This is a genomic window from Chlamydiota bacterium (assembly GCA_012729785.1).
Taxonomy (GTDB): Bacteria; Auribacterota; Tritonobacteria; order UBA1439; family UBA1439; genus UBA1439.
Genome location: JAAYCL010000001.1, coordinates 1 through 57,671 on the forward strand (window position 1 = coordinate 1; position 57,671 = coordinate 57,671).

The 57,671-nt window shown below is 70.9% G+C and carries 48 protein-coding genes and 1 pseudogene (1 of these 49 running past the window's edge); 47 read left to right on the top strand and 2 right to left on the bottom strand.

Annotated features, from left to right (window positions below; genetic code table 11):
- Positions 1–219: 219 nt before the first annotated feature.
- The 24 genes and pseudogenes from GXY35_00005 (at position 220) to maf (ending at position 22,874) form a co-directional block, all read left to right on the top strand.
- Positions 220–990, top strand: coding sequence for a DUF1189 family protein (locus GXY35_00005; GenBank protein NLW92985.1), 771 nt, complete (start codon positions 220–222; stop codon positions 988–990).
- 55 nt (positions 991–1,045) lie between these two features.
- Positions 1,046–1,582: a DNA-binding protein gene (locus tag GXY35_00010; GenBank protein NLW92986.1), complete on the top strand. Its 537-nt coding sequence runs from the start codon at positions 1,046–1,048 to the stop codon at positions 1,580–1,582.
- Positions 1,579–2,634 carry a 4Fe-4S binding protein gene (locus tag GXY35_00015; GenBank protein ID NLW92987.1) on the top strand — a complete coding sequence of 352 codons (1,056 nt, stop codon included), beginning with the start codon at positions 1,579–1,581 and terminating at the stop codon, positions 2,632–2,634. Before GXY35_00010 ends, GXY35_00015 begins: the two co-directional genes overlap by 4 nt.
- On the top strand, positions 2,631–3,248 hold the full coding sequence (locus GXY35_00020; protein NLW92988.1) for a hypothetical protein: 618 nt from the start codon (positions 2,631–2,633) through the stop codon (positions 3,246–3,248). The genes GXY35_00015 and GXY35_00020 overlap by 4 nt, the downstream gene beginning before the upstream one ends.
- Complete coding sequence (locus GXY35_00025) at positions 3,245–3,856, top strand: MBL fold metallo-hydrolase (GenBank protein ID NLW92989.1); 612 nt, start codon at positions 3,245–3,247, stop codon at positions 3,854–3,856. The genes GXY35_00020 and GXY35_00025 overlap by 4 nt, the downstream gene beginning before the upstream one ends.
- Before the next feature lie 4 nt (positions 3,857–3,860).
- Positions 3,861–4,193: pseudogene (locus GXY35_00030) on the top strand (DUF3147 family protein).
- A complete protein-coding gene (locus GXY35_00035) occupies positions 4,190–5,395 on the top strand; it encodes a class I SAM-dependent RNA methyltransferase (protein NLW92990.1) in 1,206 nt (401 codons plus the stop codon). The pseudogene GXY35_00030 and the gene GXY35_00035 overlap by 4 nt, the downstream one beginning before the upstream one ends.
- 15 nt (positions 5,396–5,410) lie before the next feature.
- A complete protein-coding gene (locus tag GXY35_00040) occupies positions 5,411–5,977 on the top strand; it encodes a nitroreductase (protein ID NLW92991.1) in 567 nt (188 codons plus the stop codon).
- Positions 5,974–6,648, top strand: coding sequence for an HAD family hydrolase (locus tag GXY35_00045; GenBank protein NLW92992.1), 675 nt, complete (start codon positions 5,974–5,976; stop codon positions 6,646–6,648). The genes GXY35_00040 and GXY35_00045 overlap by 4 nt, the downstream gene beginning before the upstream one ends.
- Positions 6,649–6,816: 168 nt before the next feature.
- Positions 6,817–7,341, top strand: a complete 525-nt coding sequence (locus GXY35_00050) for an excinuclease ABC subunit B (protein NLW92993.1) — start codon at positions 6,817–6,819, stop codon at positions 7,339–7,341.
- Positions 7,342–7,444: 103 nt separating this feature from the next.
- Positions 7,445–8,518, top strand: a complete 1,074-nt coding sequence (locus GXY35_00055; protein NLW92994.1) for a protein arginine kinase — start codon at positions 7,445–7,447, stop codon at positions 8,516–8,518.
- 32 nt (positions 8,519–8,550) lie between these two features.
- Positions 8,551–11,019 carry an ATP-dependent Clp protease ATP-binding subunit gene (locus GXY35_00060; protein NLW92995.1) on the top strand — a complete coding sequence of 823 codons (2,469 nt, stop codon included), beginning with the start codon at positions 8,551–8,553 and terminating at the stop codon, positions 11,017–11,019.
- Between the two features lie 40 nt (positions 11,020–11,059).
- On the top strand, positions 11,060–12,454 hold the full coding sequence (gene radA, locus GXY35_00065; GenBank protein NLW92996.1) for a DNA repair protein RadA: 1,395 nt from the start codon (positions 11,060–11,062) through the stop codon (positions 12,452–12,454).
- Between the two features lie 49 nt (positions 12,455–12,503).
- Positions 12,504–13,229, top strand: a complete 726-nt coding sequence (locus tag GXY35_00070) for a 2-C-methyl-D-erythritol 4-phosphate cytidylyltransferase (protein ID NLW92997.1) — start codon at positions 12,504–12,506, stop codon at positions 13,227–13,229.
- A complete protein-coding gene (locus tag GXY35_00075) occupies positions 13,226–13,726 on the top strand; it encodes a 2-C-methyl-D-erythritol 2,4-cyclodiphosphate synthase (GenBank protein ID NLW92998.1) in 501 nt (166 codons plus the stop codon). The genes GXY35_00070 and GXY35_00075 overlap by 4 nt, the downstream gene beginning before the upstream one ends.
- A 59-nt stretch (positions 13,727–13,785) precedes the next feature.
- Positions 13,786–15,225, top strand: a complete 1,440-nt coding sequence (locus GXY35_00080) for a cysteine--tRNA ligase (protein NLW92999.1) — start codon at positions 13,786–13,788, stop codon at positions 15,223–15,225.
- 59 nt (positions 15,226–15,284) lie between these two features.
- Complete coding sequence (locus GXY35_00085; GenBank protein ID NLW93000.1) at positions 15,285–15,935, top strand: dTMP kinase; 651 nt, start codon at positions 15,285–15,287, stop codon at positions 15,933–15,935.
- 104 nt (positions 15,936–16,039) lie between these two features.
- A complete protein-coding gene (gene holB / locus GXY35_00090) occupies positions 16,040–17,200 on the top strand; it encodes a DNA polymerase III subunit delta' (GenBank protein ID NLW93001.1) in 1,161 nt (386 codons plus the stop codon).
- Positions 17,201–17,234: 34 nt separating this feature from the next.
- Positions 17,235–18,053 carry a stage 0 sporulation family protein gene (locus tag GXY35_00095; GenBank protein NLW93002.1) on the top strand — a complete coding sequence of 273 codons (819 nt, stop codon included), beginning with the start codon at positions 17,235–17,237 and terminating at the stop codon, positions 18,051–18,053.
- Complete coding sequence (metG, locus tag GXY35_00100) at positions 18,050–19,597, top strand: methionine--tRNA ligase (protein ID NLW93003.1); 1,548 nt, start codon at positions 18,050–18,052, stop codon at positions 19,595–19,597. Before GXY35_00095 ends, metG begins: the two co-directional genes overlap by 4 nt.
- A gap of 68 nt (positions 19,598–19,665) precedes the next feature.
- Positions 19,666–20,454 (top strand): TatD family hydrolase, encoded by a 789-nt coding sequence (locus GXY35_00105; GenBank protein ID NLW93004.1) that lies wholly within the window; start codon positions 19,666–19,668, stop codon positions 20,452–20,454.
- Positions 20,451–21,311: an ABC transporter permease gene (locus GXY35_00110; GenBank protein ID NLW93005.1), complete on the top strand. Its 861-nt coding sequence runs from the start codon at positions 20,451–20,453 to the stop codon at positions 21,309–21,311. The genes GXY35_00105 and GXY35_00110 overlap by 4 nt, the downstream gene beginning before the upstream one ends.
- A 94-nt stretch (positions 21,312–21,405) precedes the next feature.
- Positions 21,406–22,269 carry a GGDEF domain-containing protein gene (locus GXY35_00115; protein ID NLW93006.1) on the top strand — a complete coding sequence of 288 codons (864 nt, stop codon included), beginning with the start codon at positions 21,406–21,408 and terminating at the stop codon, positions 22,267–22,269.
- The gene (maf, locus tag GXY35_00120) at positions 22,266–22,874 is read left to right on the top strand and encodes a septum formation protein Maf (GenBank protein NLW93007.1); all 609 of its coding nucleotides are present in this window, start codon (positions 22,266–22,268) and stop codon (positions 22,872–22,874) included. The genes GXY35_00115 and maf overlap by 4 nt, the downstream gene beginning before the upstream one ends.
- 59 nt (positions 22,875–22,933) lie before the next feature.
- On the opposite strand, the gene GXY35_00125 is transcribed toward maf, so the two are convergent.
- Positions 22,934–24,580, bottom strand: a complete 1,647-nt coding sequence (locus tag GXY35_00125) for a phospholipid carrier-dependent glycosyltransferase (protein NLW93008.1) — start codon at positions 24,578–24,580, stop codon at positions 22,934–22,936.
- A 191-nt stretch (positions 24,581–24,771) separates the two neighbouring features.
- Here GXY35_00125 and GXY35_00130 point away from each other — a divergent pair, with 191 nt between their 5' ends.
- The 17 genes from GXY35_00130 (at position 24,772) to GXY35_00210 (ending at position 49,214) form a co-directional block, all read left to right on the top strand.
- Complete coding sequence (locus GXY35_00130) at positions 24,772–27,891, top strand: UvrD-helicase domain-containing protein (GenBank protein ID NLW93009.1); 3,120 nt, start codon at positions 24,772–24,774, stop codon at positions 27,889–27,891.
- Positions 27,888–30,713 carry a hypothetical protein gene (locus tag GXY35_00135; protein NLW93010.1) on the top strand — a complete coding sequence of 942 codons (2,826 nt, stop codon included), beginning with the start codon at positions 27,888–27,890 and terminating at the stop codon, positions 30,711–30,713. The genes GXY35_00130 and GXY35_00135 overlap by 4 nt, the downstream gene beginning before the upstream one ends.
- A 31-nt stretch (positions 30,714–30,744) precedes the next feature.
- Positions 30,745–31,659 carry a DMT family transporter gene (locus GXY35_00140; protein NLW93011.1) on the top strand — a complete coding sequence of 305 codons (915 nt, stop codon included), beginning with the start codon at positions 30,745–30,747 and terminating at the stop codon, positions 31,657–31,659.
- A gap of 58 nt (positions 31,660–31,717) precedes the next feature.
- Positions 31,718–33,454 (top strand): hypothetical protein, encoded by a 1,737-nt coding sequence (locus GXY35_00145; protein NLW93012.1) that lies wholly within the window; start codon positions 31,718–31,720, stop codon positions 33,452–33,454.
- 65 nt (positions 33,455–33,519) lie between these two features.
- The gene (locus GXY35_00150; protein ID NLW93013.1) at positions 33,520–34,557 is read left to right on the top strand and encodes a rod shape-determining protein; all 1,038 of its coding nucleotides are present in this window, start codon (positions 33,520–33,522) and stop codon (positions 34,555–34,557) included.
- Positions 34,558–34,565: 8 nt separating this feature from the next.
- A complete protein-coding gene (gene mreC / locus GXY35_00155) occupies positions 34,566–35,387 on the top strand; it encodes a rod shape-determining protein MreC (protein NLW93014.1) in 822 nt (273 codons plus the stop codon).
- Positions 35,384–35,848 (top strand): hypothetical protein, encoded by a 465-nt coding sequence (locus tag GXY35_00160; protein ID NLW93015.1) that lies wholly within the window; start codon positions 35,384–35,386, stop codon positions 35,846–35,848. Before mreC ends, GXY35_00160 begins: the two co-directional genes overlap by 4 nt.
- Before the next feature lie 7 nt (positions 35,849–35,855).
- Positions 35,856–37,652: a penicillin-binding protein 2 gene (mrdA, locus tag GXY35_00165; GenBank protein NLW93016.1), complete on the top strand. Its 1,797-nt coding sequence runs from the start codon at positions 35,856–35,858 to the stop codon at positions 37,650–37,652.
- A 49-nt stretch (positions 37,653–37,701) separates the two neighbouring features.
- Positions 37,702–38,799, top strand: a complete 1,098-nt coding sequence (gene rodA, locus GXY35_00170) for a rod shape-determining protein RodA (protein ID NLW93017.1) — start codon at positions 37,702–37,704, stop codon at positions 38,797–38,799.
- 76 nt (positions 38,800–38,875) lie between these two features.
- Positions 38,876–40,747: a TIGR03960 family B12-binding radical SAM protein gene (locus tag GXY35_00175; protein NLW93018.1), complete on the top strand. Its 1,872-nt coding sequence runs from the start codon at positions 38,876–38,878 to the stop codon at positions 40,745–40,747.
- Positions 40,748–40,778: 31 nt separating this feature from the next.
- A complete protein-coding gene (locus GXY35_00180; GenBank protein NLW93019.1) occupies positions 40,779–41,621 on the top strand; it encodes a hypothetical protein in 843 nt (280 codons plus the stop codon).
- Positions 41,622–41,820: 199 nt separating this feature from the next.
- Positions 41,821–42,438 (top strand): hypothetical protein, encoded by a 618-nt coding sequence (locus GXY35_00185; GenBank protein NLW93020.1) that lies wholly within the window; start codon positions 41,821–41,823, stop codon positions 42,436–42,438.
- Between the two features lie 8 nt (positions 42,439–42,446).
- Positions 42,447–44,153 (top strand): Flp pilus assembly complex ATPase component TadA, encoded by a 1,707-nt coding sequence (gene tadA / locus GXY35_00190; protein ID NLW93021.1) that lies wholly within the window; start codon positions 42,447–42,449, stop codon positions 44,151–44,153.
- Between the two features lie 95 nt (positions 44,154–44,248).
- Positions 44,249–45,454 (top strand): type II secretion system F family protein, encoded by a 1,206-nt coding sequence (locus tag GXY35_00195; protein ID NLW93022.1) that lies wholly within the window; start codon positions 44,249–44,251, stop codon positions 45,452–45,454.
- A gap of 49 nt (positions 45,455–45,503) precedes the next feature.
- Positions 45,504–47,192: a PAS domain S-box protein gene (locus GXY35_00200; GenBank protein NLW93023.1), complete on the top strand. Its 1,689-nt coding sequence runs from the start codon at positions 45,504–45,506 to the stop codon at positions 47,190–47,192.
- Positions 47,193–47,264: 72 nt separating this feature from the next.
- Positions 47,265–48,656, top strand: coding sequence for a sigma-54-dependent Fis family transcriptional regulator (locus GXY35_00205; GenBank protein ID NLW93024.1), 1,392 nt, complete (start codon positions 47,265–47,267; stop codon positions 48,654–48,656).
- Between the two features lie 219 nt (positions 48,657–48,875).
- A complete protein-coding gene (locus GXY35_00210; GenBank protein NLW93025.1) occupies positions 48,876–49,214 on the top strand; it encodes a type II secretion system protein in 339 nt (112 codons plus the stop codon).
- Between the two features lie 179 nt (positions 49,215–49,393).
- On the opposite strand, the gene GXY35_00215 is transcribed toward GXY35_00210, so the two are convergent.
- Positions 49,394–51,364: a tetratricopeptide repeat protein gene (locus GXY35_00215; protein NLW93026.1), complete on the bottom strand. Its 1,971-nt coding sequence runs from the start codon at positions 51,362–51,364 to the stop codon at positions 49,394–49,396.
- Positions 51,365–51,562: 198 nt separating this feature from the next.
- Here GXY35_00215 and pilM point away from each other — a divergent pair, with 198 nt between their 5' ends.
- The 6 genes from pilM to GXY35_00245 all read left to right on the top strand — a co-directional run.
- Positions 51,563–52,600 carry a type IV pilus assembly protein PilM gene (pilM, locus tag GXY35_00220; GenBank protein NLW93027.1) on the top strand — a complete coding sequence of 346 codons (1,038 nt, stop codon included), beginning with the start codon at positions 51,563–51,565 and terminating at the stop codon, positions 52,598–52,600.
- A gap of 70 nt (positions 52,601–52,670) precedes the next feature.
- Positions 52,671–53,258 carry a hypothetical protein gene (locus tag GXY35_00225; protein NLW93028.1) on the top strand — a complete coding sequence of 196 codons (588 nt, stop codon included), beginning with the start codon at positions 52,671–52,673 and terminating at the stop codon, positions 53,256–53,258.
- Positions 53,259–53,363: 105 nt separating this feature from the next.
- The gene (pilO, locus tag GXY35_00230; protein ID NLW93029.1) at positions 53,364–53,960 is read left to right on the top strand and encodes a type 4a pilus biogenesis protein PilO; all 597 of its coding nucleotides are present in this window, start codon (positions 53,364–53,366) and stop codon (positions 53,958–53,960) included.
- Between the two features lie 86 nt (positions 53,961–54,046).
- Complete coding sequence (locus GXY35_00235) at positions 54,047–54,436, top strand: general secretion pathway protein GspB (GenBank protein ID NLW93030.1); 390 nt, start codon at positions 54,047–54,049, stop codon at positions 54,434–54,436.
- Between the two features lies 1 nt (position 54,437).
- On the top strand, positions 54,438–56,780 hold the full coding sequence (locus GXY35_00240; protein ID NLW93031.1) for a hypothetical protein: 2,343 nt from the start codon (positions 54,438–54,440) through the stop codon (positions 56,778–56,780).
- 23 nt (positions 56,781–56,803) lie between these two features.
- A protein-coding gene (locus GXY35_00245) for a carboxypeptidase regulatory-like domain-containing protein (GenBank protein NLW93032.1) crosses the window boundary here: on the top strand, positions 56,804–57,671 show its beginning. Its footprint extends 1,991 nt past the window's final position; only the first 868 of its 2,859 coding nucleotides appear in the window; it begins with the start codon at positions 56,804–56,806; its stop codon lies off the right edge, out of view.

Below are 57,671 nucleotides of genomic sequence, written 5' to 3' on the forward strand. Positions count from 1 at the left end.
AAGCGGTTGTACCCTTTTATTTATCCAAGCCCTTCTTGACAATACTAATCTTCGCGGCGCCCCCACCCCTAGGGGTGGGCGGGAGCCAACATCTCTCCGAAAGCCCACACTTTAATCTACATCCCCCCCCCGCCGCGGGGAAGGAAATAGGATGGAAGGGGCGCCCGCGTTGCCGTATACTATCCCCTCGGCGCACGGTCCGTCCCGGGAGGCCATCCGATGAAACGCTACTCGACGCTCCATCCGCTCGTGATGGCCTTCTACTCGCCGAAGATCTACCGCGACGTGGCGTACGCCTGGAGGGGCGCCTGCATCCTGTACCTGCTCATCCTCGTCGCGCTCGCGCAGGTGCCCGGGGCGCTGCGGTTCCATTTCCAGACGAAACGGTTCGTGCGCGAGGATGCCCCCGCCCTCGTCGCGCAGGTCCCCCGGATGCGTTTCTCCGGCGGGACACTCGCCGCGGAGGAGCCCGGTGTGCACCGGGTCGTCGACCCGAAGAGCGGGAGGCTCCTGGCCCTCTTCGACACGACCGGCGCCTCGCGGACGCCTGAGGAGACCCCCGCCCTGGCGCTCTTCACGGCGACGGAGGTGTCGATTCGGACCGGCGAACGCGAGACGGAGACATTCCCCTACTCGAAGAATCTCGCCTTCACGGTCACGCGGGAGCGGCTGACCCGTTTCCTCGACCTGTACGCCTCCTACGCCGCGGCGGCGCTCTACCCGGTCGCCGTGGCCCTGGCGATGGCCTTTCGCGTCGCGCAGGCGCTGCTCCTGTCGCTCGCGGGGCTCCTGCTGGCCAGGTGGATGCGCCTGCGCCTGCCGTACGCGGCGATCGTCCGGCTCTCGGTCGCCTCGATGACCCCGGCGATCGTCCTGGGCGCCGCGTGCGCTGCGGCGGGCGCCGTCATTCGCTTCGAGGTGGTCGTCTCCGCCGCGCTGACGCTCGGCTACCTCGCCGCGGCGCTGAGGTTCTGCAAGAGGGAGGGCTGAGCGGCGCGTCGCCCCCGCTTACGGGGGAGGCGGACGCCCGCATCGGATCGACGCGATGAGATACGCCAAGGTGACGCAGGGACGCGTCTTCGTGCTGGCGCTTGACCACGGCGAGATCGTCCACGAGGCGATCGAGCGTTTCGCCGCCGCAAAGAAGATCCGGGCGGCGGCCCTGATCCTCCTTGGCGGCGCGGACCGCGGCAGCAGGCTCGTGGCCGGCCCCGCCGACGGCGACGCGAGACCGGTCGCGTCGTTGGAGGTCGTCCTCGACGACGTCCGCGAGATCGCGGGGACCGGCACGCTCTTCCCCGACGAACGCGGGGCCCCGATCCTGCACCTCCACGCCGCGTGCGGGCGGGGAGGGGAGACGATCACGGGCTGCGTGCGGCGGGGGGTGAAGGTCTGGCGGATCGGGGAGGCGATCTTGTTCGAGCTCCTCGGCTGCGCCGCGGTGCGGGAGTTCTCGGCTGAACTCGGTTTCGCGGTCCTCAACCCCCGCGCGGGGGAGGCGGCGTCCGCCGCCGGCCCGCCGAAGGCGAAGGTTTCGGCGAAGCGCAAGAGAGCCCCCGCGAGGCGCCGCCCGCGCCGTTGAGGAAGATGGCCCGCCGCGCGATCATCCACTGTTTCAGCGGGACCGGGAACGCGGCCCGTCTCGCCCGCATCGCCGCCGAGGAGTTTGTCCGGCTCGGCGTCCGGGCGGCCGTGAACCCCATGGAGCGTCCACACGTCCGCGGGGAGGCGGATCTCGTCGGGATCGTCGCGCCGGTCATCGGCTTCGGCCTCCCCCGGATGGCGGCGCGTTTCCTGCGCCGTCTCCCGCCGGGGAAGGGGAAGAAGGCGTTCGTCCTCGCCGCCCGCGGAAGCGCGGTGACCGTCCGGCTCGGGCGCCTGCGGATTTCCCTCCCCGCCCCCGAGGGGGTCGCGCTCCTTCAGGCGGCGGCATGGCTGCGCCTGCGGGGCTACGCGTTCGCCGGCGCGGCGGCCCTGGAGATGCCCACGAACTGGATACTGGCGGTCGACCCGCCCAACGAGGCGCGCCTCGCCGCGATGACGGACCGGGCCGCGGCGCGGATCCGCCGGTTCGTCGAATCGATCGCCGCGGGCGCCCGCCCCCCCGGAGGCGGGCGGCTGGCCGCGGCGGCGTGCCTGTCGCCGATCCTGGGGCCTGTCTGCCTCCTCTTCGGCGCGCTGGGCCGGCGCCTCGCGGGGAAATGGTTCACCGCCACGGAGCGGTGCACCGGCTGCGGCAGGTGCGCCGCGGAGTGCCCGCAGGGGACCATACGGATGCGGCGCGGCGTCCCCCGGTGGGGGTGGGACTGCCAGCAGTGCTTTCGCTGCATCAGTTGCTGCCCCTTGCAGGCGGTGGAGGTCTCCGGGACCGCCCTGCTGGCGACGTTCGCCCCGCTGCTGTTCGTCCGGCGGCTCTCGCGCCTCGCCGCTTCGCTGCCGAGCGGCGGCGGGGCGGCGGGGGTCGCCTGCTGCCTCGGCCTCATGGCGGCCGCCGCGGGGATCGCGCAGGCGATCGGATCGCGCCGCCGCGGCGGGATACCGGGCTGGAAGCCCACGCGGGGCCGGAGGAGATACCGCGAAACGGGGTTCGATCCGTCCGCGTTCAGGGCGGGGGAACCGGGGAAGGCGCGATGAGGGCACGACGCCGGCGCGGATGGCCGGGTTTCGTCGCCGCCGGCTGCATCCTTCTCTGCTGCGGGTGCGGCCGCCCGGCGGCTCCGTCCGGCGGGGGCGGCGAGGCGGGGGGGGAGCGGCTGATCGTCCTCCTCGATCTCAACTACACCCTCGTCGAGAACCGGGAGGAGACCATCCGCGCGGGCGCGGGGGGGGTCGACCGCCGCCTCGCACGCGAGCGGTACCGGTCGTGGCTCCTGGAGCTGATCGGACCCCACCGCGTGATCCTGATCACCGCGCGGCCGGAGTCGCGCAAGGCGCGGACGCTCCTGCGGATCGAAGAGTCGGCGGGCTGGCGGCCCGACGAGGCGTACTTCAACGAGAAGGACCTCCCGCCACCGGAATGCAAGAGGGATATCCTGGAGCGGTACGTCTTCCCGAAACACGGCGCCCCGCGCGACGGGACGCGCTACGCCGCGATCGAAAGCAACCCGCGGACCGCGGCGATGTACGCCTCCCTCGGCATCCCCTGCCTCCGGGTATGGGATTTGGGGCGGTACCGCCCCGGAGACGGGGATTCGGCGCGTTGCCCCGGGGATACGGCAGACGGGACAGACAGGGGAGGGGGGCGATGAACGTCATCCAGCTCGCGGTGGGGGGACTCGACGCGAACTTCTCGTATCTTCTGCACGACCGGCGCAGCCGCGACACGGCGCTCGTGGATCCGTGCGGGGACACGCGGCTGATCAAGACCGCCCTGGCGCGCCTGCCGGAGGCACAACCGCGCTACATCCTGCTCACGCACGGGCACCACGACCACTGGTCCGGCGTCCGGGAGATGCGCGGCGGTTTCGCCGCGCCCGTCGCCGCGCACCCCCGGTGCCCCGCGCGGCACGACCTCGATCTCTCCGACGGGGAGCGGCTCCCGTTCGGGGACACCTTCGTCGAGTGCCTGTACGCGCCCGGCCACAGCCCCGACAGCGTGCTCTACCGGCTCGGCGACGACACGGCCCTCTTCACCGGGGACACGCTCTTCGTGGACTGGTGCGGCTACGGCGAGCCGGAGGCGCTGTTCAGAACGATGCGCGAGGTGATCTTCCCTCTCCCCGACCGCCTCGAGGTCTACCCGGGGCACGACTACGGCCGCGCGCCGCATTCCCCCCTCGGGACCCAGAAGGCGGAGAACCCGTACCTGTCGACCGCGGAGTTCGCCCGTTTCCGCGAGGCGATGAAGGAGCTCTGAGACGATGCGGTTTCTCGCCAGACTCGCCGCCAGTGTCGCCGTGATCGTGCGCTGCGCCCGGATCGGGAAACGGCACCCGTCGCTCGCGGGGCTCATCGCCACGATGCCGCTGATGAGTTTGATCGTCCTCTTCTAACTGCGCCTGGAGAACCCGGGGGACGACGCCCTGCTCAGGGGCTGCACGCAGGGGGCGCTCTGGGGGATCGTCCCGAGCATCCTCTTCTTCGCCGCCGCGTGGCTGAGCCTGAGGGGCGGGATCCCGCTTTCGCTCGCGCTCGCCTCGGCCTTCGCCGCATGGCCGGCCGGCGCCATGGCGCACCAGCGGGTGCTCCGTTGAAACGCCCGCCCGCGCCGCCCCCGCGTCTCGACTGCCGCGTGGAGGGCCTCGCCTTCGGCGGGGAGGGGGTCGCGCGCGTCGACGGGATGGTCGTCTTCGTGGAGGGGGCCCTCCCCGGCGAGCGCGCCGCGGTCGAGATCGCCCGCGAGGAGAAACGGTTCAAGCGCGGCCGCGCCGTCGAGATACTGGAGTTCTCGCCGGACCGGGTCTCGCCCCGCTGCCGCCTCTTCGGGCGCTGCGGCGGGTGCGTGCTCCAGCACCTCCGCTATGAAAGCCAGGTCGCGTGGAAGCGCCGGCAGGCGCTCGATATCCTCGCCCGGATCGGGGGCTTCCCGGAGTTCGAATGCGGCGAGGCGGTGCCGTCGCCCTCCCCGTACGCCTACCGCAACACCGTCCGGCTCCACCGCCTCCCCGGCCGCGAGCCGCGCTACGGCTTCTGCGGCCGAAACGCCCGCACGCTCGTCGAGGTGACGCGCTGCGAGATCGCGGCGGATGCGATCAACGAGGTCCTGCCTGAGCTCGGAAGGCGGGCGGGGCGGCGGCCGCCGCCGGACGAGATCCGGGTCCGCGCCGGCGTCGGGGGAGGGGCCGTCGTGCACCCCGGCGCGCGCCCCGCGGGGCCGGTCGTCTTCTCGCTGGGGGGGGCGCGTTTCTCCGTTCCCCCCGCCTCCTTCTTCCAGGTGAACATCCCGGTGGCGGAGTCGATCGTCGCGCGGCTGGCGGACTGGATCGACGCGCCGGCGCCCGTCGGAACGCTCTTCGACCTCCACTGCGGCGCCGGGATCTTTTCCGCGCTCCTCGGGAAACGGTTCCGGCGCACCGTGGGGATCGACCGCGACGCCCGCGCCGTCGCGGCGGCCCGCGGGAACGCCGCGGAGGCCGGGGCCGGGGAGGCGGTCTTTATCGCCGGGGATGCCGGGGAGATCTTCGCGGAGGCCTTCCGGGAGCACGCGAGGGAGGGGAGCGTCGCGCTCCTCGACCCCCCGCGGGACGGCGTCGACGAGCGGCTCATCGGCCTCCTCGCCGGCGCCGGCCGGAAACTCGCGCGGATCCTGTACGTCTCCTGCGACCCCGCGACGCTCGCCCGGGACCTGAAGCGGCTCTGCGCGGGGGGCGCGTGGCGCCTCGAGCAGGCGGCGGTCTTCGACATGTTCCCGCAGACGGCGCACCTGGAGGTCTGCGCGTCGGTCAGGCGCGCGTGACGAGGGGGGGGGGAGATGCGCTTTCTCGATCTGGTGAAACGGCGGCGGAGCGTGCGGCGCTACGCCCCCGCGGCCGTATCGCGCGCGGCGATCGACCGGTGCCTGGAGGCGGCGCGCCTCGCCCCCTCCGCCTGCAACGCGCAGCCGTGGTCGTTCGTCGTGGTCGACCAGCCGGGCCGGGCGGCGGAGATCGCTCGGTCCGTCTTCGGCGGCGTCTACTCGATGAACCGATTCGCCGGGGACGCGCCCGTCCTCATCGCGGCCGTGACGGGGCGGTCCACGCCCGCCGCCCGGCTCGGGGGGCTGTTCAGGAACACGCGCTACCCCCTCATCGACATCGGCATCGCCTGCGAGCATCTCGCGCTCCAGGCTGCCGAGGAGGGGCTGGGGACCTGCTGGATCGGCTGGTTCGACGAGAGGGCGCTGAAACGGGCCCTCGGCCTGCCGCGGAGGGCGCGGGTCGATATCCTTATCGCCCTGGGCTACCCGGCGGACGAACCGCCGGAGGGGGGGGCGAAGCGCAGGCCCCTCGAGGAGATACGGCGCTATCTCCAGACCCCCCGCGCGGAGGAGGGCCGATGAGCCGTTTCCGCGCCGTCCTCTTCGACCTCGACGGGACGCTCCTGGATACCATCGAGGACATCGCGGATGCGATGAACGCCGTCCTCCGCCGCGCGGGATTCCCCGGCCACGCGCCGGATGCGTACAGGCGCCTCGTGGGGGACGGGCTCGAGCATCTCGTCCTCCGCGCCGTGCCGCCCGGCCACCGCGACGCGGAGACGGTCGCGCGCTGCATGGAGGGGATGCGGCGGGAGTACGCGGCCGGGGGGTACGCGAAGACGAAACCGTATCCCGGGGTGCCCGGCCTCCTCGACGCGCTGAGCGCCCGCGGCTGCCGTCTCGCGATCCTCACGAACAAGCCCCACGACAGCGCGCGCGAACACGTCTCCGCCACGCTGGGGAAATGGCGCTTCGATCTTGTGGCCGGCGCCCGCCCGGGCGTGCCGCTCAAGCCCGACCCCGCCGCGGCGATCGAGATCTCCGCCGCGCTCGGCATCCCGCCGGACCGGTTCGTCTTCCTCGGCGACTCGGGCATCGACATGGACACCGCCCGCCTGGCGGGGATGCATCCGGCGGGCGCCGTCTGGGGGTTCCGCGGGAGGGAGGAGCTCGTCCTGCACGGGGCCGTCTCCCTGCTGGAGAAGCCGGCCGACCTGCTCGCCCTGTTCCGCCGCGGTGCCGACGCCCGCTAGGGATCCCTCCTGCCCGCCTTCCCTCTCCCCTCCGCGCGCGCGAAGAGAAGGACGGGGTGCGGGCGGCTCGACCCTTCGTGCGGTGTCCCACGCCTCCCGTCCGGCGTGTTCAGTCCGCCTCCGTTGTGCTATACTTTTTCGTCGGAAAGCTCCCGGGGCTCGATCTCGATGATCTGCGAACTGTGCAAGAAGAACACCGCAACGGTGCGCTACACCGAGGTGGTGGACAAGAAGGTCATGAAGATGAACCTGTGCGAGGAGTGCGCCAAGAAGAAGGGCGTCAGCGTGCAGGCGCCGTTCACCATCGCCGATCTCCTCTCGGGCCTCGCCGAGGCGGGGTCCAGGACCGAGGAGAACGCTGGCGCGACCTGCCCCTCGTGCGGCCTGACCTACGGCGACTTCAGGAAGACGGGGCGGCTGGGCTGCGACGGCTGCTACACCGCGTTCAAGAAAGGCCTCCGGAGCCTCCTCGAATCGATACACAAGAGCACCGCGCACCACGGCAAGGTCCCCGCGCGCGCCCGGGGCGCCGTCGACGAGGCGCGCCTGCTGTCGGAGCTCGAGGAGAGCCTGGCCGCGGCGGTGCAACACGAGGAGTTCGAGAAGGCGGCCGGGCTCAGGGACCGCATCCGCGAGATGAAGCGGGAGGCGCGGACGAAAGGGCGGGCCGCGAAGAAGACCAGGGAGGCGTGACCTCGAAAGCCCGGCCGCGGCCTCTCGCCGCCGCGGCGGGGGCGGGACGGAGCTTGAGTCAATCCGCGGGGTCTTGGGCGTGCATACGGTTTCGGGGACGGGCATGGGCATCGAGATACTGCTGGACCGCAACACCGAGTGGCTCAGGGGAGAGGGACCGGACGCCAGGATCGTCGTCAGCAGCCGCGTCCGGCTGGCCAGGAACCTGCGCGGCTTCCGCTTCCCCGGCCGCGCGGATGCGGAGACCCGCATCCGCGTGCGGGAGCTCGTCGCGCGCGCCGCGGAGGGAAGCCGCCTGCTGCAAGGGGCCCTCACGGTGCGCCTCGACGAGATCGGGGAACTCGACCGCCAGTTCCTGGTCGAACGGCACCTGAGCAGCCGCGAGCATGCCCGCGGCGACGAAGGGACGGCGCTCGTGATCGGCGACCGCGAGATCTTGAGTTTGATGGTCAACGAGGAGGACCACCTCCGCATCCAGACCCTCCGCTCCGGCTTCCGGCTCGACGCGGCGCTGGAGGAGATCAACCGGCTCGACGACGAGATCGAGGAGCGGCTCGACTACGCGTTCCTCCCCGAAACCGGCTACCTCACCTCCTGCCCCACGAACGCCGGGACGGGGCTCAGGGCGTCGGTGATGCTGCACCTCCCGGGCCTCGTGATGGTCGAGCAGATCAACCAGGTGCTCCAGGCGATCGCCAAGCTCGGCCTCGCGGTCCGCGGGCTGTACGGCGAGGGGACGGAGGCGTCCGGCAACCTGTTCCAAATCTCGAACCAGGTCACGCTCGGGATGGCGGAGACGGACATCGTCGAGAACCTCGGGAAGGTGATCGGTCAGATCGTCGACTACGAGAAGAAGGCGCAGGAGTCGCTCTTCAAGCGGTCTTTGAAGGCGCTCGAGGACCGCGTCTACCGCGCCTACGGCCTCCTGACCGGGGCGCGCATCATCACCTCGAAGGAGACGATCGAACTCCTCTCCGCCCTCAAGCTCGGGCTCGACTCCCGCCTGATCCCCCTCGACCTCGGCACCATCAATGAGCTCTTCATCGTCACGCAGCCCGCCCATCTCCAGAAGCTCGCCGGCCGCGAGCTGAAGCCGGAGGAGCGCGACGTCTTCAGGGCTGAGCTGATACGGCAGCGGCTGGGCAGCGGCCGGAATCCGGACGCCGGCCCGCGCTGAGGGCGGGGCGGCGTCCGCAACAGGAGCAGGACATGTTCGATCGATTCACGGACAGGGCGCGGCGGGTGATCATCCTCGCGCGCAAGGAAGCCGATCGGTTCAACCACAACTACATCGGCACCGAGCACCTCCTGCTCGGCCTCATCCGCCTCGGGCAGGGCGTCGCGGTGAACGTGTTGCGGGGGCAGGGGCTCGATTTCGAAACCATCCGGCTGGAGGTCGAGAAGGCGGTCGGGACGGGGCCGGAGGCCAAGGTGATCGGGGACATCCCGCTCACCGCGCGCGCCAAGAAGGTCATCGAACTCGCCGTCGAGGAGGCGCGGAACCTCAACCACACGTACATCGGCACCGAGCACCTCCTGCTCGGCCTCCTGCAGGAGGGGGAGGGGCTGGCGGCGAAGATCCTCCGCGCCTTGAACGTGGACGCGGAGAAGACGCGGCAGGACGTCCTGCGGGAGCTCCAGTCCGCGATGGGCCCCCCGCCCGGCGAGGAGGAGGGCCCCTCCCACGAGGAGGAGCGCCAGCGCCCGCCCGCCGCGCGCGCGAAGTACCCCGCCCTGAAGGCGTTCGGCAGGAACCTCACCGAGCTCGCCCGCCTCGGGAAGCTCGACCCGATCATCGGGCGGGCGGTGGAGATCGAGCGCGTCATCCAGGTGCTCTGCCGCCGGCGCAAGAACAACCCGGTGCTGCTCGGCGAGGCGGGGGTGGGGAAGACGGCCATCGTCGAGGGGCTCGCCCAGCGGATCGTCGCCGGCGACGTGCCCGAGATCCTGCGGGAGAGGGAACTCATCACCCTGGACCTGGCGCTGATGGTCGCCGGGACCAAGTACCGCGGCCAGTTCGAGGAGCGCATCAAGGCGTTGATGGACGAGATCCGCAAGGCAGGGAACGTCGTCCTGTTCATCGACGAGCTCCACACGATCGTCGGGGCCGGCGCGGCCGAGGGGGCGATCGACGCCTCGAACATCCTCAAACCCGCCCTCTCGCGCGGGGAGCTCCAGTGCGTCGGGGCGACGACGATGAACGAGTACCGGAAGTTCATCGAGAAGGACGCCGCCCTCGACCGGCGCTTCCAGACGATCATCGTGGAGCCGCCCACCGTGGCCCAGACCATCGATATCCTGAACGGCCTGCGGCGGAGGTACGAGGAGCACCACCGCGTCAGCTACACCGAGGAGGCGATCCGGGCCGCGGCCGAACTCTCCGACCGCTACGTGACGGGGCGGTTCCTGCCCGACAAGGCGATCGACCTGATCGACGAGTCCGGCGCGAAGGCGCGCATCTCCGTGATGACGCGCCCCACGGAGATGAAGGCGCTCGAGGAGCGGATCGAGGCGGTGCGCCTCCAGAAGGAGGAGGCGATCCGCGCGCAGGACTTCGAGAAGGCGGCGGGTCTCCGGGACAGCGAGAAGAAGAGCCGCGCGGAGCTCCAGGCCTCCGTGGAGACGTGGCGCCGCGAGCAGGCCGACCGGGTCGTCACGGTCACGGAGGAGGATATCGCCTCGATCGTCTCGAAATGGACCGGGATACCGCTGTCGCGCCTCGAGGAGGCGGAGACCGAGAAGCTGCTCCGGATGGAGGAGGAGCTGCGGAAGACCGTCGTCGGGCAGGACGAGGCGGTGGGGATCGTCTCCCGCGCCCTGCGGCGCTCCCGCGCGGCGTTGAAGGACCCGCGCCGCCCGATCGGCTCGTTCATCTTCCTCGGCCCCACCGGGGTCGGCAAGACCCTGCTCGCGCGCGCGATGGCGGAGTTCATGTTCGGGGACGAGGACGCCCTCGTCCAGATCGACATGTCGGAGTACGCGGAGAAGTTCTCCGCCTCCCGCCTCACCGGCTCGCCCCCCGGCTACGTCGGCTACGAGGAGGGCGGGCAGCTCACCGAGCAGGTGCGGAGGAGGCCGTACTGCATCGTCCTCTTCGACGAGATCGAAAAGGCGCATCCCGACGTGATGCACATCCTGCTCCAGATACTCGAGGAGGGCAAGCTCACCGACAGCCTCGGGCGCACGGTCAACTTCAGGAACACCGTCGTCATCATGACCTCGAACGTGGGGGCCGAGCTTTTGAAGAAGCAGTCCACGGTCGGGTTCGGCGCGGGCGGGGCGGCGGGGGACTACCGCGCGATGAAGGAGAAGCTCCTGGGCGAGGTCAAGAAGTCGTTCAAGCCCGAGTTCCTGAACCGGGTGGACGATACGATCGTCTTCCAGGCGCTGAGTCGGGACGACCTCGTCAGGATCGTCGAGATCGAGACCGGCAAGGTCGCGGAGCGGCTGGAGCGCCAGGGGATCGCCATCGCGCTCGACGACCGGGCGCGGGCGTTCCTCGTGGAGAAGGGGTACAACCCGCAGTTCGGGGCGCGGCCGCTCCGCCGGGCGATCGAGCGGGGCGTCGAGGACCGGCTCGCGGAGGAGATCCTGCGCGGCAGGGTGAAGCGCGGCTCCGTCGTCGAGATCAGCTCCGACGGGAAGGAGCTGGTCTATCCGGGGCTGGCGGGGGAGTGAGGGCGTTCGAGGCGGGGCGGGGATCCGCGGGACGGACGGCGTGAAGGAGTCCAGGGCGAAAACGGTCTTCGTCTGCAGCGCCTGCGGGCGCGACTCGGCGCGTTGGTTCGGGAGATGCCCCGGCTGCGGCGCCTGGAACACGCTCGAGGAGGAGGCGCCGCGCCTGAAAGGGAGCCGCCGAACCGCTGCGCGGCGGGAGGCGGCCAGGCCGCTCGGCGAGGCGGGCGCGCCGGCCGCCCGCGAACGGATGGCGACCGGGATGCCCGAGTTCGACGGCCTCCTCGGCGGCGGGATCGTGCCCGGTTCGTTCGTCCTCATCGGGGGCGAGCCGGGGATCGGCAAGTCCACCCTGATGCTCCAGGTCGCCGCGCGCCTCGCCGCGGCGGGCGTCCGGGTCCTCTACGTGAGCGCCGAGGAGTCGTTCGAGCAGACGGGGATGCGCGCGCGGCGCGTCGGGGCCTCCGCCGCGGAGCTCTTCATCCTCTGCGAGGCGGACGTGACCGCGATCGTCGAGGAGGCGCGGCGGCTCAAGGCGGCGGTCACGGTGGTCGATTCCATCCAGATCGTCCACCACCCCGAGCTCCCGTCCTCGCCCGGCAGCGCGAACCAGGTGCGCGAGTGCGCGGGCGTTCTGATGGAGGCGGCCAAGGGCGGGGGGATGAGCGTCTTCATCGTCGGGCACGTGACCAAGAGCGGCGATATCGCGGGGCCGCGGATGCTCGAGCATATGGTGGACACGGTGCTGTACTTCGAGGGCGACCGGTACCAGCGCTACCGGGTGCTGCGGACGCGGAAGAACCGCTTCGGATCCACCGAGGAGGTCGGGATCTTCTCGATGGGGCCGGACGGCCTGCGGGAGGTCGGCGACCCGTCGAGACTCTTCCTCGAGGAGCGCCGGGCGGGGAGCGCGGGGAGCGCGGTGACCCCGTCGATGGAGGGGAGCCGGCCGATCCTCGTCGAGGTGCAGGCGCTCGTCGGCGCCCGCTGCTACGGGGTCCCGCAGCGCAGGAGCGTCGGGGTCGACTACAACCGTCTCTGCATGCTGATCGCGGTGCTCGAGACGCGGGCGGGGCTGAATCTCCGCGACCGCGACGTCTTCGTGAGCGTGGCGGGGGGGTTGACGGTCGACGAGCCCGCCGTCGACCTCGCGATCGCGCTCGCCCTCGCCTCGGCCCTCACGGGGAAGGCGGTGCCCGCCGACCTCGTGATGATAGGGGAGGTGGGGCTCGGCGGCGAGGTGCGCGGCTGCGGCCACCTCGCGCGGCGGCTCAGGGAGGCGGCGAAGCTCGGTTTCAAGCGGGCCCTCGCGCCGCGCTCGGTCGCCGAAGCGGAGGAGGAGCCGCCGGATCTGGCGATCGTCCCGTGCGACACGGTGCGGGAGGCGATCAGACGCATCCTGGCGACCGAGACGGGGGACGCGAAACGCACGGCCTGAGGCGGTGCGGCCGTCCGGGGGGTCGCGTCTTTCGGTGCATGGAGGGGCTGTGCACACCGTGGCGATCATCGTGGCGGCCGGCGCGGGGAGGAGGATGGGGAACAGGCCCAAGCCCCTCCTCGAACTGAACGGCAGGCCGATGCTCTGCTATTCGCTGGAGGCGTTCCAGGCGTCGAGGCGCGTCGACGGCATCGTCGTCGCCGTGCCGCCCGGGATGCTCGCCGGGTTCAGAGACCGGATCCTGTCCTGCGGGAGGTACCCCAAGATCGCCGCGTGGGTCGAGGGGGGGGCCCGGAGGCAGGACTCGGTGGCCGCGGCCCTCGCGGTTGTCCCCGCGGAGGCCCGGCTCGTGGCGGTGCACGACGCCGCCCGGCCGTGCGTGCGGGGGGAACTGATCGGCCGTCTGATCGAGGCCGCGCAACAGACGGGGGCCGCCGTCCCCGGGATCGAGGTCGTGGACACGATCAAGGAGATCGACGAGGCGGGGATGGTGGCCCGGTCGCTTCGGCGCGAGCGGCTCAGGGCGGTGCAGACGCCGCAGGTCTTCTCCGCCGGCCTTCTCCGCGGGGCGTACCGCCTGGCCGCGGAGGGGGGCGTCGCGGGCACCGACGACGCGTCGCTTGTGGAGCGGGCGGGGCATCCGGTCGCGGTGGTCGAGGGGGAGGAGGACAATTTCAAGGTGACGGTGCCTCAGGATCTGGGCAGGGCTGAAACGATACTGAAACGGAGGGGCGCGGGGGGCGGGGAGTCCGCGCCCCCTCGCCGCCGGGGATGAGGATCGGCATCGGCTTCGACGCGCACAGATTCGCCCGGGGCAGGAGACTCGTCCTGGGCGGGATCGAGATCCCGCACGACCGGGGGCTCGAGGGCCACTCGGACGCGGACGCGCTTCTCCACGCCGTCTGCGACGCGATCCTCGGCGCCCTGGCCCTCGGCGACATCGGGAAGCATTTCCCCGACACCGATCCGCGCTACAGGGGGATCGCCAGCGCCGAGCTCCTCCGACGGGTCTGCGTGCTCGCGGCGCGGCGCGGCCGCCGCGTCGGCAACGTCGACGCGACGGTCGTGGCGGAGCGGCCGCGGCTCGCCCCGCACGTCGACGCGATGCGCGAGAGGATCGCCGCGGTCGTCGGCGTCGCGCCCGACCGGGTCGGCGTCAAGGCGACCACCACCGAAAAAATGGGGTTCTGCGGCAGGGGGGAGGGGATCGCCGCGATGGCGGTCGTCTTGCTCGAGAAGGCGGCGAGGGCGAGGAAACCGAAACCGCGCTGACCGGCGCGCGGCGCCGCGGGGCGTCTGCATCGCCGGAAGGTCGACATGCGGGGGGATCCGTGCTGAAGGTCTACAACACCGCGTCGCGCCGCGTCGAGGAGTTCGTCCCGCGCGAGCCGGGGAAGGCGGGCGTCTACGTCTGCGGCCCGACCGTCTACGACGACTGCCACATCGGGCACGCGCGGGCCCTGGTGGCGTTCGACGTCATCGTCCGGTGGCTCGAGCGCCGCGGCTACGCGGTCCGCTACGTCAGGAACATCACCGACATCGACGACAAGATCATCGCGCGGGCGGCGGAGCGGCACGTCTCCTGCGCCGAGCTCGCGGGGCGGTACATCGACTCGTTCCACGAGGATATGGGGCGCCTCTCCCTGCGCCTCCCGGACCTGGAGCCCAGGGCCACCGCGCATATCCCGGAGATGGTCGCCCTCGTCGAGGCGCTGTGCGCCAAGGGGCTCGCCTACGAGGCCGACGGGGACGTCTGCTACGACGTCGGGCGTTTCGCCGGGTACGGGCGGCTCTCGGGGCGCGACGTCGGGGAACTCCTCGCGGGGGCGCGGGTCGAGGTGGACGAGCGGAAGAGGAACCCGCTCGACTTCGTCCTCTGGAAGGCGGCCAAGCCCGGGGAGCCCGCCTGGCCGAGCCCGTGGGGGCCCGGGCGGCCGGGGTGGCACATCGAGTGCTCGGCGATGTCGGCGAAGCACCTCGGCGAGTCGTTCGACATCCACGGCGGGGGGCACGACCTCATCTTCCCGCACCACGAGAACGAGATCGCCCAGTCCGAGGGGGCGCACGGGCGCCCCCCGGCCCGCTACTGGCTGCACAACGCCCACGTCACGGTGAGGCAGACGAAGATGTCGAAGTCGCTCGGCAACTTCGTGACGCTGAAGGAGATCTTCGCGGCGCACGACCCCCGCGCGGTGCGCTTCTTCCTCGCCTCCCGGCACTACCGCTCGCCGATCGACTTCTCCGAGGGGGCGCTCACGGAGGCCGCGGCGGCGCTCAGGCGGATCGGCGACGCCGTCGCCCGGCTCGCGGAGGCGCTGGGCGCGAAGCCGGCCCCCGCGGACGAATGCCCCGCGGCGTTCGCGGCCGCGATGGACGCGGACTTCAACGCCACGGCGGCGACAGGGGTCATCTTCGGCCTCGTCAGCGCGCTGCACGGGGAACTCGACCGGCGCCGGGACGGGTGGGAACAACGCGCCCGCGCGGCGGGCGCGGGGATCCTGGCCTGCTGCGCGGCCCTCGGTCTCGAACCGCTCCCCTGCGAGGAGCTCCGCCCCGGCGCCGCCGGGGAAATGGACCCGGGCGAGCTGGGGAGATGCCTCGCCGCCGACGCGCTCTCGGCCGAGGAGGTCGCCCGCCTGCTCGAGACGCGGAACGTCCTGCGGGAGAGGAAAGAGTTCGAACTCGCCGATCGGATCCGCGTGAAGGTGCAGACGCTCGGCTACGAGGTGCGGGACGGGAAAGGGAAGGGGAGCACGGCCTCGCGCCGCTGATCCCCCGCAGCGTCGCAACATCCGAATCGCCGGCGCCGTGCGCCGCGACGGAGGAAAGGATCGCCATGAAAGGACGCTTCATCACCATCGAGGGGCCGGACGGCTGCGGGAAGACGACGCAGACGGAGCTGCTCGTGAAAACGCTCCGGGAGCAGGGGCGCGAGGTCATCGTCACCCGCGAGCCCGGCGGGACCAGGATCGGCGAGGAGATACGGTCGCTCGTCTTGAGCGCCCGGTACGAGGAGATGCAGCCGCTCACCGAGCTCCTCCTGATGTCGGCGAGCCGATCGCAGCACGTCCTCGAGAAGATCAAGCCGGCGCTCGAGGAGGGGAAGATCATCGTCTGCTCCCGCTACACCGACGCGACCATCGCCTACCAGGGGTACGGGCGCGGCTTCGATATCCCGCTGCTCGAGAAGGTGAACCGCATCGCCACCACCGGCGTCTGGCCCGACCTCACGATCATCCTCGACATCGACGTCAAGGAGGGGCTCCGCCGGGCGTTCAAAACCGAGAAGGCCGAGGCGAAGAGCGGAGAGGGCGACCGCCTCGAGCGGGAGGACCTCGGCTTCCACGAGCGCGTGCGCGCCGGCTACCTCGCGCTCGCGGAGAAGTACCCGCAGCGCCTGAAGGTCGTCGACGCGGCGGGGACGATTGCGCAGGTGCAGGCGGCGGTGATGCGGGAGGTGGAGGCGACCTTCGCGAGGTGAACGGCCGCGTGGGAAGGGGTCGTTGCCGCGGTTCCGGCGGGATCGATTCGAAGCCTCGCCGCGGCGACGGTTCGTCTCCGCGGCGGCGGATGGGGGGTGCGGCGGTGGGGCTCGGAGCGGTGCGGGGGCAGAAGACGGCGGTCGACCTCCTGGCGCGGAGCGTCGGGGAGGGGAGGATCGCGCACGCGTGGCTCTTCCACGGCCCCGAGGCGGTCGGGAAGGAGCTCGCGGCGAAGAACTTCGCCAAGCTCCTCAACTGCCGCGCGCCGAAGGGGGGGGACGCCTGCGACTTCTGCGAGGAGTGCCTCCACGTCGAGAAGAACGACCACCCCGACGTGCACTGGCTGCGGCCGAAGGGGAAGACGCGCAGCATACCGATCGGCGACCCCGCGAACCCGGCGGGCGGAACGGTGCGCGACCTCCAGCAGAAGATCTCGCTCAAGCCGTTCCGCGCCAGGTGGAAGATCGGGATCTTCGTCGACGCGGAGTGCATGGACCCGGCCGCGGAGAACGCGCTGTTGAAGACGCTCGAGGAGCCGCCCGCGCACACGGTGCTCATCCTGATCAGCGCGCACCCCGAGTCCCTCCTGCCCACCACCCTCTCCCGCTGCCGGGCGGTGCGCTTCTCCCCGATGCCGGGGGACGAGCTCGAGGCGCTGCTGCGCCGCGCGCACCGCCTCGATCCCGGGGACGCGAAGGCCCTCAGCCGCCTGGCGGGGGGGCGGTACGGCGCGGCGGTGTCGGCGATCCGGGAGGAGCGCCTCGGCGAGGCGCGCGAGCTCGCCCGGATGCTCTCGGCGGGGGATACCGGCTACTGGAGCGCGGTCGCGGGCCCGCTCGCCCTCTTCGAGACCTCCCTGCGGCGGGCGGGGGAGGCGCTGGAGATGGATCTGGCCGAACGGGGGCTGTTGCCGCCGCCCGGGGCGGAGGGGGGGCGGCCCCCGGCAAACGACGAGGATCGGGACAAGGAGGCGGTCGCGTTCATCCAGGGGGAGATGCGGCGCAGGCACGAGGAGATGCTGTGCCGGATGCTCGCCTGGTACCGGGACCTGCTGGTCTGGAACCTCACCGGCGACGAGCGGCTCCTCGCGGGGGTCTCCCAGGCCTCCGCCGTCGCGCGGGCCGCCGCGGGCATGGACGCGGCGAAGGCGGAGACGTGCGTCGCCCGCATCGAGGCGGCGCTCGAGGCGCTGCGGATGAACGCGGAGTTCCACACGGTGATGGAGAATCTGCTGGTGCAGCTGTCGGCCGGGACCGGCGAATAGACGGGCGCCGGCGCCGGCGAGCGGGGAGGCGTCAATGCACAGGGTCGTCCAGGTGCGGCTCAGGGAGTCGGGCCGGGTGCGCTACTACAACTGCGGCGAGGCGTCCTACCCGGTCGGCGAGTACGTGGTCGTCGAGGCGGACCGCGGCGAGGACTACGGCCTCGTGATGAGCGAGCCGGAGACGACCCCCGACGCCGAGGTGGAGCAGCCGCTCCGGAATGTCCTGCGCCCCCTGAATCCCGCGGACCGGGAGCGGATCAAGGGGAACCGGCGGGAGGGGCGGGCGGCGCTGACCGTCTGCGCCGCCAAGATCGCCGAGCGGAAGCTCCCGATGAAGCTGATCGACGTGGAGTATTCGTTCGACCGGTCCAAGATCATCTTCTACTTCACCGCCGAGGGCCGGGTCGACTTCCGCGAGCTCGTGCGGGATCTCGCCGCGCACTTCAAGGCGCGCATCGAACTGCGGCAGATCGGCGTCCGCGACGAGGCGAGGATGCTCGGGGGGATCGGCTGCTGCGGCCGGCAGCTCTGCTGCGCCACCTTCCTGAAGGACTTCGAGGCGGTCAACATCAGGATGGCGAAGGAGCAGCGGCTGCCGTTGAACCCGAGCAAGATCTCCGGCCTCTGCGGCCGCCTTCTCTGCTGCCTCCGCTACGAGTTCGAGACGTACCGGGAGCTGCAGCGGGGGATGCCGAAGGAGGGGACCGTCGTCGCCACCTCGCAGGGGGAGGGGCGGGTCAGGGATGTGAACCTGCTGCGGCAGTCGGTGGGTGTCGAGCTCGAAAACGGCCGGGTGGTGCAGATGGACGTGAAGGAGGTGAGCCGGCCGAAGGGGAGGAAACCGAAAGGATGAAGGACACCTTCTTCCTCAGCACGGCGATCGACTACGTCAACGCCCTGCCGCATCTGGGCACCGCGTACGAGAAGATCGGGGCGGACGCCCTCGCCCGCTACATGCGGCTGAAGGGGACGGAGACGTTCTTCCTGATGGGCGTGGACGAGCACAGCGCGAACGTGGAGACGGCGGCACGCGCCCGCGGCATGGCGCCCCAACAGTACTGCGACGAGATGAGCCCGAGATTCGTCGAGGTGTGGCGCCGCCTGGGGATCTCGTGCGATCGCTTCATCAGGACCACCGAGGAGACGCACGTGGCCGCCGTCAGGGAGCTGTTCTCCCGGATCCACCGCAACGGCGACATCTACAAGGCCGTCTACCGCGGCTGGTACTGCGCCTCGTGCAACACCTTCCTCAAGGAGTCCGAACTCGAGGGGGGGCTCTGCCCGCAGCACGGGAAGCAACCCGCGCGGCTCGAGGAGGAGAACTACTTCTTCGCCCTCTCCCGCTACGCCGACGCGCTCCGGCGCCATATCGAGGAGCACCCGGAATTCATCATGCCCCAGACGCGCCGGAACGAGATCGTGCGATTCCTCTCCGCGGGGCTCGAGGACATCAGCGTCACGCGGGAGGGGATCGAGTGGGGGATCCGCTGCCCGTTCGACGAGACGCACGCGGTCTACGTCTGGTTCGACGCCCTCATCAACTACCTCTCGGGGGCGGGGTTCCTCGACGACCCGGCGCGCTTCTCGCGCCGCTGGCCGGCGGACGTCCATATCATCGGGAAGGACATCACGCGCTTCCACTGCCTCATCTGGCCGGCGATGCTCCTCTCCGCGGGGCTCCCGCTGCCCCGGTCGGTCTGGGGGCACGGCTTCGTCCACCTCGGCGGGGAGAAGATGAGCAAGACCCTCGGCACGACGGTCGACCCGGTGGCGCTCGCCGACGGGTACGGCGCCGACGCCGTCCGCTACTTCCTCCTGCGGGAGGTGCCGTTCGACAGGGACGGGGAGTTCACGCTCGAAAAGTTCCGCGCCCGGTACAGCGCGGACCTCTCCAACGACCTCGGCAACCTCTGCCAGCGCACGCTCACCCTGGTGGCCGCGCACCTGGGGGGGGCGATCCCCGAGGCGCCGACCGGCGAGGAGGGGGCCGACGGCGAACTCCGCCTCGCCCTCGCGGGCGCCGCCGCCCCGTTCCGCGCCGAGATGGAAACGTTCCGCTTCAGCCAGGCGCTGGAGAGGATCTGGGCGCTCGTGGGGCGCTGCAACCGCTACATCGACGAGACGGCCCCGTGGAAGCTCCGCAAGGACCCGGCGCGGGCGAAGCGGTTCGCGGGGGTCCTCTACAACCTCTGCGAGGCGCTGCGGGTGCTCTCCATCCTCGTCTCCCCCGCGATGCCCTCCACCGCCGCGGCGATGCGGGCCCAGCTCGGCCTGCCGCCGGGGCCGGCGCAGGGGGCGCTGGGGGAGGCCGAGCGGTTCGGCCTGCTCGCCCCCGGCACGCGGCTGGGCCGGGTGAAGCCGCTGTTCCCGAGAAAGAACCCCGGCGACAACGGCTGATCGGCCGGGACCGGAAAAACCCGGCACGGCCGCGGGAACCGTGCCGCGCGGCCCGCACTCCCGATCGTATGCTGATCGACACGCACGCCCACCTGACCGACGCGCGATTCGGCCACGACCTCGACGCCGTGGTGCGCCGCGCCGGGGACGCCGGCGTGGCGGCGATTCTGGACGTCGGCGACGGGGCGGAGGGCTCCGCCGCCTGCATCGGGCACGCGAGACGGTTCCGGAACGTCTTCGCCGCCGTGGGCATCCACCCCAACTCCGCCTCCGCCGGCTGCGATCTCGGGCGGATCGCGGTCCTCGCCCGCGACGAAGCGGTGGCGGCGCTGGGGGAGACGGGGCTCGATTATTACCGACGGCACGCCTCGCGGGAGGCGCAGGAACGGCTCTTCAGGGAGACGCTCGCCCTCGCCCTCGAGACGGGGCTGCCGGTCGTGATGCACTGCCGCGACGCGTACGGCGCCCTTCTCGGCGTGCTCCGCGAGAGGCGGTACGCCGGCGTCCGCGGCGTGCTGCACTGCTTCTCCGGCGGGAGGGGCGACGCGGAGGATCTGGTGGAACTCGGCTACTTCATCGCCGCGGGGGGGGCGCTGACCTACCCGAAGAACACGGGGTTGCGGGAGACGATCCGGGCGGTGCCGCTCGACCGGCTGCTCCTCGAGACGGACTGCCCGTACCTCCCCCCCGAGGGGGCGCGCGGGCGGCGGAACGAGCCGTCGGGGGTCGTCCGGGTGGCGGAGGAGCTCGCCCGGCTCCGGGGGCTCGGTTTCGGCGAGATCGCCCGCATCACCTCCGACAACGCCCTGCGCCTCTTCGAGCGGATGGGGACGTCGGGGGGGGGGACGGAGCGATGACCGCGCCGCGGGGGCGCAGCCTCTGGTACCAGGCGTGGCGGCGGCTGCTCGCCAACCGGATGGCGGTGGCGGGGGGGATGGTCGTCGTGGCGATGGCCGCGCTTGCGCTGGCCGCGCCGTTGGTGAGCCCGTACGGCTACGACGAGACATCCGCCGCGCAGTACCATCCCCCCTCGTGGCGCCACCCGATGGGGACGGATATCCACGGGCGCGACCTGCTCACCCGGGTGCTCTACGGCGCGCGGCTCTCGCTGGGGGTGGGGTTCGTCGCCACGGCGGTGAGCCTTCTGATCGGCGTCGGCTACGGCGCCGTCTCCGGCTACGCGGGGGGGAAAACCGATGAGCTGATGATGCGCGTGGTGGACATCATCTACTCGCTGCCGTACATGTTCTTCGTGATCATCCTCGTGGCGGTCTTCGGCAGGAGCGTGCTGCTGCTCTTCGTCGCCCTCGGGGCTGTGCAGTGGCTCACCGTGGCGCGCATCGTGCGGGGGCAGGTGCTCTCGATCAAGGAGAAGGAGTTCATCCAGGCCGGGCGCGCGATCGGCGCCGGGCACCTGCGCATCATCCTCCACCATCTCCTGCCCAACGTGCTCGGACCGGTGGTGGTGTACACGACCCTGACGGTGCCCGCGGTGATGCTCCAGGAGGCGTTCTTGAGCTTCCTCGGCCTCGGGGTGCCGCCGCCCGCGAGCTCCTGGGGCACGCTCATCGCCGACGGCGCCTCCGCCATCAACGCCCTGAGGATCTACTGGTGGCTCCTGCTCTTCCCCGGGGCCGCGATGGCCGTGACGCTCTTCGCGATGAACTTCCTCGGGGACGGCCTGCGCGACGCGATGGATCCGCGCCTCCGCTGAGGCCCGTTTCCCGCCGCCTTCCGGGCGACGGTTCCAGGAGACGGGGTTGCGCCTCTCCGCCTTCTTGTGTATACTTCGGGAGAAGGGAGGACAGATGGTACCGCAGCGTCCGCGGAGCGAGAAGATGCTCCTGTTCTTCGTGAGCCTGGGCACCGTGCTCGTGCTCTCGTTCCTGCTGCCCCTCGAGACGATCCCGATCGCCCTGAGCTTCTTCATCATCCCGATCATCCTCGCGGCGAACTACTACGGACTCGCCGGGGGCATCGGATGCGCCGCCTTGAGCGCCGCGCTCGCCGCATTCTTCGCCTACCGGTCCGGCATGCTGCTGAAGGACCCCCTCTTCCTGCCCCAGATCGTCCTCTACTTTCTCGTGGGCGGGTTCGGCGGTTTCATGCAGCAGGAGCACGACCGGGTCCAGCGGATGCTCCACCTCTCCTCGATCACCGACGAGCTGACCGGCCTCTACAACTACCAGCACTTCCGCACGCGCCTCGACGAGGAGGTCCGCCGCGCCACGCGCTACGACCACCCGCTCTCCCTCCTGATGTGCGACATCAACCGCTTCAAGCGCTACAACGACACCTACGGGCATATGAACGGCAACTTCATCCTCAACAAGGTCGCCAGTCTGATCAAGGACTCGATGCGCGAAAGCGACCTGTCGTTCCGCTACGGGGGGGACGAGTTCGCGGTGATCCTGCCGGAGACCGGACTCGAAGCGGAGGAGGTGGCGCGGCGCATCGTCGGCGCCGTCAACGACGCCTTCGCCGCGCAGAAAGGCGAGCCGTCGCTCAGGCCGAGCATCACCGCGGGCGTCGCGGTGCGCGAAGCCGGGCGGCCCCTCGCCGCGTCGCTCCTGATCACGTATGCCGACAAGGCGCTCTACCAGTCCAAGAACGCCGGCCTCCCGTTCGGCGTCCTCAGGATCGGCGAGTTGGCCGGGAACCTTTCCGCGTGAATCCGTCGCCCCCCCGCCTCGCGGCGACCCGGCGCCCCGTCATCCTCGCCTCCCGATCGAGGGCGCGCAAAGCCCTCCTCCGGCAGATCGGTCTCCGCTTCCGCACGGCGGCCCCCCGCGTGCGCGAGGCGGAGACGCACCGCGACGGCTCCGCGGCGATGGTCGTGGCCAACGCCCGCGCCAAGGCGCTCGACGTCGCCCGAAGGCGCCGGACCGGGCTGGTGATCGCGGCCGACACCGTCGTCACGGCGCGCGGGAAGGTGATCGGCAAGCCGGCGAATCTCGCGGAGGCGCGAAAGACGCTGCGGCTCCTCTCGCGCAGCCCCCAGCAGGTCCTCACCGGCGTCGCGGTGGCGGATATCGACCGCGGCACGGTTCGCACCGCCTGCGTGAAGACGCTGGTCGTGATGCGGCCGATGGGGGACCGTGAGATCGGCCGCTATCTCCGGAAGGTGTCGCCGCTGGATCTGGCGGGGAGTTTCGACATCCAGGGGCTCGGGGCGCTGTTCGTCGAACGCGTGGAGGGGTGCTACTTCAACGTGGTCGGCCTCCCGCTCGCCGCGCTCGCCCGCCTTCTCCGCGAAACCGGGATCGAGCTCCCCTGACCCCGCCGCGCATTGTCCGCCCCCCGGTCTGAACCGTTCCGCGGCAACACGGAACCGTGCTACCAGTCCGCCCGGTTCGCGATCAGCCGGTTGTCCGGGTCGGCCTCGAAGGCGGGGGCGGGGACGCGGTGCAACAGCCCCGAGAACGACGGGTCGCCGCGCAGGGCGTCGAGGGCCCCCTGCTCCAGAATCGCGAAAACCGTCTCCGGCTTCCCGAACGCCGCCTTGAGCTCCTCCGGGCGGTCGAGTTCCCGCAGCGTGCGGTCCGCGTAAAACGCGACGCTCCCCCTGAGATTGTCCCCGGGACGGTAAAGGTAGAGCGCGCGGTCGCCGACGATTTCCCTCGCCTCGCGCGCCAGGTCGAAGAGGCACCGCTTCCGGTAGCGCGCGGCCGAGACCGGGGGCGCGCTGGAGACGACGAGCGCGCAGAGGACGAGGGAGAGGGCGGGGAAGAACGCGGAGGAGGGGCGCCGCCGCGCCAGGGCCGCCCCGGCCGCCGCGGCCGGGGCGAGGGCGAGGAGGGCGGCGATCGCGAGCACGAGGCGGGCGGGGAGGAGCGGGGAGACGAGGCTGAGCGCCGCGAACGGGAACACCGCCCCCATCCAGGCGGCCCCGCGCCACGCCGTCTCTTCCCCGACCGCCGTCCTGTCGAGGAGCCACCCGGCGACGAGCATCGCCATCGCCGCGTAGGAGGGGAGAAGGTAGGAGCGCTCCTTGATGGCGGAGAAGGAGAAGGCGACCGCCGGGAGGAAGGCCCAGATGAGGAGGAGGATGAGGAAGTGCCGGTCGCCGCGCGTTCCCCGCCGGACGGCGGCGATCGCGCCCCACGCCGCCAGCGGCAGGAGCGCCGTCCAGGGGCCCAGCGTCTCCGGGAGCGTGGTGAGATAGTAGTGCCACGGCATCTGGCGCCCGAGGTCGGTGTGATGGAAGCGGGTTCCGGCGAACTCGAAATGGACCTGGAGGAACCGCCCGAGGAGGTTGTTGACGAAATGCTCGTGGAGGTACGGCATCCCCCCCTCCCGGTAGAGGAGGGCGACCCACACGCCCGCGGGGACGATGAAGAGGAGGAGGGGGACGGGGGAGACGCACCGGCGCGGCAGGTCCCAGCGGCGGGTCGCCGCGCAGGACGCGAGGGCGACCAGGGCGACGGTGAAGACGGCGACGGCCCCTTTCGTCAGAAACGCCCCCGCCGAGAAGAGGGCGAAGAGGGCCGGGAGCAGGGCGTTCGCGGGCTCTTCCGGCCGCCGCAGCATCTCCGCGCCGAGGCAGGCCAGCGCGCACGAGCAGAAGGCGCCGACGCCGATGTCGAGCAGAATGCGGTGGCTGTAGTTCCAGAAGCGCGGCATCGTGAGAAGGACGAGGAGCGCGAGCCACGCGGCGCGTTCCCCGCGCCAGCGGCGGGCGAGGAGGAACGTCGCGGCGAGCATCACGGCCCCCAGGAGCACGGAGACGGCGCGGGCGACCGGCGCCGATACGCCCCCGGCGGCGGCGTAGGCCAGGGCGACGAGGTCGTAGTAGAGGGGCGGCTTCTCGAGGAACGGGAGGCCGCAGAGGCGGGGCACGATCCAGTGCCCCTCCCGCAGCGTCTCCCGCGCGATCTCCGCCTCTCGCGGCTCGTCGGGGCCGAAGAGCCGGCTCTGGTTGACGCCGGTCGCCATCGCCGCGGCCACCGCCGCCAGGAGAAGAACGGAACGCGCATGTCTCATCCGGGATCCCCGCGACCCGGCGGATCGATAGGGGCCGTCGGGCGGAACCCCATGATACGGCGCGGGGGGGGAGCGGCTCAAGACGGAAGTTGGGCGGCCCTGCCGGACCTGTCGGCCGTGTTGGACCGCACGGCGCGGCCTGTCCGCCCGCGGGGAATACGGGTATAATGTCCCGACCCGGGGGGGACGCGATGGCGAAACGGAACGCGGACGGTGCGGCGGGACCCGATCCCGGTTTCCCCGAGATCAGGGTCGTCGAGGCGTCGGCGGGCGCGGGGAAGACCTACGCCCTCGCCGCGAGATACCTCCGTCTCCTGATGGAGCCGGGGGAGGAGCTCGGCGCCATTCTCGCCATCACCTTCACCAACAAGGCGACGCGCGAGATGAAGGGGCGGATCCTCGACCTCCTGAAGAAACTCGCCCTCGACGCCTTCGACCGGCCGGAGGAGCGGGACGCGCTCAGCGAGAAACTCCCGGCCTCCGGGGGGGCCGTCGCCTCCCGCGCCGCCGCCCTCGTCGACCGGATCGTGCGGAACTACCATTCATTCCAGGTCCAGACCATCGACAGCTTCATCAACAGTCTCCTCTCCGGCTGCGCCTACGAGCTGAACCTCTCCCCCGGCTTCTCGATCACGCGCGACCGGGGCGACTACCTCGCCTGGAGCGTCGACCGCTGCGTCGAGCGGGCGGCGCGGGAGCCGGAGATCCGCGAAACGATCGAGGCCTTCGTCACGCACTATCTCGTCTTCGACCGCGGCGCCCGCTGGCTCCCGAAGGAGGAGATACTCAGGACCGTCGCGATGCTCTCCGACGAGCGCGACCGTCACGGCGGCCGGTTCGTCGCCTCCGGCGTCTCGCCGGAGCCCGCCGTCGACGCGCTCCGCAGGATGCTCCTCCGCCTCCAGGCGCGCATCCCCGAGGGGACGCACGCCAACCTCGCCAAGGCGTTGCGGACGGCCGTTTCCGCGCGCGGCCGCCTCGACCTCGGCGCCCTCTCGAGCGTCTACTTTGTGCGAGACGAGTTCCCGATGACGAAGGGGCGCGAGGCGCCCCCGGAGATCCGCGAGCTGTGGCGCCGGATCCGCGCCGCGATCCCCGAGGCCGCCGAGGCGGAGGCACGCGCCTTCTTCGACTGCGACGTGCGGCTGTTCGGGTTCGCCTCCGACGAGTGCGCCGCGCGCGCCCGCGAAGACGACCTGGTCTTTCTCGGCGAACTGAACCGCCGCGCCCGGGAACTGCTGGCCAGCGGGCGCGTCGGCGTGCCGGAGCTCTACCTCCGCTTCGCGACCGCCTTCCGGCATTTCCTCATCGACGAGTTCCAGGACACGAGCGGCCTGCAGTGGATGAACCTCGAGGGGCTGGTCCGCGAGGCCCTCTCGACGGGCGGGTCGCTCTTCTACGTCGGCGACCGCAAGCAGGCGATCTACCGCTTCCGGGGGGGCGACGCGGAGCTGTTCGACCGCGTCGCCGCCGACCTCGCGGGGCAGGCGCCGGTGCGGCGCGAAACGCTGGGCCTCAACCGGCGCAGTTGCCGGGCGATCGTCGAGTTCAACAACGAGATCTTCTCGCCGGGGAACGTCGCCCGTTTCGTCGCCTCGCTCTCGCCGGAACGCGACGACGATCCCCGGGCCCTCCGCCCGGAGGATATCGACCGGATCGCGGAGGTCTTCGGCTCCGCCCGCCAGACCCATCTCCCCGGGCGCGCGCCGGGTTTCGTGACGGTCGAGGGGGTCGACGGCGACCGGGTCCGCGAACGGCTCGTCCCGCTGATTCGCGAGCTCTGCGGCCGTTTCGAGCCGCGGGAGATCGCGGTGCTGGCGCGGGGGAACGAGGAGGTGGAGGAGATCGCGTCGTGGCTCTCGGAGGAGGAGATCGCCGCCGCCTCGGAACGGACCCTGAGCGTGGCCCACCACCCGCTCGTGCGGGAGATCTGCGCCCTGCTCCGGTTCCTCGACTCCCCCGTCGCCGACCTCGCATTCGCGGCCTGGATCACGGGGGCGATCTTCACCGCCGCCGCGGGGGTCTCCGCGGACGAGATGCGCGGGTTCATCTTTTCGCTCCGGGACGCGCGCCGCCGCGGCGGAACGGCATACCTCTACCGCGCCTTCCGCGACCGCTACCCGGCCGCGTGGGCGGCGCATTTCGAGGAGCTGTTCAGGAACGTCGGGTTCGTCCCGCTCTACGAGCTCGCCACCGACATCCTCCGCCGCTTCGGCGTGCACCGGCGCTTCGGTGAGTACCGCGGCTTCTTCCTGCGGTTCCTCGAGCTCATACGGGAGCAGGAGAAGGATCGCGGCGACATCGCCTCGTTCCTGGCGTACCTGGAGGCGGGGACGGGGGAGGATCTGTTCGTCCGGTACCCCGGGGTGAACGCCGTGCGCGTGATGACGATACACAAGGCGAAGGGGCTCGGGTTCCCCGCGGTGGTCGTGCCGTTCCTCGACTTCGATCCCGGCGGCGCCCGCGGCGCGCCCCGGTACCGGACGGTCCGCCGCGGCGAAGACGCCGCCCTGGTGCGGCTCGAGAAAAAGTACACCCGGCTCTCCCCGCGGCTCCGGGACGAGGATCGCGACGAGCACCGGAGGCGGGTGGCGGACGAGCTCAACGCCGTCTACGTCGCCTTCACGCGCGCCGCCGAGGAGCTCCGCGTGCTGCTGCCGGCGCCGAAACGCGGCCGGAACGCGGCGGAGGGGCTCATCCCCGCCGCCTTCAGGGAGCGCGGCGAGCCGCGCGCCGGCACGGTGCGGGGGCAGGCGGCGCGCCCCTCGGCGGTGGACTCCGGGCCGCCCGACTACCGCGACTGGATCGCCTTCCTGCGCGAGGAGTGCGTCGACCCCGGCGAGATCCTGCGGCGCGGGGAGATCGAACGGGGCGAGGTGCTGCACTGCATCCTTGCGCTGCTGGGCGACCTGTCGGGGGGCGGGGCCGAGGAGGCGCTGCGCCGGGCCGCGGCGGGGGCGCGGGAGCGGTTCCCGGGGAGGCGCTGCCTCCCGGACTGCGAGGCGGTCGTGCGGCGGCTCCTCGACCGGCCGTGGGCGGCGCGGCTGTTCGCGCCCGGCGCGGGCGCGGAGGTGTTCACCGAGAAGGAGATCGCCGACGCCTCGGGAGGGATCCGGCGCATCGACCGGCTGATCGTGCGCCCGGAATCGGTGCGGGTGGTGGATTTCAAGAGCGGCGCGGCGCACCGGGAGGCGCACCGGGCGCAGCTGCGCGGCTACGCGGCGCTCGCGGCGGCGCGGTACCCGGGCCGCGCGGTCGCCGGCACCCTCGTCTACCTCGACCGCGGAGAGGCGGAGGAGGTGGCGTTGTGAAGCCGGTCCCGGGCGCGATCACGACGCTCCGCTTCGAGGACGACTGCATCGGGGCGCTCGCCGACCGCCTCGCGGACGAGGCCGCGCGGCGGGGAGGGGACCTGAGCCGCCTCGCCGTGGTGTTCGGCGGCAGGCGCCCGGCGATGTTCCTCTCCCGCGCGCTCGGCGCGCGCATCGGCGGCGCCTTCTTCCCGCCGCGCTGCTTCACGATGGACGGCCTCATGGAGCATCTGCTCGCCGCGTCCGGGCCGCGGCGGCGCATACCCCCGCTCGACGCCTGGCACCTGATCTGGCGTCTCGCGCAGGAGCGCGCCCCGGGGATGCTCGCCGGCCGCGGCTCCTTCTCCCGCTTCGCCGCGTGGGCGGCCGAGATCGCCGCGTTCATCGAGGAGCTGGATATCGAGGACGTGCCGCCGGACGCGCTCCTCTCCCTGGAGCGCGGCGCCGAGATCGGGATCGACGCCGCGCCCGGCGTGCGGGATCTCCTCCTGAACCTCACGGCGATACGCGGCGGGTACCACCGCCTCCTCGAGGAGCGCGGGGAGGTCACGCGCGGCCTGACGTACCTCCTCGCCTCGCGCGCCGTCGCCGGGCTCGCCCTCCCTGAATTCGACCGGATCCACCTCTGCGGCTTCTTCTCCCTGCACCGCACCGAGGAGCGGGTGGTGCGGGAGCTGTACCTGCGCGGCGACGCCGATCTCTGGTTCCAGCGCGGCGACGAGAACTGGCCGTCGCTGGAACGGCTCGCCGCGTCGCTCGGGAAACCGATCGCCCCCCCGCCCGGCGCCCGGAAGAACGGGCCCGCCGTCTCCCTCTGGGCCGGTTTCGACGCGCAGACGCAGGTGGGGATCGTGCGGAAGATCGTGGAGGGGATCCCCGACCGGGCGGGGACGGTGATCGTGCTGCCCGACGCCGGGAGCGTCATCCCCCTCGTCTCCGAGATCGCCGCGCTCGAGCCCGACTTCAACGTCTCCCTCGGCTACCCGCTGCGGCGCAGCGCCCTCTGCCACCTCCTCGGCTGCGTCTTCGACGCGCAGCGAAGCATGCGGGACGGCGCGTACCACGCCCGCGCGTACCTGCGGGTGCTCTCGCACCCGCTCGTGAAGAATCTGGCGGAGACCGGCGACGGGGCGCCTACCCGCGTCCTCGTCCACAAGGTCGAGGAGGCGCTGCGCGGGGAGGGGGAGTCCCCGCTCGCGGGGAGTCTGTTCGTGCGCCTGGCGGACCTCGAATCCGACGAGAGCATCCCGCGTCTCGCCGCCGCCTCGCTCGGCGAGATGGGCATCGAAAAGGATCCCGGGGCGCTCGCCGCCGCGCTCGCCGCCATCCACGCCGCCGCCCTGCGCGCCTGGGAGCGGATCGAGAGCTTCGCGGGGTTCGCCGCGGCGCTGGAGTCGTTCGTCGACGTCCTCGTGCGCCAAAGCCCGCTCGAGCGCTACCCGCTCAACCTCACCTTCGCGGACAGGCTCCTCTCGATGGCGGCCGGCCTCGCCGAGTCGGAGGCGGGGAACGAACGGTTCGAGCGGGAGGAGATCTTCAAGCTGTTCACCCGGATGCTGGAACGCGAGACGATCGGCTTCTCCGGTTCGCCGCTGCGGGGGCTCCAGATCCTGGGGCTGATGGAGACGCGGTCGCTCGACTTCCGGCACGTGGTCGTGATGGACGTGAACGAGTCCGCGCTCCCGGCCCTGAAGGGGCCGGACCCGCTGCTGCCCCGGCGGGTGCGGCTGGAACTCGGCCTCGACCGCGTGGAGCAGGAGGAGGAGATCCAGCGCTACCATTTCAGCCGCCTCGTCGCGCACGCGGAGACGGTCCACCTCGTCTACAGCGACCGGGAGGAGGGGGAGGGGCGGAGCCGCTTCATCGAGGAGCTCGTCTGGAGGGCGCAGCGCCTGCACGGGCAACTCGACGCCCTGCCCGTGCGGCGCGCCCACGTGCCGGTGCGGCTCTCGCTCGCCCAGGCCCCGGTCCCCAAGACGGAGGAGACGCTCCGGCTCCTGGAGCGCTTCCGGTACTCCCCCTCGAGCCTCGACGCCTACCTCGCCTGCCCGCTCAGGTTCTACCACGCGTACGTCCTGCGCCTGAGGGAGGCCGAGGATCTGCTCGAGGAGCCGGGGGGCGCGGAGATAGGGCGGTTCGTCCATACGCTGCTTTTCGAAACGTTCACCCCGTTCATCGGCACGCGGCCGCGGATCGACAAGCGGTTCAGAAAGCGCTTCTTCGCGAGGATGGAGGAGCTGTTTGCGGAGACGTTCGAACGCCGGATGCGGTCGGACGCGTTCATCCTCAGACAGGTGCTGCGGGTGCGGCTCGAACGGTTTCTCGACGCCGAGGCGGCGCGCGAGGTCGAGGCGGTCCTCGCGCTGGAGGAGCGTTTCGAGGGGGGGCTGCCGTGCGGGGAGGGGGAGCGCCTCTTCTCCTGCCGGGTCGACAGGATCGACCGCGAGCCGGGGGGCGGGATCGTCGTCATCGACTACAAGACCGGCGCGGCCGAGGCGCCGGGGGGGGTCGACGCGCTCGCCCGGATGGAGCCGGCGCGCGAGTCGATCCTTCGCGGGATCCGCTCGTTCCAGCTCCCGCTCTACTGCCGTTTCGCGGGCGAACGGCACCCCGGCGTTCCGGTGCGCGCCGAGCTCGTCGACCTCAGGGACTGCTCGCGGAAGCCGTTCCCGAAGGATCCGTCCGCGTTCGACGAGGCGATGGCCCGCTGCAACGAGGCCCTCGAACGGATCCTGTGCGAGATCGCCGACCCGGCGGTGCCGTTCGCCGCCTCCGAGGGGCGCTGGTGCAGCTGGTGCCCGTTCACGGCGATGTGCCGCTGAGTGCCGCGGCGCGGCGGCAGGCGAGGAGGAGATGAAACCGTCCCGTTTCGCGGCGTTCTCGATGCTGACGGTGGCGGTCGCGTTCTGGGGGGCGTCGTATCCGGTCACCCGGTACGCGCTGCGCTTCATCCCCCCGTTCACGCTCGGCTTCGCCCGTTTCGCGGCCGCCGCCCTCCTCCTCGCCGCGTTCGTCCGGCCGGCCGCCGCGCCGCCGCGGGGGGAGCGGGCGGCGCTCCTGGCGCTCGGGTTCACCGGCTCGTTCCTCTTCGTCGGCCTGATGAACCTGGGGATGCGCGCCACGACCGGGGTGGCCGGATCGCTCCTCTCCGCGACGCCCCCGGTCCTCACCGCCCTGCTCGCCGCCGCGTTCCTCGGCGAACCGCTCCGACGCGGACGGGTCGCGGGGCTCGCCGCCGGAATCGCGGGGGTCGTCCTGGTCGCGCGGGCCCCGGGGGGCGGGGCGTCTCCGGCCGCGGATTTCGTCCGGGGGAACGCGATCATACTCCTCTCCCAGGTCTGCTGGGCCTCCTACACGATGCTCGGGCGCCGGTTCGCGCTCCGGTGCGCGGGCGACACGGCGGCCTTCTGGACGACCGCCGTCGGGGCGCTGCTCCTCCTCCCGCTCTCCTGCCTCGAGCTCCTCCGCGGCGCCGCGATCGTCGTGACGGCGGGGGGCGCGCTCGCCCTGCTCTACCTCTCGGTCCTCAACACCGCCCTCGCGTACCTGTTCTGGAACCGCGCCCTCCGCACGGTGGGGGCGTCGACCGCGGCGGGGTTCCAGTACCTCCAGCCGCTCTCCGGGGCGTTCGTCTCGATCGCCTTCCTCGGCGAACGGCTCTCGCCGCCGCTCGTGGCGGGCGCCGCCTTGATACTGGCGGGCGTCTGGTTCGTGTTGCGGGGGGAAGGCGCACGAGACGGGAACGCCGCGGCCGCGGTTCCGGATTGACGCGCCGGGAGGCGTGGGATACCATTCGATAGGCATCGCCACCTGATCGGAGGAGACAATGAAGAAGCTGCTCGCCGCGCTGCTGCTGCTCGTTCTCGCCGGCTTCGTCTGGGTCCTGGCGTCTCGCGGGAGGTTCGAGCCGCCGTTCGCGGGCGCGTTCCCCTCGGGAGCGATCGCCTACGCCGCGGTGAAGGACGGGGGGGCGCTCGCGCGCGAGGTGGGCGGGTCGAACTTCTGGAAGGCGTTGCGCGATATCGAGAGCATCGGCGCCGCGGCGCCCGGCCCCGGCCGGACTGCGGCGGTCGCCGCGGTCCCGGCGGCGCTCTCCCGGATGCTCGGCGAGGAGGCGGCGATCGCCTTCTACGGGGAGAAGAGCCCCTTCGGCACCTCGGTCCTCTTCGCGGTGAAGGGCCCCGAGGCGCGCGAGGCGCTGCGCGCCCTCGCGCGGACGACGCGGCGCCGCGCGGAAACAGGCGAGGGGATGGAACGGTGCGCCTTCGAGGTGCCCGGCGCGCCGGGTTTGCGGGGGGCCTGCGCCGCGGACGATGCGGCGGGTTTCGCCGCGGTGTCGTCGCGCGACCCGGAGCTTCTGCTGAAGGCCGCGCTCGACCTCCGGGCGGGCGCGGGAGGGGCGGAGCCGCTCCGGAACGACCGCAGATTCAGGGCGGGGATCGGGAAACCGCCCCGCGGCGCCGGGGGGAGCCTGCTCGCCTGCGGATGGATGAACGACGAGGCGATCGAGGCGGCGGCGAGGTCGAGCGCCGCGGCCGCCGGGCTGGCCGCCGCGAACGTCCCCGCGGCCGCCCGGTCGCTCGCGGCGTCGGCGGAACGGTTCCCGGCGGTCTCCGCCGGGGGGTACCTGTTCCGGGACCGCGGCTTCCACGGGAGCCTCCGCACCCGTGTCGACCGGGCGCGCCTCACCGCGGAGCAGCAGGCGGTCTGGCCGGCCGCCTCGGGGACGCTCGGGGCGCTCGCCCTCGCGCCGAAGGGGACGATCCTCGTGAGCGCCGCGCGCATCCGGAACGCCGCGGCGGCGTGGGAGTTGTTCCGGGCGGATGCGAACCCGGTGGGAAGCGCCGTGGCGGGCTGGCTCTCGCGGCACGGGATCGACTTCGAGCGGGACGTGGCGCCCTGGGTGGGCGACGAGGTGAGCGTGCAGCTCTCCGACGTGCGCACGGGAGGCCTCTTCCCGCTCGCGGGCGCCGAGCTGATCGTGGCGGTGAAGGACCGGCGGGCGGCCGAGCGCGCCGTCGTGCGCCTGATGGAGGCGATGGGCGGCGGCGGGGCCGCCGGGGCGGGGCAGGCGTGGGATTTCCTCCGCCCCACGCTCTCGCGAAGCGCGCACCGCGGCGTCGAGGTGACGACGCTCGGCTACCCGGTCCCGGGCCTCTCCCCCTCGTTCGCCTTCGTCGGCGACCGCCTCGTCGTCGGGCTCGACCGCGCGTCGGTCCACGACATCGTCGACACCGCCGCGGGCGTCCGCGAACCGCTCTCCTCCGACGCCGTCTTCGCCGCGATGCGCGCGGCCGCCCCCGCGCGGCTGAACAGCTTCGCCTGGATCGACGGCGAGCGGGCGCTGCGGGCGGGCGAGGGGGTGCTCGCCTGGGCCCTCGCCGTGAAGCGCCTCGCCCGGTCGGTCTCCGACGCCCCGGTCCCCGAGTCGGAGCTCCGTCTCGAGGCGGATCTCCCGCGGATCTGCGCCGCCGCCGGGGTAGTCCGCGCCGCGATGACCGCCAGCGCCTGCGGCGACGACACGGTGGAGCAGTATTTCGCCGTGCGGCTGCAGGACATCTGAAATCCGTTGCCTCGCCGCCGCGGCTCGGCTAGAATGCTCCGGATCGGCATACCGGAAGGGGCGCCATGCTCAGCTACCTGCTGGGGCTGTTCTCCAACGACATCGGGATCGACCTCGGAACCGCCAACACCCTCGTCTACGTGAAGGGGGAGGGGATCGTGTTGCTGGAGCCCTCCGTCGTGGCGGTGCAGGCCGGCACGAACAACGTGCTCGCGGTGGGCGAGGACGCCAAGAAGATGCTCGGCCGGACCCCGGGCTCCATCGTCGCCATCCGGCCCCTGAAGGACGGCGTCATCGCCGACTTCGACATCACCGAGAGCATGCTCCGGTACTTCATCCGCAAGGTCCACAACCGGAGGTCGCTCGTCGCGCCGCGCGTCGTCATCGCCGTCCCCTCCGGGATCACGGAGGTCGAGAAGCGGGCGGTGAAGGACTCCGCCGAGCAGGCGGGCGCGCGCCTCGTCTACCTCATCGAGGAGCCGATGGCCGCCGCCATCGGCATCGGCCTCCCCGTCCAGGAGCCGGCGGCGAACATGGTCGTCGACATCGGCGGCGGCACCACCGAGGTCGCCATCATCTCCCTCGCGGGGATCGTCTTCTCCAAGAGCGTCCGGGTGGGGGGGGACGAGATGGACGAGGCGATCATCCAGTACCTGAAACGGAACTACAACCTGATGGTGGGCGAGCGCACCGCGGAGGAGATCAAGATCTCCATCGGGTCCGCCTACCCGCTGGCCGAGGAGCGGGTGATGGAGGTGAAGGGCCGCGACCTCATCGCCGGGCTCCCCAAGACGCTGCGGATCACCTCCGAGGAGGTGCGCGAGGCGCTCTCCGAGTCGATCTCGACCATCGTGGAGGCGGTGCGGATCACGCTCGAACGCTGCCCCCCCGAACTCTCCGCCGACCTCGTCGACCGCGGCCTGATCATGACGGGGGGGGGCTCCCTGCTCAAAGGATTCCCCCGCCTCATCTCGGAGGAGACGGGCCTCCCCGTCCACCTCGCCGACGAGCCGCTGCAGACCGTCGCGCTCGGCACCGGGAAGGTGCTCGACGAGCTGTACTTCCTCCAGAGGTTCATCCCCGCGGAGCGCAAGAGGTCCTGATCGTTTAGATGTCGATCCGGAACGTTGCCCGGCTGGCCGTGGCCGCCGTTCTCGTCTGTGCGTTTCTCGCGCTCCCGGCGCGCGTCGCCGTCTCCACCCGCCTCCTCCTCGCCCAGGCGCTCTTCCCGCTCGTGCGGTGCGCCCGCGTCGTCCTGGACGCCCCCGGGCGGCTCGCGGCGTCGCTGGCCTCCCGCCGCCGGATCGAGGAGGAGAACGCGCTCCTGCGCCGGCAGTGCGCCGAGTTGCGCGGGCAGGTCTCCGCCCTGGGCGGCCTGAAGGAGGAGAAGAGCCGCCTGCAGCGCCTCCTCGAGTTCAGGGATTCCAGCCCGCTCGCGCTGCTCCCCGCGGAGGTGATCGGGCGCGACACGCAGCGCTGGTACAGCGGCGTCGTGATCGACAAGGGCGCGCGGCGCGGCGTCCGTCCGGGGATGGCGGTCGTTGCGGAGGGGGGGGTGGTGGGGAAGGTCGTCGACTGCGCCCCGGAGATCAGCACGGTCCTTCTCATCGTGGACCGGCGGAGCAGGGTGGGGGGGGTCGTCGCGCGCACGAGAGAGACCGGCCTCGCGGGAGGCTCGTCGTTCAACACCCTGCGCCTCGACTACCTCCCGCGCCGGCCGGATGCCAGGCCCGGCGACCGGGTGCTGACGTCGGGCCTCGGCGGCGTCTACCCGCGCGGGCTCGAAATCGGGACGGTCATCGGCGTCTACGACGGGGAGACCGGCCTCTCGAGCTGCGCCGACATCTCCCCGAGCGTCGACTTTTCGAGGCTGGAGGCGGTGTTCGTGGTGACCGGCAGGCGCGCGGGGGAGGAGGGGGACGTTCCCAGGTGAGAGCGCTTCCGGCGGCGTTCCTGATCGGCCTCGTCGCGGCGGTCCAGGCCGCGTGCGCGGCGACGCCGGCGGGGATCCGCCTCCCCGCCGACCCGCTGCTGGTCTCCGTCCTCTCCATCGCCGCGCTGTGCGGCGCGGAGGCGGCCGTGCTCGCGGCGGCGTTCGCCGGGATGTGCAAGGACGCCCTCTCCACGGGGCCGTTCGGCGTCTCCGCCGCGGTCTTCATCCCGCTCGCCCTGCTCATGAACCGGCTCCGCCTCGCGCGGGGGCCGGCGCACTGGGCCGTGGGGTCCGCCGCCGCCTTCGCGGGGACGCTCGCCGCGGCCGCCCTGTATCTCCTCTTCACCGCGCTCAGGGGCGAGCCGGCGTACGGGGGGCCGGGCCCGCTGCTTGCGGCCGCGCTCGTGAACGCCTGCATCGCGCCGCCGCTCCGCCTGGCGTGGCGCCTCGTGCTGAGGTGAGGAGACCGTGAAGGATCGGCTCGAAAGGTTCCCGGAGGAGGCGCTGTTCCCGACCCCCGCCGTGCGCGGGATCGCCTGCCTTGTCGCGGCGGCGCTGCTGGTCATCCTCTGCTGCCTCTGGTACGTCCAGGCCGTCCGCGGCGCGGAGTACCGCGAGATGGGGCGGAGCAACCGCGTGCGCCTCGTCCGGCGTCCCGCCCCGCGCGGCGCCATCCGCGACCGCCGCGGCGAGATCCTCGCCGACAGCCGCGTGAGCTTCGACGTCGAGGTCGTCCCCGGCGACGTCGAGGATATGGACGAGGCGGAGGAGGCGCTGGGGGGCATCCTCGGCATCGCGCCGGAGGAGGTGCGCGCCCGCATCGCCGCCGGCCGCTCGTACGCGTACCTGCCGGTGACGGTCGAGGCGGACGCGGGCGAGGAGGCGATGCTCGCGATCGAGGAGCGCCGCCCCGGGCTCGCCGGCGTGCAGGTCGGCGTCCGCCCGAGGAGGAGCTATCCCCACGGACGCCTGCTCTCGCACGTCCTCGGCCACCTCGGCGCCATCGATCCCGGGGAGTTCGAGCGGCTGAGGGAGCGGGGCTACACGCGGCAGGATTTCGTCGGCAAGAGCGGCATTGAGAAGCGGTGCGAACGCTTCCTCGCCGGCGCGGCGGGGGCCGAGGGGATACAGGTGGACAGCCGCGGCTACCTCGACCGGGTCCTCTACAGGCGGGACCCGGTCCCCGGCGCGGCGGTGTATCTGACGGTGGATCTGGCGACGCAGCGCGCCGCCGAAGCCGCCCTCGAGGGGGAGGTCGGCGCGGTGGTCGCGCTCGATCCGGCCACCGGCGCGGTGCTCGCCATGGCGAGCAGTCCCGGCTACGACCCGGCCGCGTTCCTCCCCCCCGCGGAGACGGAGCTCATCCGCGCCCTGATGAGCGACCCCTCGCTGCCGCTCGTGAACCGGGCGACGCAGGGCGTCTACTCCCCCGGCTCGACCTTCAAGCCGCTCGTCGCCTTGGCCGCCCTCGAGAGCGGCGCGATCTCGGGCGAGACGCGGTTCACCTGCACCGGCGCCTTCTTCCTCGGCAGGCGCCCGTTCAAATGCTGGCTCGAGAAGGGGCACGGGGCGGTCGCCGTCGAGGACGCCCTGATGTACTCGTGCAACGTTTTCTTCTACAATGCCGGCCACCGCGCGGGACGGGACGAGCTCGTGCGCGTCGCCTCCGCCTTCGGCTTCGACGAGCCGACCGGAATCGACCTCCCCGGCGAGCGGGCGGGCGTCGCCCCGACGGCCGCGTGGAGGGAGCGGCGCGGGATGCGCGCCTGGTATCCGGGCGACACCGTGGTGATGTCGATCGGGCAGGGGTATCTCTCCTTCACCCCGCTGAGGGCCGCGACACTCATCGCCGCGGTGGCCAACGGCGGGAAACTGCCGCGCCCCTTCCTGGTGGAGCGCGTCGTCTCCCCGCTGGGCGAGACGCTGCTCGAGGGCCGCCCGGAGACGGCGCGGGAGATCCCGCTCCGTCCCGGCGACCTCGCCCTCGTGCAGGAGGGGCTCCGCCGCGCGGTCAACTCCCGCTACGGGACCGGCCAGAAGGCCCGGCTGAAGGGGGTGGAGGTCGCCGGGAAAACCGGCACCGTGCAGGTGGGGACGGAGGAGCGGCGGAAAAACCACGCCTGGTTCATCGGCTACGCCCCGGCCGGCGAGCCGCGGATCGCCCTGGCGGTGCTGCTCGAGGGGCGCGAATCCGGCGGGTTCTTCGCCGCGCCCGTCGCGCAGAAGATCCTCGCCGCCTATTTCGGCGTCGACCTGCACGGGTAGAACACGGCGCGCCCGCCGCGGCGGCGGCGGACGCGTGGGGACGGACGGCATGCTGAACCTTTCGCGCTACCGGCACACCTCGTGGGCGATCACGGCCTGCGCCTCCGCGATCGTGGCGCTCGGCCTCGCCTTCATCTACAGCGCATCCCTCGGGATGGGGGAGGGGGCCGGGAGCGCGTACGTGGCGCGCCAGGCCGCGTGGGCGGCCATCGGCCTCGCGGCGGCGGCCCTGCTGGCGGCGACGGACTACCGGAGGCTGGCCTCCTCCGCGTATCTGCTCTACGGCGCCTGCATCCTCGTCCTCGTCCTCCTCCTCGCCGCCTCCGACGCGCGGCGGGGGGCGCGGAGCTGGTTCAGCATCGGCTCCTTCGCCGTGCAGCCGTCGGAGTTCGCCAAGATCGTCCTCATCCTCGCCCTCGCGCGGTACCTCTCGAGGGAGGACGCCTCGCGGCGGTCCGCCTCCTACCTCGGCGGCGCCCTGCTCCTCGCCGGCGTCCCGGTCGCCCTCATCCTGCGCGAGCCCGACCTCGGCACCGCCCTCGTCTTCGCGCCGGTCATTTTGGCGATGCTCCTCGTCGCGGGCGCCCGCCGCTCCTACCTCTCCGGGATCCTGCTGACGGGCCTCCTCTCCCTCCCCGCCGGCTGGCTGCTCCTCAAGCCGTACCAGAAGCTCCGGATCAAGGTCTTCCTCGACCCGCGGCTCGACCCGCTGCGCGCCGGCTACAACGCGATCCAGTCCCGCATCGCCGTGGGGGGCGGCGGGGTATGGGGGCAGGGCTGGCTCCACGGCACCCAGACGCACCTCCGGTTCCTCCCCGAGCGGCACACCGACTTCATCTTCTGCGTGCTCGCCGAGGAGGCGGGGTTCCTGGGCTGCGCCCTGCTGCTCGCGCTCTACGCGACGATCATCTTCGCGGGGTTGAGGATCGCGGAGCAGGCGCGCGACGAGTTCGGGAAGCTGGCGGCGGTCGGCATCACGGTGCTGCTGGCGGCCCACGTGGTGATCAACATCGGGATGACGATCGGGCTGCTCCCGATCACCGGGCTGCCGCTCCCGCTGATGAGCTACGGGGGCTCCTCGCTCGTGGGCACCTGCATCTCGCTCGGGGTGCTCCAGAGCATCAGCGCGCGGAGGTACGTCTTCTAGCGGCGCACGGCGAAGGCGGAACGGGGACGGGGGAGGGGGGCGAATGGACAACGGGGGAACGGCCGGGATCCGCGGCGTGCTCGAGCGGGAGGTGCTGCCGCGCGTGACGAAGCCGGGGCGTTACATCGGCGGGGAATTCGGCGCGACGCCGAAAAGCGGCGCGGAGGTGCGCATCGCGCTCGCCTTCCCGGACGTCTACGAGATCGGGATGAGCCACCTCGGGTTGAGGATCCTCTACTCCCTCGTCAACGCGCGCCCCGGTTTCGCCGCCGAGCGGGTCTTCGCCCCGTGGCCCGACATGGAGCGGGAGATGCGCGCGCGGGGGGTGCCGCTCTACGGGCTCGAGACCTTCCGGCCGCTGCGGGGATTCGACCTCGTCGGCTTCTCGCTCCAGCACGAGCTCACCTACACCAACATCCTCACGATGCTCGACCTCGGCGGCGTCCCGCTCCGCGCCCGCGACCGCGAATCCGCCCTCCCGCTCGTCGTCGCCGGCGGGCCGGGGGCGTACTCGCCGGGGCCGCTCGAGGAGTTCGTCGACCTGTTCGTGGTCGGCGACGGGGAGGAGGCGCTCCCCGAGCTGATGGAGGAGCTCGGGCGATGGAAGCGGGCGGGGGGCGGCGCGAGGGGCGACCTGATCCTCCGCCTCGCCCGCGGCGTGGCGGGCGTCTACGCGCCGTCCCTCTACCGGGAGCGGCGCCTCCCGGACGGGTCCCTCGGGGGGATCGAGCCGGTCACCGAGGGGGTCCCGGCGCCTGTGCGGCGCCGCCTCGTCGCGCAACTCGACTCGGCCCGCTGGCTCTCCGCCTTTCCGGTCCCGCACGTCGCCGCGGTGCACGACCGGGCGGCGATCGAGGTGCGGCGCGGCTGCGGGCAGGGGTGCCGGTTCTGCCAGGCGGGCTTCATCTACCGCCCGGTTCGGGACGAGTCGCCCGACCGCGTCTGCGCGGCGGCGGAGGAGGCCCTCCGCCGGACCGGGCACGGCGAGGTGGCCCTCTGCGCCCTGTCGATCGGCGACGTCCCCGGTCTCGCCTCCCTGGCGGAGCGGGTCGCGAAGCTCCCCGCCCCGGGGCCGGTCTCCCTGTCGATCCCCTCGCTCCGGCCCGACCGCCTCACGGACGCGCTCGCCGACCGCCTCTCCGCGGGGGCCAAGACGGGGATCACCCTCGCTCCCGAGGCGGGCACGGAGGCGATGCGGCGGCGGATCAACAAGAAGGTCTCGCTCGACGACCTGCTCCGGTTCGCCGCGGCGCTCAAGGACCGCGGCTGGAGATCCGTGAAGCTCTACTTCATGATCGGCCTCCCCGGCGAGACCGAAGAGGACCTCAAGGGGATCGCGGACTGCATCGGCCGTGTCGCGTCGCTGCGCGGCAGGGGGAAGGGGAGGTGGGAGGTCTCCGTGACCGTCTCGTCGTTCGTGCCCAAGGCGCACACGCCGTTCCAGCGGGACGGGATGACGTCGGCGGAGATGCTCCGCGACACGCAGCGATTCCTGCGCCGGGAGGTGCGGCAGCGGAACGCGACGCTCAGGTTCCACGACGTCGAATTGAGCGCGCTCGAGGGGGTCTTCTCCAGGGGCGACCGCCGCCTCGCCGCCGTCATCCTCGACGCTTGGCGCAGGGGGGCGCGCTTCGACGGCTGGAGGGAGTGCCACGACCCGTCGATCTGGAGGGAGGCGTTCCGCGGGGAGGGGATCGACCCGGCCGCGTACGCGGGCAGGAGCTTCCGCGAAGACGAGTTCCTCCCCTGGTCGGTCATCGATGCCGGCGTTTCGCCCGGCTACCTGCTCCGCGAGCGCCGGAAGGCCGCGCGCGGCGAGTTCACCCCCGACTGCGTGACGCACGGATGCCAGGGGTGCGGGGCCTGCGGGGCGGGGTGCGCGCCCCGGCCGGCCGGACCCGCCGGGGGAGCCCGCGCGGCGGCGGAGGCGCCCCAGGATCCCTCTTGACACCCGCGCGGCCGTCGGGCATCATGCCTCCATGTTCAGCCTCGGGCGACTCGCGCTGCTCCCCAACGGGCTCCGGGCGAAGTTCATCGCCGCCTTCGCCTGCATGTCCATCCTCCCCCTCCTGGTCTGCGTCTATATCATACTGACCTTCGTCTTCCCGTTCTCCGAGTCCCTCTGGCTGACCAGCACCATCCTCCTCCTCACGATGCTCATCGCCTACTGCGGGTTTCACCTGATGGATGAGATCGTCAACTCCATCATCGCCCTCTCGCGCACCGCCCGCCGTCTCGTGCCGCACGCCGCCGCCGGTCTCCAGGCCCATCCCGGCGGGGACGAGGTCACCGCGATCAAGCAGTCCCTTTCCACGCTCGCCGAGGACGTGGAGCGCAAGACGTTGAAGATGCGGCAGTTGGAGACCACGGACGAGAAGATCGGCATCTTCACCGAGCGGCACCTCAGGGCGCTTCTCGTGGAGGAACTCAAGCGGGCGGCGCTCTACCAGCGTCCGTGCGCCTTCGTGGTGGTCCGTTTCAAGAGCCGCCCCGGCACCGACCGGATCCTCGCGGACGCGGAACACGGCACGGCGGCGGTCAGGGGCCTGGCGGGCGTCGTGAAGCGCTACACCACGAAGATCGAGAAGGTCGGCAGGATGGGGCCGGCCGGCGTGGGCATCATTCTCCCCGAATGCAACCGCCAGCAGGCCATCCAGACGGCGGAACGCATCGTGGAGGATGCCGCCTCCTTCTCGTGGGGGCCGCTCTCCGCGATGGCGGACTGGGGTCCCGAGATCGCGGTGAGCGTCGTCTCGGCGCCCGTGGACGGCGTCGATCCGGCGATCCTGATCAAGAAGTGCCTGACCTCCCTCCCCGCGTGACCCGGCGGAGCCGCCGCGCGCGCCCTTTCAGTGACGGTCGTTTCGTCTCCGCGGAGTTTCCTTCCCGGTTCGCCGCCGAATAACCGGCACCCGGTTTGCACTTTTGCAAACGGTTCCTTGACTATATCAATTTTGCGTGCTACGTTGATTCAGGCCGCGGTCCGACGCCTCTTTTCACGAGGGCGGGGAGGGCGAGAGGGTGTCCGCTTTCAAGAAGGTCACCAAGAAGCTGGTCGGGGAGCTTATGATTGACAGCGGCGTCATCACCCGCGCCCAGCTCAACCAGGCCCTCGAACGCAAGAAAGAGACCGGCAAGCTCCTGGGCGAATCGCTCGTGGAGCTAGGATTCGCGAGCGAGCAGGACGTCGTCGGCGTCGTCGCGGCGCAGTACCGGATCCCGTACCTGCCCCTGAAGAACCACGACGTGGACAAGGAGCTCCTCAAGACGCTCCCGCGGGAACTCGTCTTCAGGCACCGCTGCTTCCCCGTGGACAGGATCGGCTCCGTCACCACCGTCGCGATGGAGAACCCGCTGGACGACAGGGCGGTCGGGGAGATCCAGAAGGCCGTCGGCGGCAGGGTGCTCTGCTTCGTCTCCACGCCGAGCGAGATACTCTCCGCCATAGAACAGCACTACGGCGCCGTCGAGGCGCACGCGTTGCGCGCCGCCGCGTCCGCCCCCCAACCCCCTCCCGAGACCCGGCAGGCGCCCGCCTCCGCCGGGGCGGACGAGGGCGCGTTCCTGGGGGAGGAACCGGACGTCGAGGAAGGCATCAAGGTCTTCCAGATCGAGGAAGACGCCCTCCCGGAGGAATGACCGTGTCGATGCCGCTTCTGGATGAACTGCCCGAGATCCTGCTCCAGGACGGCTGCGTCGGCCGCGAGGAGATGGAGAAGGCCGTCGAGGAGCAGAAGCTCACGGGGGGGCGGATCGACCAGATACTGGTCAAGAACGGCTACGTCACGGAAAAGACGCTGATGGCCTCCGTGGCGGCGCACCTGAACATCCCCCCCGTCGACCTTTCCAAGTTCAGGCCCGCCCCCGACGTCCTCGAGCTGGTCTCCCGGCAGGTCGCCAGCTTCTACAAGGTGATCCCGCTCGCCAAGATCGGCAACACCCTCACCTTGGCGATGGTCGATCCGCTGAACGTGCTCGCGCTCGACGACATCCGCCTCATCGCGGGGCTCGACATCCAGCCCGCCATCTGCGCGGGGAAGGAGTTCCGCGACGCGCTCGAGAATTTCTACTCCTCCAAGGCGAACATGGAGCACCTCCTCAAGGACGCCGTCGGCGTCGGCGTCGAGGCGAAGAAGAAGGAGTCCGAGCAGGACATCAACCTGGACGAGCTCGTCGAGCAGACCGGCCAGGTCTCCATCATCAAGATCGTGAACATGATGCTGGTGCAGGCGATCAAGGAGCGGGCGAGCGACATCCATATCGAGCCGTTCGAGAAGGAGATGAAGCTCCGCTACCGGGTCGACGGCGTCCTCCACGAGAGCGTCGCCCCCCCCAAGCATATGCAGAACGCCGTCACCTCCCGCATCAAGATCATGTCCAACCTCGACATCGCTGAGCGCCGCCTGCCGCAGGACGGGCGTTTCAGGATCAAGGTCCACGGGCGCGAGATCGACTTCCGCGTCTCCTGCCTCCCCACGAGCTTCGGCGAGAAGGTGGTGCTCCGCGTGCTCGACAAGAGCGGGCTCGACAACATCGACCTGGCGAAACTCGGCTTCCACAAGGAGGGGGCCGAGGCGTTCATAGGGGCGATCTCGTCCCCGTACGGGATGATCCTCATCACCGGCCCGACCGGCAGCGGGAAGTCGACCACCCTCTACGCCGCCCTCAAGGTCATCAACAAGCCCGAGGTGAACGTCATCACGGTCGAGGACCCGGTCGAGTACCAGATGCAGGGAATCAACCAGGTCTCGGTCCGCTCCGACATCGGCCTCACCTTCGCCGCGGGCCTCCGGTCGATCCTCCGGCAGGACCCCGACGTGATCATGATCGGGGAGATCCGGGACCTCGAGACCGCGGATATCGCGGTCAAGTCCGCCCTCACCGGGCACCTTGTCCTCTCGACGCTCCACACCAACGACGCCGCGAGCGCCATCACCCGCCTCGACGACATGGGCATCGAGCCGTTCCTCATCTCCTCCTCGACCCTCCTCGTCGCCGCGCAGCGCCTCGTCCGGCGCATCTGCAAGAAGTGCAAGAAGGAGATCGACGTCCCCGAGGACGCCCTCCGCCTGGCCCAGATGAGCTACCCGAAGGGCCAGAAGCCCCTGGTCTGGCGCGGGACCGGCTGCGGCGCGTGCAACAACACCGGCTACTCGGGCCGGATGGCGCTCATCGAGGTGATCGCCATCGACGACGAGGTCCGCGGACAGATCATGAAGCGCGCGACCGGGCGCGAGATCAAGCTCGCCGCGATGCGGCGGGGGATGAAGACGCTCAGGATGGTCGGCCTCGACCGGGTGCGGGAGGGGGAGACCACCATCGAGGAGGTGCTGCGCGTCACCGCGCCCGACTGACGGGCGCGGAACGGCAGGCGCGGCGCCGCGGGGCGTCTTCCCCCTCCGCCGGCGGAGGGGCGCCGCGGTGACGGGTTCGCACGGAGGTGTGGCGCATGGTCAACTTCAAATACACGGCCAAGGATCTGCAGGGGCGCGACGTCGCCGCGACGATGACCGCCGAGAGCGAGGGGGAGGTCATCGGCAAGCTCCGCAAGAGCGGCCTCATCCCGGTCAAGATCGTCCGGGACGAGAAGGCGGGGCGGAAGCGGTTCCAGAAGAAGGTGAAGGCGGAGGCGGTCGTGATCTTCGCCCGCCAGCTCGCCACGATGATCGAGGCGGGGCTCCCCCTCGTCCAGGGGCTCGAGGCGCTCGAGCAGCAGCAGGTCCAGTACCCGGTCTTCGCCGCCGTCATCAAGACGGTCAAGGAGGACGTCGAGGGGGGGAAGAGCCTCTCGGACGCGCTGGAGCGGCACCCGCGGGCCTTCGGCGCGCTGGTCGTGAACCTGGTCCGCGCGGGGGAGAACAGCGGCACCCTCGCCGAGATCATGGACCGTATCGCCAAGTACCTCGAATCGGCCCGCGCGCTCCAGAAGAAGGTGAAATCCGCGATGATGTACCCGCTCGTCGTCTCGGTGATGGCGCTCATCATCACGATCGTGCTGCTCGTCAAGGTGATCCCGGTCTTCGGCACCATCTTCTCGAGCTTCGGCGCCGAACTGCCGCTCCCGACGCAGATGCTGCTCACGTTCAGCGACTACCTGCGCCGGTACATCCTTCTCGCCCTTGCCGGGATCGTCGGGATCGTCTTCGCGTTCCGCGCCTTCTACAAGACCGACAAGGGGCGTCTCCGCGTTGACGCCCTCGTCCTCCGGCTGCCGGTCTTCGGCGACCTGATCCACAAGGTGGTCCTCTCCCGCTTCGCCCGGACGCTCAGCACCCTGGTGCGGAGCGGCGTCCCGATCCTGCGCTCGCTCGACATCGTCGCCAAGACCGCCGGCAACTACGCGGTGGAGCTCGCCGTCGGCAAGGCGGCGCAGAAGATCAAGGAGGGGGAGAGCATCGCGGGGCCGCTCGAGGAGACCAAGATGTTCACGCCGATGGTGGTGCGGATGATCTCGGTGGGGGAGAAGACCGGCAAGGTGGACACGATGCTCGAGAAGATCGCGGACTTCTTCGACGACCAGGTCCAGACCACCCTCGCCGGCTTCACCGCCCTCATCGAGCCGCTCCTGATCGCCTTCCTCGGCATCGTGGTCGGGACGATCGTGATCTGCATGTTCCTCCCGATCCTCAGGCTCTCCTCGGTCGTCAAGATCTGAACGCGGCAGGGGGGGCGCGGCGCGCGTCCCCCCGAACGGAGCGTGCGCCATGAAGCTCGCCCGGGAACGGACGGAGTTGCTGAGCCGCGTCAAATGGTTCATGCTGCTCCGGCTGATCCTGATATCGGTCCTGATGCCGGTCAGCGCCTGGGTCTTCGGGCAGGGGGCCACCCCCTTCTTCTTCGTCATCGGGGTGCTCTACTGCGCCACGCTCCTCTACATCGTCCTTTTGAAGACGCCGGTGCGGCTCAGGACGCAGGCGTACGGGCAGTTCCTCTTCGACGCCGCGGTCGTGACCGCGTTGCTGAGCTTCACCGGGGGGATCAACAGCAACTTCGTGTTGCTCTACGTGCTGGTGATCGTCTTCGCGAGCCTCATCCTCGGGAGACAGGCGGGGATGGTCCTCGCGGTCAGCTCCAGCGGCTTCTACGCCGTCCTCGCCCTCCTGGAGTGCTGCAGCCTTCTCCCCCCCGCCCTGGACCCTGCGCGCGGCCTTACCTGCGACCCGGTCTACGCGGCCTACCTGGTGCTGGTGCGCGCCACCATCTTCTGCATCCTCGGCTACTTCGCGGATTACCTGGTGAACAGCCTGTACGCGAACCGGATCGAGATCGAGGATCTGAAGAAGCTCAACGAGCGGATCCTCACCCAGATCAACGGCGGTCTCATCACCACCGACGCCTCCGGCAGGATCATCTTCGCCAACGAGGGCGCCGAGGAGGTCCTGGGCTACACGCGCGCCGAGATGATCGGGAAGAGCTGGCACGCCTTCCTGGGCCGCACGGTCGGCGATTTCGACGACCGCTGGCTGGTCGAGGAGGCGAGGTCGTTCGCGCGCTGCGAGATATGGGTGGCGCGCAAGAACGGCACGGAGATCCCGGTCGGCTTCACCGTGTCGAGCCTCGTGGACGGGGACGGGACGCCGCTCGGGCTGCTCATCCTCTTCAGGGACCTGACGCAGATGCGCCAGCTGGAGGAACGGATGCGCCGGGCCGACCGCCTCTCCGCCGCCGGGGCCATCCTCGCCGGGGTCGCCCACGAGGTCCGCACGCCGCTCACCGCCATCCGCGGGGCGGTGGAGGTGCTCAAGGAGAGCGGGTTCGGAGACGGCGAGGGCGCCGCGATGGCGGAGATCATCATCAAGGAGTCGGACCGGCTCAACAGGATCATCAGCGATTTCCTGGTCTCCGGGGGCCCGGGCCGCGACTCCCGCGCCGTGGAGGATCTCGGCGCCATCGTCGACGAGGTGATCCGTGTCGAGAGGCAGACGCGGCAGGGGGGCGAGGGGCTCCGCGTCGTCAGGGACCGCGCCGAGAAGTCGGTGCGGGCGCGCGTCGACAGCGCGCAGATGAAGCAGGTCTTCATCAACCTCATCGACAACGCCCTCGACGCGGCGTCGCCGCGGGGCGAGGTGACCGTCGGCGTCGAGCGGGTTCCCGCGCGCCCCGGGGAGACACCCGCCGCCCGGGTGCGGGTGGAGAATACGGGGCCCGGGATGAACGCCGAGGGGATGGCGCGCCTGTTCGAGCCGTTCTATTCGACGAAGCGGAGCGGCACCGGCATGGGGCTGTTCATCGCGGAACGGATCGTCCGCGGCCACGGGGGCCGGCTCGACGCCGAGAGCCGCGAGGGGCGGACGGTCTTCACGGTCACGCTCCCGTGCGAGGAGGATGCGGGCGCGGGCGCGCGAGGGAGCGCGGGGCCGCCCCCCGCGGCTCCGCCGAATTCGGGCGGATGAAGGCGGGGGCCCGCGCGGCCCGCCGTTTGAATCCCGTGAACCGCGCGCGTGGCGGGGCGAGGTGACGAACCGATGGCCAAGATCCTTCTGGTCGACGACGAGCGGAGCCTCCTGACGGTCATCAAGGCCGCCCTGGAGCGCGACGGGCACGAGGTCATCGCCACCTCGGAGCCGGAGGAGGCGCTCCGCGTCATCGGTGAAGACGGGCTCGACGCCGTCGTCACCGACCTGAAGATGTCCCCGATCGGCGGCATCGAGATCCTGAAGGAGGCCAAGGCCCGCGACCGGGACCTGGTGGTCATCATGATCACCGCCTTCGGCTCGGTGGAGACCGCCGTCGAGGCGATGAAGCAGGGCGCCCACGACTACCTCATCAAGCCGCTCCACCTGGAGGCGCTGCGGCTGTCGCTCAGGCGCGCCCTCGCGCACCGCGCCCTCGTGCGGGAGAACGTCACCCTGAAGCGCGAGCTCGCGGAGATCTACCGCTTCGACAACATCGTCGGCTCGAGCGAGGCGATCCAGAAGGTGTTCCGCAAGATGGAGAAGGTGGCGGACACCGATAGCACGGTCCTGATCTACGGCGAGAGCGGCACCGGCAAGGAGCTTGTCGCGCGCGCCCTCCACTTCAACAGCGCCCGCCGCGACAGGCCGTTCGTCGCGGTGAGCTGCGGCGCGCTCCCGGAGTCGCTCCTGGAGTCGGAGCTCTTCGGGCACGTGAAGGGGGCGTTCACGGGGGCGGTCGCCTCCAAGGACGGGCTCTTCAAGGCGGCCGACGGCGGCACCATCTTCCTCGACGAGATCGGCGCGACCAGCCCCGCGATCCAGTCGAGCCTCCTTCGCGTCCTGCAGGAGCGCGAGGTCAAGCCCGTGGGCGCGACGAGGAACATCAAGGTCGACGTCCGGGTGATCGCCGCCTCGAACGAGCGGCTCGAGGAGATGATCGAACGGGGGGCGTTCCGCGAGGATCTGTACTACCGCCTCAGCGTGATCCCGATCGACCTGCCGCCGCTGCGGGAGCGCAAGGAGGACATCCCGCTCCTGGTGGAGCATTTCATACGGAAGGCGGTCGCGAAGCGCGAGGGGGGTCTCGCGATCAAGATGAGCAGCGAGGTGCTGAAGCTCCTCACCGCCTACGACTGGCCCGGCAACGTCAGGGAACTGGAGAACGCCATCGAGCGGATCGCGGCGTTGAGCGACGGCGGCCTCGTGATGCGCGAGCATCTCCCCGAGAAGATCGCGATGGCCGGCGACGATTTCGAGAACGCCGAGACGAGAAACCTGAAGGCGTTCGTCCAGGAGAAGGAGCGGACGCACATCCGCAGGGTGCTCGAGGAGACCGGCGGCGACAAGAAGGCCGCGGCGAAACTGATGGGAATAGATCTCGCCACGCTCTACCGGAAGATAGACCGCCTGCGCGCAAACGGAAACGAAACGAGACGCGAGAAGGAAGCGAATGATTCCTGACGATGAACTGGTATTTTGCGATTTTGCGAATTCAGCACATCAGTTTTCGCATCTATGCGGAATCCGGGGCGGATGGAATGAGAATTAACCTCGATTCGGATCCTAACTAGTTGCGCTGCAGTGCAATGATGCATATGACATTATATATTTCAGATGGAACGGATATTGCTTATCCAGGAAGTCGAACAGAGGAAACCTTCTGAAAGGAGGTGCGGTGAGATGAGAAAGAGCGGGTTTACACTGGTGGAGATCATGATCGTAGTCGCGATCATCGGTCTCCTCGCTGCCATCGCCATCCCGAACTTCATTCGGGCGCGCGAGCAGACGCAGAAGAACTCCTGCCTCAACAACCTGCGCCAGTTCGACTCGGCGGTGCAGCAGTACGCGCTCGAGGCGGGTCTGGGGACCGGCGTCGACGTGACTGCGGCTCTCGACCCCTACCTCACGAACCTGACGACGTCTTCCGCTTGTCCGGGCGGCGGCACCTACACGATCGGCGCCACGGGGACCGCGTCGAGCTGCAGCACGCACGGGTCGGTGTCCACGTTCAACGAGTGAGGCCGCGCAGCGCGTAACGCAACAAGGAACGGGGCGGTATCCGGACGGATGCCGCCCCGTTTCGTTGTCTATGCGCCTGCGCAACCGCCGCCCTTGCGCGCGTCTGTCGTGCCTGCCGGCGCCGCCTCGGCCGCTGCAGGACCCGGACGGCGTCGCGCGGGCGCCCTCGCCGCATAGGCTCAGTTCGCGTTCCGCATGAGTCGATGCGCCCTTTGCACCGCCGGCCCGAAGTCGGGGCGGCTCCTCGCGATGCCGCGATACGCCTCGAACGCCTCGCGCGTTTTACCCTGCCTCTCGCAGCAGACCGCGAGCAGCATCTGCGCCTCGAATGAGGAGGGATCGACGGCGAGCGCTTCGCGGACGGCGCGCTCGGCGCGTTCCGGTTCGCCCGCGGCCAACAACGCCGAGGCGAGCTTGACGCCGAGCGCGGGATCCCTCGGCGCCGCCTCGACCGCCGCGGACAGTTCCCGGACGGCGTCGCGCGGCCGCCCCTCCTCGAGGGCGAGAAGGCCGGACACGGCGCGCACCTCCGGCGAGCCGGGCGCGAGGCGCGCCGCCTCCTCGATCTCCGCCCGCGCGTCGTCGGGGCGGTGCATCCAGAGGTAGGTGTGCGCGAGGTTGAGACGGGCGAGGAGCGAGCGCGGGTTGCGCGCGGCGACGTTTCGCAGGATCCGCTCGCTCTCCTCGTACCTCCCCTCGGCCGCGCGGATGAGCCCCAGGTTGATCTGCATCCGTTCGCTGTACGAACTGCGCGAGATTGTTTCGGAGTAGAAGGTGGCTGCGTCCCGCCAGTAGTCGTTGTGCAGGCGGGCGAGGGCGGAGAGGAGCAGGAGCGTCGCGACGCCCCCGGCGCGCCAGGCCGTCTGCGCGGCGGTTCCGTCGCCGGCCCGCCCGCTGTCCCCGTTCCCCGGCTGTGCGTCTCCTTCACATTGCGCGGATTCATCCGCTTGATGAGGAGGCGAGTTGCGAAGCCGTCGGCGCGCCATGCCGCCGAGAAGGGAGCCCCACGCGTAAGCGATCGCGGCCGAGAGGCCGGCGAGCGGGAGGTAGAGAAACTGCTCCCCGATGAAGATCGCCCGGTCCGCGTACGCGGGGTAGAGCGGGAGGAGGTTGCCGGCGGGGAGGAGGGCGGCGAGCGCCCAGCACAAGAGCAGCGGGACGGGCGAGGCCCCCCGGCGGAGCAGCGCCCGCGCGACGACGAGCGCGGCGAGCAGCACGGCGGCGGCGGGGATGAGGGTCGCGGGCGTCACGGCCGGGGGAACGGGAAGGAACCGCTCCATATGGAGGCCGACGGGGAAGAAGATAAGGGCCGCGTACACGAAGATGCTCTTGGCGGCGGCGAGCAGGATGGGGAGGGAGGGGGGCGCGGCGGCGGGAGGGGGGAGGCCGGCGAGGCGCCGGCAAACCAGCACGAGACAGAGCGCGGCGGCGGACGCGCCGGCGAGGCGCAGGATCACGCCGCGCCTCCCGGGCGCCGGAGGGGCGCCTTTTCCGTCACGGGACGGAGCGGAGAGGGCCCCGGTCAGGAGGAGCAACAGGGGGGCGGCGAATGCGGACTCCTTCGACATCGCGGCGAGCGCCGTGCAGAGTCCCACGGCGCAGGCGGTCGCCGCTTCCCCCGCGCCGGAGGGGGCGGGCAGGGCGAGCCGCCGCGCGAGGAGGATGCAGCCGAGGAGGACGAAGAGGGCCGCGAGCAGGTCGGTCCGCCCGGAGATGTACGCCGCCGCGTTCGTCTGGAGCGGGTGGCAGGCGAAGAGGATCGCCGCGGGGAATGCGGCGGGCCGCGTGCGGGGAATGAGGCGGAACAGGAGGAGGACCAGCGCCGCGTTGAGCGCGTGCAGCCACACGTTCGTCAGGTGATAGCCGACGGGGGCAAGACCCCAGAGCGCGTGGTCGAGCGACAGGGTGACCAGCACCACGGGTCTCCAGTATGCGTTGACCGGACCGGTCCCGCCCCGCCGCCCGCCTCCCAGGAACTCCGAGGCAAAGTGCAGGGGGATGGAGCGGAGCCGGTGCGTGTTGACGTTGCGAATGATGAGGTGCGGATCGTCCCAGACGAAGCCGTGCCCCATCGTATTGGCGTAGATTGCCCCCACGAGGAGCGCCACGATGAGATACCGCCCCCGGAGAACGGAGCGCGCGCGCCGCATCTTCTCCTCCTCCCGAGGAGATACTGTACCACACGCGCGGCGGGCCCGGCGACTGCGGCCGTTCCCCGGCGCGCCGCGACCCGGGCCATCCGGACCATCCGGTTGACATCCTCAATCGGGCCGAGTACACTAGCGACAAGGTCGGTGCGCGTGTGCGCGTGCCCGCGATCCAGGCGCGAGGCGGCCGGGAGAGGGCGGATGCTTTCACATCTGCTTCCGAGGACGAGGCGAAAAGCCGGTCACGCCATCGGCCTCGACATCGGCTTCTCCTCGATCAAGCTGGTCGCCGTCAGCGGCGGCCCCGGGGCCTGGGCCCTGCGCGACAGCGCCATCGTCCCCCTCGAGCGCGACTCCGAGAACCCGATCCCCGTCAGCGCGGTCAGGAAGGCCCTCTCCGACGCGGTCGCGAGGCCCGGCCTCGACCTCTCCGACCTCCGCGTATCCGTTTCCGGCAAGGGGGTCATCGTCCGGCTCACGGAGATGCCGAGGATGACCCCCCTCGACCTCAAGTCCAGCATCAAGTACGAGGCGGAGATGCTCCTCCCGTTCAGTCTCGACGACTGCGTCTTCGACTGCCCCATCCTCGACCCCGAGGCGAAGGACCGCCCCAAGATGAAGGTCGCGCTCGCCGCGGCGAGGAAGAGCGTGGTCAACGAGCGGCTCGAGCTCCTGAAGGAGATCGGGCTCGTCCCCAGGATCCTCGGCATCGACTCGATCGCCCTCGCCAACGCGTTCGAGTCGGCGATGCCCGACATCCCGCCGGATCAGACGGTCTCCCTGCTCCACATAGGCGCGGCCAGGACCATCCTGAACGTCATCACGGCCAAGGACCTCGGCCTGACGCGGGATATCGAGGTGGGGGGCAACAACGTCACGCTCGCCATCGCCCGCGGGCTCGGCATCCCGTTCGCGGAGGCGGAGCGGCGCAAGGAGGCCGCCGACCCGGCGGTGATGGAGTATATGAGCCCGATGGCGATGGTGCTCGCCCGCGAGCTCCGCTCCACCTTCGGCTACGTCTCGTCCAAGGCCGGCAAGACCGTTCAGGCGATCTACCTCAGCGGCGGGTGCGCGCTCTGCCACGCGCTCAAGGAGACGCTCGCGGCGGAGTTCGGATTCACGGTCGCCCTCTGGGATCCGCTGCGGGGCATCTCGCTCGAGGGGGGGGCGGAACGCGAGGGGGTCCGCGGGCGGGAGTCGCTGCTGGCGGTGGCGACCGGCCTCGCGGTCGGCGAGTAGGGGCGGGCCGCGGCGAGCGCCGCGCCGGGGCGGGGCGGCGGCCGACACAACCACGGGATTCGACGCGCCGATGATACAGGTCAATCTGCTTCCCGAGGAGATGCGCAAGATCGAGCGGATGCGCAAGGTCAAGGTGAACGTGGCCTTGCTCGTCGGCGCGGCGGCGGTGCTGGCGGCCGTCGTCATCGGCGTCATCCTCTTCGTCGTGGGGCGCCGGATGCGGGACCTGGCGGAGGTAAAAAGGCGCCTCCGCGAGATCACCCCGCAGCGGGAGGAGGCGGACGCGGTCGTCAAGAAAAAGCAGGAGATCGCCAAGGAACTCGGGGCGCTGGACGCGTTCAGCGCCAGGCGGCTGCTCTGGGGGCGGACGCTCAACGCGATAAGCGACGCGATGCCCCGCGAGCTGTTTCTCGGCAGGATCGGCTACAACTCCAAGCCGCCGGTCCTCCTGACCGTCAAGGGCGAGGCGGTCCCCGGGGCGGGGAACGAGAAGGTGGTGGAGTTCATCGAGTCCCTCCGCCGCACGCCGTTCTTCATCGATGCGTTCCCGCATCTGGATTACGCGATCGAGAGTCTCGACCAGGGACGCCGGTCGTTCGAGATCAAGTGCGCGCCGCCCGGCGCGGCGCAGCCGGACAAGGCGAAGAAGAAGAAGTAGGATGGGGTCGGCGGCCGCGGGTCTTTGCTGACACGGCACGGGGAGCCGGTACGGCCGGCTGAACGGGGCGCGTTGCGCGAACCGCCTGAACCCCGCACGGTGATTATGGGCCTGGAAAAGAAGCAGATCGAGATCATCGCGGTCTCGGCGATGTTCGGCCTGCTGGCGATAGTCCTCGCCTGGCAGCTGTGGCCCTCCGCGAAAACCACGGACGGCAAGGAGCCGCTGGAGTCGCCCGGCTCCTACCGCGAGCAGTTGCAGAAGGCGGAGATGGCGGTGAAGGGCCTTTCGCGTCTCCGGGAGGAGACGGAGGAGCTTCAGAAGAAACGGGATGCCGCGCTGAAGGAGGTCCCGCTCGAGACCGACCACACCTGGCTCTCCCGCCAGGTCAACGAGCACGCGGCCCGGGCGGGGGTCAAGGACGTGAGTCAGCGCTACCTCCCCGCCGCGGCGGGGGGCGGCTCCCTCGGCGACGAGCTCAAAACGAACTACTCGGAACGCACCTGGGAACTCAGGATGCAGTGCGGGTACCACGAGCTCGGCCAGTTCCTCGCCGGGATCGAGGGGGCCAACAGGTTCCTCGAGGTCACGGACATCTCGATAGAGGGCAACGATCCGGCGGGGCAGAAGGTGGTGCTCATCGTGCGCTACCTCACGGGCAAGGGGAAGGATGCGCAGCCCCCTGCGCCCACAACGAGGTAGCCGGGCCGCCGGGCGCGGAACGCCCGGGGGGCAGGCGGGGCCGGAAAACGGCCCCGGGAGCCCCGGGATCGCGGGGGAAACGGACGATGCGGCAGGGGATTCGCCTCGGGATGGCGGGGCTTGTTTTTTCCCTCGCAGGGGGTATACTGTCTGCGGAGTCGTTTGTCTACGACAGCCACGGGAGGCGCAACCCGTTCCTCCCCCCGGTGGAGGAGAAGAAGCAGGAGGAGATCGTCGTCGAGGAGTCCGTGGTCGACATCGAGCCGTTCCGCGCCTGGTTCATCGAGCACACGAGCGGCGTGCTCTTCGACCCCGAAAATCCGCGGGTCCTCATCGGCGACGAGATCGTCGAGATAGGGGAGGAGGTCAACGGCTGCACCATCGTCGAGATCAGGCCGGATGGCTTCGTGTTCATCTTCGCGAATCAACGGGTGGAGGTGCCCCTGCGGCGTGACCCTGAAAGAGAGAGGAGATAGGATGAGCCTACATCGGGGGAGAGTGCGCTGGTGCGTCCTGTGCGGGCTGGCCCTCGCCGTGTCGCCGGCAATCGCCCAGGACGAGCGCCCGGCCGCCCCGGCGCCCGCGGCGGCGTCAGGGCTCGTCTCCCTCAACGTGAGGGACGCCGATATCCACGGCGTGCTCGCCACCTTCGCGCGCCGCTTCGATATCTCCATCAGCGCCGATCCGGAGATCCAGTGCCGGGTGACGGTGATGGTGGAGAACGTGCCGTGGGAGGCCGCGCTCATGCAGGTGCTCGACGCCTGCGATCTCTCGTACGTGGAGGAGGGGGACTCGTTCAAAGTGGCGCGGAGGACCGCCGTCGCCCCCGCCCAGGCCGCGCGAACCGTCCCGGAGACGGCGGCGCCCGCCCGGGCCGCCTTGACAGCCCCCGAGGGTGACGCGGTACCCGCCCAGGCCGCGCGGACCGTCCCCGAGACGGCGGCGCCCGCCCGGGCCGCCTTGACAGCCCCCGAGGGCGACGCGGTACCCGCCCAGGCCGCGCGGACCGTCCTAGAGACGGCGGCCCCCGTTCCCGCTCCCGGCGCCCCGCTCGTCGAAACGGCCGCCGAGACGGGCCCCCTCCCGACGCCGGTGCAGGTCGCCGCCGGACCGTCCCTGTCGACGAAGCCGCTGCCGGACGAAGCCCCGGGCGCGCCGCCCCCCGACGCCGCGCCCACCCCGACGGCGTCGCCCGTCGTCGGCGTCAAGGCGGTGCCCACGCCGGCGGGGATCCCCGCCTCGGGCAAGGTCACCTTCGACTTCAAGGACGCCGACATCGTGAACATCCTCCGCATCTTCTCGATGCGCTACGGCATCAACGTCATCGCCGGACCCGAGGTGCAGGGCAAGGTTACCATCCGCCTCGTGGACGTCCCGTGGGAATCGGCCCTCAAGCTGATCCTCGAGTCGAACAACTACTCCTACGTGAAGCAGAACAACGTCTTCCGCGTCCTTTCGCGCGATCAGCTCGACAAGGAGCCGCTGGACACGAAGGTCTTCGCCCTCTCCTACGCGCAGGCCAAGGACGTCGCCAACTCCATCCAGCACCTCCTCACCCCCCAGCGCGGCCAGCTCAAGCCCGACGACCGCAGCAACACCCTCGTCGTGACCGACATCCCGAAGCGGCTGAACGAGATAGAGGAGGTCATCGAGCGCCTCGACCGGCGCACGCCGCAGGTGATGATCGAGGCGCGCATCCTGGAGCTGAAGGACGACTTCGACGAGAATATCGGCATCAACTGGGTCGCCCTCAAGGGGTACAACGTGAATATCGGCCCGCCCCAGGGAGAGGGGCTCTGGTCGATCGTCCGCGAGGAGACCCGCGGCAGGGAGGACACCTCCGCGGACATCTACTCCAACATCCTGAACGAGGCGGACACCCGGAAAAGGACCAGCACCTCCACGGACTCGACCAGCACCACCTTCCCCGGCGGCACGACCATCTCCACGACCGACGGCACGACGAGCGAGCGCAGCAACATCAGCACCAGGAACATCGTCGACGGGGCGACCGGCATCCAGAAGCTCATGGAGGCGGAGGGCGGAGTGGGGGACAACGCGCTCAACATCGGCGAGCTCAGCGATCAGCCGTACGGCGTCAACCAGGGAGGCAGGAAGGTGATGACCACCGAGCTCACGCAGGCGGTCCTCACCCCCGACAACTTCCAGCTCACCCTGAACTTCCTCCAGGAGCAGACCGACGCCAGCCTGATCTCCCACCCGAAGATCGTCACCGCCGACAACAAGGACTCGGTGATGAAGGTCGCCGACCAGTGGCCGATCCCCAATTTCCAGTTCAACAACGACACCGGCCAGTGGGAGATATCGAACTTCACCTACAAGGACATCGGCATCGTCCTAAAGGTCAAGCCGCACGTCAACGAGGACGAGTACATCAACATGCGGGTCGTCCCCGAGGTCAGCGACATCCTCTCCTTCACCACCTTCGGCGGGGCGACGAACGCGCAGCTGCCCGTCATCTCCACCAGGACCGCCGAGACCGACGTGCTCATCAGGAACGGCCAGACGCTCGCCATCGGGGGGCTGATGCGCGAGGACGAGTCCGCCGCCGTCACCAAGCTCCCGCTCCTCGGCGAGATCCCGTACGTGGGCCCCTACCTGTTCTCCAACTCCACGAAGAGGATCCGGAACAGCAACATCCTCATCTTCGTGACCGCGAACGTGGTCACCGAGGAGAACAAGGACTCGCTCTGGATGGCGCAGCGCGAGGAGCAGAACCGGCAGCTCAACATCCCGAAGACGAAATGGTGGGAGCCGCGGAAGCTCCGCCACGGCCTCGGCTCGACGCCGGGGTACTGAAGGCCCCTACAGGAGGCACGTCGATGCGCCTGCGCCGCGCGTTCCTTCCCGCGATTTTGGCCTGCATCATCCCCGCCGCCTCAGGGGCCGCACCGACCACCATCCCGGGCAAGACCATCTACGGCTCCACGGCGTGGAACGCGTCGATGAACCCGATCACCGTCACCGGCGACATCACGATCGCCGCGGGCGCCACGCTCACCATCGGGAAGGGGACGGAGGTCAGGTTCCGGGAGAACAGCGACGACACGCACTGGGGATGGGACCTCGCGCGGTCTGAGATCATCGTCTACGGCACGCTGAAGATCAACGGCACGGAAGCCGAGCCGGTCACCCTGACCAGCACCGGCACCGCCGCGATGGGCTGGTTCGGCATCGTCTTCTCCGACAGATACGCGTCTCCCGGTGCCACGGGGACCATCGACTACTGCAATATCGCCCGGAGCGTCTACGGCATCAACTTCACCTCCTGCACCCCCGCCACCGCGGCGCGGAACTGCCTCATCAACGACGTCGCGGTCGGGATGTTTTTCGACAGCGACTCCGCCCCCGCGATCACCGACTGCACGGTCATCAGCGCGATCGTCGGATTCGAGTGCGTGGGGGTCTCCGCGCCCGTGATCACGAACTGCAACGTCACGGGGCTTGTCGAGGACAAGGACGACAACAAGGCCGCGGTCTACGCGACGGAGTACTCTGCACCGGCATTCATCGGCTGCGCATTCGCCTCCGGGCCGGTGGATATCGACTGGTGGGCCGACGTCTCGCTCAAAGACACGACCGTCGCGCGCACCGCCGCGGGCGTCGTCGGCAACGAGTCCGTCAAATTCGAGAGCTCCTCGTTCCCCTCCCACTGCAGCGCCACGCTCGACAACTGCAATATCATCGGCC

What these genes read in the sequence shown, in the direction of transcription:
- GXY35_00235 (NLW93030.1), top strand. Translation starts at nt 54,047, where the DNA reads ATGCGGCAGGGGATTCGCCTCGGGATGGCGGGGCTTGTTTTTTCCCTC.
- pilM (NLW93027.1), top strand. Translation starts at nt 51,563, where the DNA reads ATGCTTTCACATCTGCTTCCGAGGACGAGGCGAAAAGCCGGTCACGCC.
- GXY35_00075 (NLW92998.1), top strand. Translation starts at nt 13,226, where the DNA reads ATGAGGATCGGCATCGGCTTCGACGCGCACAGATTCGCCCGGGGCAGG.
- GXY35_00115 (NLW93006.1), top strand. Translation starts at nt 21,406, where the DNA reads ATGGTACCGCAGCGTCCGCGGAGCGAGAAGATGCTCCTGTTCTTCGTG.
- pilO (NLW93029.1), top strand. Translation starts at nt 53,364, where the DNA reads ATGGGCCTGGAAAAGAAGCAGATCGAGATCATCGCGGTCTCGGCGATG.
- GXY35_00215 (NLW93026.1), bottom strand. Translation starts at nt 51,364, where the DNA reads ATGCGGCGCGCGCGCTCCGTTCTCCGGGGGCGGTATCTCATCGTGGCG.
- GXY35_00025 (NLW92989.1), top strand. Translation starts at nt 3,245, where the DNA reads ATGAACGTCATCCAGCTCGCGGTGGGGGGACTCGACGCGAACTTCTCG.
- GXY35_00050 (NLW92993.1), top strand. Translation starts at nt 6,817, where the DNA reads ATGATCTGCGAACTGTGCAAGAAGAACACCGCAACGGTGCGCTACACC.
- rodA (NLW93017.1), top strand. Translation starts at nt 37,702, where the DNA reads ATGCTGAACCTTTCGCGCTACCGGCACACCTCGTGGGCGATCACGGCC.
- GXY35_00225 (NLW93028.1), top strand. Translation starts at nt 52,671, where the DNA reads ATGATACAGGTCAATCTGCTTCCCGAGGAGATGCGCAAGATCGAGCGG.
- GXY35_00195 (NLW93022.1), top strand. Translation starts at nt 44,249, where the DNA reads ATGGTCAACTTCAAATACACGGCCAAGGATCTGCAGGGGCGCGACGTC.
- GXY35_00125 (NLW93008.1), bottom strand. Translation starts at nt 24,580, where the DNA reads ATGAGACATGCGCGTTCCGTTCTTCTCCTGGCGGCGGTGGCCGCGGCG.
- GXY35_00140 (NLW93011.1), top strand. Translation starts at nt 30,745, where the DNA reads ATGAAACCGTCCCGTTTCGCGGCGTTCTCGATGCTGACGGTGGCGGTC.
- GXY35_00005 (NLW92985.1), top strand. Translation starts at nt 220, where the DNA reads ATGAAACGCTACTCGACGCTCCATCCGCTCGTGATGGCCTTCTACTCG.
- GXY35_00010 (NLW92986.1), top strand. Translation starts at nt 1,046, where the DNA reads ATGAGATACGCCAAGGTGACGCAGGGACGCGTCTTCGTGCTGGCGCTT.
- GXY35_00180 (NLW93019.1), top strand. Translation starts at nt 40,779, where the DNA reads ATGTTCAGCCTCGGGCGACTCGCGCTGCTCCCCAACGGGCTCCGGGCG.
- mreC (NLW93014.1), top strand. Translation starts at nt 34,566, where the DNA reads ATGTCGATCCGGAACGTTGCCCGGCTGGCCGTGGCCGCCGTTCTCGTC.
- metG (NLW93003.1), top strand. Translation starts at nt 18,050, where the DNA reads ATGAAGGACACCTTCTTCCTCAGCACGGCGATCGACTACGTCAACGCC.
- GXY35_00095 (NLW93002.1), top strand. Translation starts at nt 17,235, where the DNA reads ATGCACAGGGTCGTCCAGGTGCGGCTCAGGGAGTCGGGCCGGGTGCGC.
- GXY35_00205 (NLW93024.1), top strand. Translation starts at nt 47,265, where the DNA reads ATGGCCAAGATCCTTCTGGTCGACGACGAGCGGAGCCTCCTGACGGTC.
- tadA (NLW93021.1), top strand. Translation starts at nt 42,447, where the DNA reads ATGCCGCTTCTGGATGAACTGCCCGAGATCCTGCTCCAGGACGGCTGC.
- GXY35_00110 (NLW93005.1), top strand. Translation starts at nt 20,451, where the DNA reads ATGACCGCGCCGCGGGGGCGCAGCCTCTGGTACCAGGCGTGGCGGCGG.
- GXY35_00055 (NLW92994.1), top strand. Translation starts at nt 7,445, where the DNA reads ATGGGCATCGAGATACTGCTGGACCGCAACACCGAGTGGCTCAGGGGA.
- GXY35_00145 (NLW93012.1), top strand. Translation starts at nt 31,718, where the DNA reads ATGAAGAAGCTGCTCGCCGCGCTGCTGCTGCTCGTTCTCGCCGGCTTC.
- GXY35_00150 (NLW93013.1), top strand. Translation starts at nt 33,520, where the DNA reads ATGCTCAGCTACCTGCTGGGGCTGTTCTCCAACGACATCGGGATCGAC.
- GXY35_00045 (NLW92992.1), top strand. Translation starts at nt 5,974, where the DNA reads ATGAGCCGTTTCCGCGCCGTCCTCTTCGACCTCGACGGGACGCTCCTG.
- GXY35_00060 (NLW92995.1), top strand. Translation starts at nt 8,551, where the DNA reads ATGTTCGATCGATTCACGGACAGGGCGCGGCGGGTGATCATCCTCGCG.
- GXY35_00040 (NLW92991.1), top strand. Translation starts at nt 5,411, where the DNA reads ATGCGCTTTCTCGATCTGGTGAAACGGCGGCGGAGCGTGCGGCGCTAC.
- GXY35_00240 (NLW93031.1), top strand. Translation starts at nt 54,438, where the DNA reads ATGAGCCTACATCGGGGGAGAGTGCGCTGGTGCGTCCTGTGCGGGCTG.
- GXY35_00130 (NLW93009.1), top strand. Translation starts at nt 24,772, where the DNA reads ATGGCGAAACGGAACGCGGACGGTGCGGCGGGACCCGATCCCGGTTTC.
- GXY35_00210 (NLW93025.1), top strand. Translation starts at nt 48,876, where the DNA reads ATGAGAAAGAGCGGGTTTACACTGGTGGAGATCATGATCGTAGTCGCG.
- GXY35_00200 (NLW93023.1), top strand. Translation starts at nt 45,504, where the DNA reads ATGAAGCTCGCCCGGGAACGGACGGAGTTGCTGAGCCGCGTCAAATGG.
- GXY35_00020 (NLW92988.1), top strand. Translation starts at nt 2,631, where the DNA reads ATGAGGGCACGACGCCGGCGCGGATGGCCGGGTTTCGTCGCCGCCGGC.
- GXY35_00105 (NLW93004.1), top strand. Translation starts at nt 19,666, where the DNA reads ATGCTGATCGACACGCACGCCCACCTGACCGACGCGCGATTCGGCCAC.